At 71.7% G+C, this 54753-nt stretch carries 59 protein-coding genes, 1 tRNA gene and 1 pseudogene (1 of these 61 only partly in view); 30 read left to right on the top strand and 31 right to left on the bottom strand.

What is annotated here, in order from left to right:
• Both AB0M54_RS03225 and AB0M54_RS03220 read left to right on the top strand, forming a co-directional pair.
• Positions 1–364 carry the final stretch of a trypsin-like peptidase domain-containing protein gene (locus AB0M54_RS03225; RefSeq protein ID WP_364468839.1) on the top strand. It extends 887 nt beyond the left edge of the window, so only the last 364 of its 1251 coding nucleotides appear in the window; its start codon lies off the left edge, out of view; the stop codon is at positions 362–364.
• 56 nt (positions 365–420) lie between these two features.
• Positions 421–816, top strand: a complete 396-nt coding sequence (locus AB0M54_RS03220) for a preprotein translocase subunit TatB (RefSeq protein WP_364313736.1) — start codon at positions 421–423, stop codon at positions 814–816.
• On the opposite strand, the gene AB0M54_RS03215 is transcribed toward AB0M54_RS03220, so the two are convergent.
• Genes AB0M54_RS03215 through AB0M54_RS03205 form a run of 3 tightly spaced genes read right to left on the bottom strand, consistent with a single transcriptional unit; the run spans position 809 to position 3792 of the window.
• A complete protein-coding gene (locus tag AB0M54_RS03215) occupies positions 809–1951 on the bottom strand; it encodes an Mrp/NBP35 family ATP-binding protein (RefSeq protein ID WP_364313739.1) in 1143 nt (380 codons plus the stop codon). The two genes, AB0M54_RS03220 and AB0M54_RS03215, sit on opposite strands and share 8 nt — an antisense overlap.
• Positions 1952–1972: 21 nt before the next feature.
• Complete coding sequence (locus AB0M54_RS03210) at positions 1973–2518, bottom strand: DUF1003 domain-containing protein (protein WP_364468837.1); 546 nt, start codon at positions 2516–2518, stop codon at positions 1973–1975.
• A complete protein-coding gene (locus AB0M54_RS03205; protein ID WP_364313744.1) occupies positions 2515–3792 on the bottom strand; it encodes a CBS domain-containing protein in 1278 nt (425 codons plus the stop codon). The genes AB0M54_RS03210 and AB0M54_RS03205 overlap by 4 nt, the downstream gene beginning before the upstream one ends.
• 36 nt (positions 3793–3828) lie before the next feature.
• On the opposite strand from AB0M54_RS03205, the gene AB0M54_RS03200 reads away from it, so the two are divergent.
• Positions 3829–4683 (top strand): PhzF family phenazine biosynthesis protein, encoded by an 855-nt coding sequence (locus tag AB0M54_RS03200; RefSeq protein WP_364468835.1) that lies wholly within the window; start codon positions 3829–3831, stop codon positions 4681–4683.
• A gap of 154 nt (positions 4684–4837) precedes the next feature.
• Here AB0M54_RS03200 and AB0M54_RS03195 read toward each other — a convergent pair whose 3' ends face one another.
• Together AB0M54_RS03195 and AB0M54_RS03190 are read right to left on the bottom strand one after the other, a co-directional pair.
• Positions 4838–5332 (bottom strand): hypothetical protein, encoded by a 495-nt coding sequence (locus tag AB0M54_RS03195; protein WP_364468833.1) that lies wholly within the window; start codon positions 5330–5332, stop codon positions 4838–4840.
• Between the two features lie 65 nt (positions 5333–5397).
• Positions 5398–6096, bottom strand: coding sequence for an HAD family hydrolase (locus AB0M54_RS03190; protein WP_364468831.1), 699 nt, complete (start codon positions 6094–6096; stop codon positions 5398–5400).
• Positions 6097–6220: 124 nt separating this feature from the next.
• On the opposite strand from AB0M54_RS03190, the gene AB0M54_RS03185 reads away from it, so the two are divergent.
• Positions 6221–7165 carry a DMT family transporter gene (locus AB0M54_RS03185; protein WP_364313754.1) on the top strand — a complete coding sequence of 315 codons (945 nt, stop codon included), beginning with the start codon at positions 6221–6223 and terminating at the stop codon, positions 7163–7165.
• Positions 7166–7285: 120 nt separating this feature from the next.
• On the opposite strand, the gene AB0M54_RS03180 is transcribed toward AB0M54_RS03185, so the two are convergent.
• Entirely contained in the window at positions 7286–7894 is a 609-nt protein-coding gene (locus tag AB0M54_RS03180; protein WP_364313756.1) for a DUF4190 domain-containing protein, read from the bottom strand.
• A 142-nt stretch (positions 7895–8036) separates the two neighbouring features.
• Between AB0M54_RS03180 and AB0M54_RS03175 the strand changes: the two genes are divergently transcribed.
• Positions 8037–8960: an SDR family NAD(P)-dependent oxidoreductase gene (locus AB0M54_RS03175; RefSeq protein WP_364313758.1), complete on the top strand. Its 924-nt coding sequence runs from the start codon at positions 8037–8039 to the stop codon at positions 8958–8960.
• Positions 8961–9128: 168 nt separating this feature from the next.
• Here the strand turns inward: AB0M54_RS03175 and AB0M54_RS03170 are convergent, their stop codons facing one another.
• From AB0M54_RS03170 to trxA, 4 genes are all read right to left on the bottom strand, one after another.
• Entirely contained in the window at positions 9129–9590 is a 462-nt protein-coding gene (locus tag AB0M54_RS03170; RefSeq protein ID WP_364313761.1) for a DUF4190 domain-containing protein, read from the bottom strand.
• 99 nt (positions 9591–9689) lie between these two features.
• On the bottom strand, positions 9690–10097 hold the full coding sequence (locus AB0M54_RS03165) for a CoA-binding protein (RefSeq protein WP_364313764.1): 408 nt from the start codon (positions 10095–10097) through the stop codon (positions 9690–9692).
• Between the two features lie 53 nt (positions 10098–10150).
• Positions 10151–12064, bottom strand: a complete 1914-nt coding sequence (locus AB0M54_RS03160; protein ID WP_364468829.1) for an intein-containing Rv2578c family radical SAM protein — start codon at positions 12062–12064, stop codon at positions 10151–10153.
• Positions 12065–12183: 119 nt separating this feature from the next.
• Positions 12184–12546 (bottom strand): thioredoxin, encoded by a 363-nt coding sequence (trxA, locus tag AB0M54_RS03155; protein ID WP_364313768.1) that lies wholly within the window; start codon positions 12544–12546, stop codon positions 12184–12186.
• A gap of 413 nt (positions 12547–12959) precedes the next feature.
• On the opposite strand from trxA, the gene AB0M54_RS03150 reads away from it, so the two are divergent.
• The 4 genes from AB0M54_RS03150 to AB0M54_RS03135 all read left to right on the top strand — a co-directional run bounded on the left by AB0M54_RS03150 (position 12960) and on the right by AB0M54_RS03135 (position 15495).
• Complete coding sequence (locus AB0M54_RS03150) at positions 12960–13610, top strand: RNA methyltransferase (RefSeq protein ID WP_364313771.1); 651 nt, start codon at positions 12960–12962, stop codon at positions 13608–13610.
• 70 nt (positions 13611–13680) lie between these two features.
• Positions 13681–14352: a DUF6758 family protein gene (locus tag AB0M54_RS03145; protein ID WP_364313774.1), complete on the top strand. Its 672-nt coding sequence runs from the start codon at positions 13681–13683 to the stop codon at positions 14350–14352.
• 117 nt (positions 14353–14469) lie between these two features.
• A complete protein-coding gene (locus AB0M54_RS03140) occupies positions 14470–14628 on the top strand; it encodes a hypothetical protein (protein ID WP_189078560.1) in 159 nt (52 codons plus the stop codon).
• A 9-nt stretch (positions 14629–14637) separates the two neighbouring features.
• On the top strand, positions 14638–15495 hold the full coding sequence (locus tag AB0M54_RS03135; protein WP_364313776.1) for a PH domain-containing protein: 858 nt from the start codon (positions 14638–14640) through the stop codon (positions 15493–15495).
• A gap of 76 nt (positions 15496–15571) precedes the next feature.
• Here AB0M54_RS03135 and AB0M54_RS03130 read toward each other — a convergent pair whose 3' ends face one another.
• From AB0M54_RS03130 to AB0M54_RS03120, 3 genes are read right to left on the bottom strand one after another with little or no spacing between them, the layout of a single operon-like run.
• Complete coding sequence (locus AB0M54_RS03130) at positions 15572–16627, bottom strand: helix-turn-helix transcriptional regulator (RefSeq protein ID WP_364313778.1); 1056 nt, start codon at positions 16625–16627, stop codon at positions 15572–15574.
• 7 nt (positions 16628–16634) lie between these two features.
• Entirely contained in the window at positions 16635–16943 is a 309-nt protein-coding gene (locus AB0M54_RS03125) for a hypothetical protein (protein WP_364313781.1), read from the bottom strand.
• Complete coding sequence (locus tag AB0M54_RS03120) at positions 16943–17176, bottom strand: helix-turn-helix transcriptional regulator (protein ID WP_364313783.1); 234 nt, start codon at positions 17174–17176, stop codon at positions 16943–16945. The genes AB0M54_RS03125 and AB0M54_RS03120 overlap by 1 nt, the downstream gene beginning before the upstream one ends.
• A 244-nt stretch (positions 17177–17420) precedes the next feature.
• On the opposite strand from AB0M54_RS03120, the gene AB0M54_RS03115 reads away from it, so the two are divergent.
• The 3 genes from AB0M54_RS03115 (at position 17421) to AB0M54_RS03105 (ending at position 19782) form a co-directional block, all read left to right on the top strand.
• Positions 17421–18275, top strand: a complete 855-nt coding sequence (locus AB0M54_RS03115; protein ID WP_364313786.1) for a PHP domain-containing protein — start codon at positions 17421–17423, stop codon at positions 18273–18275.
• A gap of 4 nt (positions 18276–18279) precedes the next feature.
• Positions 18280–18897: a MarC family protein gene (locus AB0M54_RS03110; protein ID WP_364313789.1), complete on the top strand. Its 618-nt coding sequence runs from the start codon at positions 18280–18282 to the stop codon at positions 18895–18897.
• Between the two features lie 69 nt (positions 18898–18966).
• Positions 18967–19782, top strand: coding sequence for a PD-(D/E)XK nuclease family protein (locus AB0M54_RS03105; RefSeq protein ID WP_364317031.1), 816 nt, complete (start codon positions 18967–18969; stop codon positions 19780–19782).
• A 7-nt stretch (positions 19783–19789) separates the two neighbouring features.
• Here the strand turns inward: AB0M54_RS03105 and AB0M54_RS03100 are convergent, their stop codons facing one another.
• Genes AB0M54_RS03100 through AB0M54_RS03090 form a run of 3 tightly spaced genes read right to left on the bottom strand, consistent with a single transcriptional unit; the run spans position 19790 to position 21132 of the window.
• Positions 19790–20353: a dienelactone hydrolase family protein gene (locus AB0M54_RS03100; RefSeq protein WP_364313792.1), complete on the bottom strand. Its 564-nt coding sequence runs from the start codon at positions 20351–20353 to the stop codon at positions 19790–19792.
• 30 nt (positions 20354–20383) lie between these two features.
• Positions 20384–20689 carry a GNAT family N-acetyltransferase gene (locus AB0M54_RS03095; protein ID WP_364313794.1) on the bottom strand — a complete coding sequence of 102 codons (306 nt, stop codon included), beginning with the start codon at positions 20687–20689 and terminating at the stop codon, positions 20384–20386.
• Complete coding sequence (locus AB0M54_RS03090; RefSeq protein ID WP_364468827.1) at positions 20680–21132, bottom strand: HD domain-containing protein; 453 nt, start codon at positions 21130–21132, stop codon at positions 20680–20682. The genes AB0M54_RS03095 and AB0M54_RS03090 overlap by 10 nt, the downstream gene beginning before the upstream one ends.
• A 589-nt stretch (positions 21133–21721) precedes the next feature.
• On the opposite strand from AB0M54_RS03090, the gene AB0M54_RS03085 reads away from it, so the two are divergent.
• From AB0M54_RS03085 to AB0M54_RS03075, 3 genes and pseudogenes are all read left to right on the top strand, one after another.
• The gene (locus AB0M54_RS03085) at positions 21722–22435 is read left to right on the top strand and encodes a GAF and ANTAR domain-containing protein (RefSeq protein WP_364313799.1); all 714 of its coding nucleotides are present in this window, start codon (positions 21722–21724) and stop codon (positions 22433–22435) included.
• Positions 22436–22604: 169 nt separating this feature from the next.
• Complete coding sequence (locus AB0M54_RS03080) at positions 22605–23438, top strand: PP2C family protein-serine/threonine phosphatase (protein ID WP_364313801.1); 834 nt, start codon at positions 22605–22607, stop codon at positions 23436–23438.
• A 4-nt stretch (positions 23439–23442) separates the two neighbouring features.
• A pseudogene (locus AB0M54_RS03075) lies at positions 23443–23790 on the top strand (site-specific integrase); the annotation flags it as partial.
• 148 nt (positions 23791–23938) lie between these two features.
• On the opposite strand, the gene AB0M54_RS03070 reads toward AB0M54_RS03075, so the two are convergent.
• From AB0M54_RS03070 to AB0M54_RS03045, 6 genes are all read right to left on the bottom strand, one after another.
• Positions 23939–24012: transfer RNA gene (locus AB0M54_RS03070), tRNA-Ala, on the bottom strand.
• Between the two features lie 107 nt (positions 24013–24119).
• Entirely contained in the window at positions 24120–24842 is a 723-nt protein-coding gene (locus AB0M54_RS03065; RefSeq protein ID WP_364313802.1) for a hypothetical protein, read from the bottom strand.
• A 102-nt stretch (positions 24843–24944) separates the two neighbouring features.
• A complete protein-coding gene (locus AB0M54_RS03060; RefSeq protein ID WP_364468825.1) occupies positions 24945–25583 on the bottom strand; it encodes a GNAT family protein in 639 nt (212 codons plus the stop codon).
• Positions 25584–26894, bottom strand: coding sequence for a gephyrin-like molybdotransferase Glp (glp, locus tag AB0M54_RS03055; RefSeq protein WP_364468824.1), 1311 nt, complete (start codon positions 26892–26894; stop codon positions 25584–25586).
• Positions 26891–27814 (bottom strand): UTP--glucose-1-phosphate uridylyltransferase, encoded by a 924-nt coding sequence (locus tag AB0M54_RS03050; RefSeq protein ID WP_364313807.1) that lies wholly within the window; start codon positions 27812–27814, stop codon positions 26891–26893. The genes glp and AB0M54_RS03050 overlap by 4 nt, the downstream gene beginning before the upstream one ends.
• A gap of 51 nt (positions 27815–27865) precedes the next feature.
• Complete coding sequence (locus tag AB0M54_RS03045; protein ID WP_364468822.1) at positions 27866–29860, bottom strand: diguanylate cyclase; 1995 nt, start codon at positions 29858–29860, stop codon at positions 27866–27868.
• 94 nt (positions 29861–29954) lie between these two features.
• On the opposite strand from AB0M54_RS03045, the gene AB0M54_RS03040 reads away from it, so the two are divergent.
• Entirely contained in the window at positions 29955–30560 is a 606-nt protein-coding gene (locus tag AB0M54_RS03040; protein ID WP_364313811.1) for a 5-formyltetrahydrofolate cyclo-ligase, read from the top strand.
• A gap of 65 nt (positions 30561–30625) precedes the next feature.
• Positions 30626–30976 (top strand): FmdB family zinc ribbon protein, encoded by a 351-nt coding sequence (locus tag AB0M54_RS03035; RefSeq protein ID WP_364468820.1) that lies wholly within the window; start codon positions 30626–30628, stop codon positions 30974–30976.
• Here the strand turns inward: AB0M54_RS03035 and AB0M54_RS03030 are convergent.
• The gene (locus AB0M54_RS03030; protein ID WP_364313816.1) at positions 30973–31152 is read right to left on the bottom strand and encodes a hypothetical protein; all 180 of its coding nucleotides are present in this window, start codon (positions 31150–31152) and stop codon (positions 30973–30975) included. The two genes, AB0M54_RS03035 and AB0M54_RS03030, sit on opposite strands and share 4 nt — an antisense overlap.
• Before the next feature lie 64 nt (positions 31153–31216).
• Here AB0M54_RS03030 and AB0M54_RS03025 point away from each other — a divergent pair, with 64 nt between their 5' ends.
• Positions 31217–31534: a translation initiation factor 2 gene (locus tag AB0M54_RS03025; protein WP_364313819.1), complete on the top strand. Its 318-nt coding sequence runs from the start codon at positions 31217–31219 to the stop codon at positions 31532–31534.
• A gap of 58 nt (positions 31535–31592) precedes the next feature.
• Here the strand turns inward: AB0M54_RS03025 and AB0M54_RS03020 are convergent, their stop codons facing one another.
• Entirely contained in the window at positions 31593–32066 is a 474-nt protein-coding gene (locus AB0M54_RS03020; RefSeq protein ID WP_364313821.1) for a DUF2231 domain-containing protein, read from the bottom strand.
• Between the two features lie 181 nt (positions 32067–32247).
• Here AB0M54_RS03020 and AB0M54_RS03015 point away from each other — a divergent pair, with 181 nt between their 5' ends.
• Both AB0M54_RS03015 and AB0M54_RS03010 read left to right on the top strand, forming a co-directional pair.
• Entirely contained in the window at positions 32248–32673 is a 426-nt protein-coding gene (locus AB0M54_RS03015) for a Fur family transcriptional regulator (RefSeq protein ID WP_364313823.1), read from the top strand.
• 30 nt (positions 32674–32703) lie between these two features.
• Entirely contained in the window at positions 32704–33558 is an 855-nt protein-coding gene (locus AB0M54_RS03010) for an oxygenase MpaB family protein (RefSeq protein WP_364313824.1), read from the top strand.
• On the opposite strand, the gene AB0M54_RS03005 is transcribed toward AB0M54_RS03010, so the two are convergent.
• Positions 33466–34695, bottom strand: a complete 1230-nt coding sequence (locus tag AB0M54_RS03005; protein WP_364313826.1) for an MFS transporter — start codon at positions 34693–34695, stop codon at positions 33466–33468. The genes AB0M54_RS03010 and AB0M54_RS03005 overlap by 93 nt on opposite strands.
• Before the next feature lie 75 nt (positions 34696–34770).
• Here AB0M54_RS03005 and AB0M54_RS03000 point away from each other — a divergent pair, with 75 nt between their 5' ends.
• Positions 34771–35343 (top strand): CGNR zinc finger domain-containing protein, encoded by a 573-nt coding sequence (locus AB0M54_RS03000; protein ID WP_364468818.1) that lies wholly within the window; start codon positions 34771–34773, stop codon positions 35341–35343.
• On the opposite strand, the gene metG is transcribed toward AB0M54_RS03000, so the two are convergent.
• Entirely contained in the window at positions 35335–37140 is a 1806-nt protein-coding gene (gene metG / locus AB0M54_RS02995; protein WP_364313831.1) for a methionine--tRNA ligase, read from the bottom strand. The genes AB0M54_RS03000 and metG overlap by 9 nt on opposite strands.
• Before the next feature lie 119 nt (positions 37141–37259).
• Between metG and AB0M54_RS02990 the strand changes: the two genes are divergently transcribed.
• The gene (locus AB0M54_RS02990; protein ID WP_364313834.1) at positions 37260–38585 is read left to right on the top strand and encodes a hypothetical protein; all 1326 of its coding nucleotides are present in this window, start codon (positions 37260–37262) and stop codon (positions 38583–38585) included.
• Positions 38586–38607: 22 nt separating this feature from the next.
• On the opposite strand, the gene rsmI is transcribed toward AB0M54_RS02990, so the two are convergent.
• The gene (rsmI, locus tag AB0M54_RS02985) at positions 38608–39453 is read right to left on the bottom strand and encodes a 16S rRNA (cytidine(1402)-2'-O)-methyltransferase (protein WP_364317034.1); all 846 of its coding nucleotides are present in this window, start codon (positions 39451–39453) and stop codon (positions 38608–38610) included.
• A 137-nt stretch (positions 39454–39590) separates the two neighbouring features.
• Between rsmI and AB0M54_RS02980 the strand changes: the two genes are divergently transcribed.
• From AB0M54_RS02980 to AB0M54_RS02970, 3 genes are all read left to right on the top strand, one after another.
• Positions 39591–41111: a phospholipid carrier-dependent glycosyltransferase gene (locus AB0M54_RS02980; RefSeq protein ID WP_364469180.1), complete on the top strand. Its 1521-nt coding sequence runs from the start codon at positions 39591–39593 to the stop codon at positions 41109–41111.
• Positions 41112–41606: 495 nt separating this feature from the next.
• Positions 41607–42497, top strand: coding sequence for a hypothetical protein (locus AB0M54_RS02975; protein WP_364468816.1), 891 nt, complete (start codon positions 41607–41609; stop codon positions 42495–42497).
• Entirely contained in the window at positions 42494–44866 is a 2373-nt protein-coding gene (locus AB0M54_RS02970; RefSeq protein ID WP_364468814.1) for a bifunctional polysaccharide deacetylase/glycosyltransferase family 2 protein, read from the top strand. The genes AB0M54_RS02975 and AB0M54_RS02970 overlap by 4 nt, the downstream gene beginning before the upstream one ends.
• A gap of 55 nt (positions 44867–44921) precedes the next feature.
• On the opposite strand, the gene AB0M54_RS02965 is transcribed toward AB0M54_RS02970, so the two are convergent.
• Positions 44922–46157: a GAF domain-containing sensor histidine kinase gene (locus tag AB0M54_RS02965; protein ID WP_364468812.1), complete on the bottom strand. Its 1236-nt coding sequence runs from the start codon at positions 46155–46157 to the stop codon at positions 44922–44924.
• Positions 46158–46214: 57 nt separating this feature from the next.
• Positions 46215–47279: a hypothetical protein gene (locus AB0M54_RS02960; protein ID WP_364468810.1), complete on the bottom strand. Its 1065-nt coding sequence runs from the start codon at positions 47277–47279 to the stop codon at positions 46215–46217.
• A gap of 109 nt (positions 47280–47388) precedes the next feature.
• Here AB0M54_RS02960 and AB0M54_RS02955 point away from each other — a divergent pair, with 109 nt between their 5' ends.
• On the top strand, positions 47389–48249 hold the full coding sequence (locus tag AB0M54_RS02955; protein WP_364468808.1) for a TatD family hydrolase: 861 nt from the start codon (positions 47389–47391) through the stop codon (positions 48247–48249).
• Between the two features lie 19 nt (positions 48250–48268).
• Here AB0M54_RS02955 and AB0M54_RS02950 read toward each other — a convergent pair whose 3' ends face one another.
• Positions 48269–48874 (bottom strand): TetR/AcrR family transcriptional regulator, encoded by a 606-nt coding sequence (locus AB0M54_RS02950; protein ID WP_364313849.1) that lies wholly within the window; start codon positions 48872–48874, stop codon positions 48269–48271.
• A 74-nt stretch (positions 48875–48948) separates the two neighbouring features.
• On the opposite strand from AB0M54_RS02950, the gene AB0M54_RS02945 reads away from it, so the two are divergent.
• Complete coding sequence (locus AB0M54_RS02945) at positions 48949–50538, top strand: FAD-dependent oxidoreductase (RefSeq protein WP_364468806.1); 1590 nt, start codon at positions 48949–48951, stop codon at positions 50536–50538.
• 10 nt (positions 50539–50548) lie between these two features.
• On the opposite strand, the gene AB0M54_RS02940 is transcribed toward AB0M54_RS02945, so the two are convergent.
• Positions 50549–50968 carry a hypothetical protein gene (locus tag AB0M54_RS02940; protein WP_364313855.1) on the bottom strand — a complete coding sequence of 140 codons (420 nt, stop codon included), beginning with the start codon at positions 50966–50968 and terminating at the stop codon, positions 50549–50551.
• Positions 50969–51007: 39 nt separating this feature from the next.
• Here AB0M54_RS02940 and rsmA point away from each other — a divergent pair, with 39 nt between their 5' ends.
• Genes rsmA through AB0M54_RS02925 form a run of 3 tightly spaced genes read left to right on the top strand, consistent with a single transcriptional unit; the run spans position 51008 to position 54706 of the window.
• On the top strand, positions 51008–51919 hold the full coding sequence (rsmA, locus tag AB0M54_RS02935) for a 16S rRNA (adenine(1518)-N(6)/adenine(1519)-N(6))-dimethyltransferase RsmA (protein ID WP_364468804.1): 912 nt from the start codon (positions 51008–51010) through the stop codon (positions 51917–51919).
• Positions 51920–51959: 40 nt separating this feature from the next.
• Positions 51960–52901, top strand: a complete 942-nt coding sequence (locus tag AB0M54_RS02930) for a 4-(cytidine 5'-diphospho)-2-C-methyl-D-erythritol kinase (RefSeq protein ID WP_364468802.1) — start codon at positions 51960–51962, stop codon at positions 52899–52901.
• A gap of 8 nt (positions 52902–52909) precedes the next feature.
• The gene (locus AB0M54_RS02925) at positions 52910–54706 is read left to right on the top strand and encodes an ABC-F family ATP-binding cassette domain-containing protein (protein ID WP_364313864.1); all 1797 of its coding nucleotides are present in this window, start codon (positions 52910–52912) and stop codon (positions 54704–54706) included.
• The last annotated feature ends 47 nt before the right edge of the window (positions 54707–54753 follow it).

Below are 54753 nucleotides of genomic sequence, written 5' to 3'. Positions count from 1 at the left end.
CATCGGTCTCGCCTTCGCCATCCCGATCAACCAGGCCCGCCGGGTCGCCGAAGACATCATCGACACCGGCAAGGCCCGGCGTACGGTGATCGGCGCCGAGGTCAACACCGGCAACGCGAGCGGCACCGGCTCCGGCGGCGTGGGCGCCCGGCTGCGCACGGTGAACGCGGCCGGTCCCGCGGCGGCCGCCGGCCTCAAGGCGGGCGACGTGGTCACCAAGCTCGACGGGCACGTGCTGGAAGACGGCACCGACCTGATCGCCCTGGTCCGCAAGTACGCGCCGGGCGCCACGGTCGCGGTGGAGTTCCGCCGCGGCGGCAAGGCCGAAACGGCTTCGGTGACGTTGGCCGCAGACGCGAAATAGCCGACGCACAGCTTTCGTGGTTAGGCTGGCGCGCGGGATCGTTCTGGGGAGGCCCGGTGTTCGAGAACCTGAACTGGTGGGAGATCGGCGCGCTGCTGATGCTGGCGTTGCTGATCTTCGGGGAACGGCTGCCCAAGGTGCTGGGTGACGGCCTGAAGATGCTGCGCGGCCTGCGGGCGATGGCTCAGAACGCGACCAGTGACCTGAGCCGCGAGCTGGGCACCGACATCCAGCTGCAAGACCTGCACCCGAAGGCGTTCATCCGCAAGCACCTGCTCAGCGAGGAAGACGAGCAGAACCTGCGTAAGCCGCTGCAGGGCCTCTTCGAAGACGTGAAGTCGGATCTCAACGACGTGAAGAACGCGGCCGACATCAACAAGGCGCCCGCCACCCCCGCGCCGGCAGCTCCCAAGCCGCCGGCGCGCCGTTCCTTCGACGTCGACGCTACCTAGTCGTCACGCTCAGGCCGAGCGGCTTGCCGACCAGCGACTCGCGCCGCAGGGCGAGCTTGTCGGCCACCGCGTCCAGGGCCTGAGCCGCGGGCGAGTCCGGCGCCTCCAGCACGATCGGCCGGCCGGCGTCGCCCGCCTCCCGCACCCGGGTGTCCAGCGGCACCTGGCCCAGCAACGGCACCGAGGCGCCGACCGTCCGGGTCAGCGAGTCGGCCACGGTCTGGCCACCGCCCGCGCCGAAGACCTCCATCCGCGAGCCGTCCGGCAGCTCGAGCCACGACATGTTCTCGACCACGCCGACCAGGCGCTGGTGGGTCTGCATGGCGATCGCCCCGGCCCGCTCGGCCACCTCGGCCGCGGCCGTCTGTGGGGTGGTCACCACCAGGATCTCGGCGTTGGGCAGCAGCTGGGCCAGCGAGATCGCTACATCGCCGGTGCCCGGCGGCAGGTCGAGCAGCAGGACGTCGAGGTCGCCCCAGTAGACGTCGGCCAGGAACTGCTGGAGCGCGCGGTGCAGCATCGGCCCGCGCCACACCACGGCGGCGTTGCCCGCGGTGAACATGCCGATCGAGATCACCTTCACGCCGTGCGACTGCGGCGGCATGATCATGTCTTCCACCCGGGTCGGCCGGCCCTCCACGCCGAGCATCCGCGGCACCGAGTGGCCGTAGATGTCCGCGTCGACCACGCCCACCGACAGGCCCCGTTTGGCCAGGGCGGCGGCCAGGTTGACGGTGACGCTCGACTTGCCGACGCCGCCCTTGCCGCTGGCCACCGCGTACACCCTGGTCCGGGAACCGGGCTGGGCGAACGGGATGACCGGTTCGGCGGCGCCGCCACCGCGCAGCTGCTGCTGCAGCGACTTGCGCTGTTCCTCGCTCATCACGCCGAAGTCGATGCTGACGGTGGTGATCCCGGGGATCGTGGTGAGCGCGGCGGTGATGTCGTTGGTCAGCTTGTCCCGCAGCGGGCAGCCGGCCACGGTGAGCAGCAGCTCGACCTTGACCAGCGCGTCCGCGACGGTGAATCCCTTGACCATGCCGAGCTCGGTGATCGGCCGGCGGATCTCGGGATCGTCGACGGTGGCCAGGGCGGCCTGGATCGCTTCCTCGACGGTGGGGGCGGGTGCAGACATGGTTTTGAGCTTACGTCGGCGTCAGGTGTGGTCGGCGTCCCACTCCTTGCGGTCCTCGTCCCACTCCTTCCGGTCCAGCTTCGACCGCCGCATCGCCGCCTCGTCCAGTTCGTCGGCCAGCCGGGCCAGCTCCGACCGCAGGAAGTCGCGGGTCGCCACCTCGCCCAGCGCGATTCGCAGCGAGGCGATCTCACGGGCCAGGTATTCGGTGTCGGCCTTCTGCTGCGCGGCCCGGCGCCGATCCTCCTCCATGCCCAGCCGGTCCCGGTCGGTCTGCCGGTTCTGCGCGAGCAGGATCAGCGGCGCCGCGTAGGAGGCCTGCAAGGACAGGACCAGGGTCAGGAACGTGAAGGTGTACGGGTCGAAGCGCAGGCCCGCCGGGGCCAGTGTGTTCCAGAGGAACCAGGCGGCGATGACCAGCGTCATGATCACGATGAAGTTGGCTGTGCCCATGTACCGGGCGATGCTCTCCGACCAGCGGCCGAACGCCTCCGCGTCGAACCGGGGCAGGTGGACCCGGCCCGGCTCGACCGGCTGGTCCAGCCGGTCCTTGCGCGGTTCGGTCATGCCTCAGCTCCCGGGAGGATTCCCTGCCCGGCCTCTTCCGCGTCACGGTCGCGCCAGTCGCGCGGCAGCGAGTGGTCGAGAACGTCGTCGACGGTCACGGCGCCGACCAGCCGGTTGGTGTTGTCCACCACCGGCATCGCCACCATGTCGTAGGTCGCCATCCGCCGGGTGATGTCCTTCAGGTCGTGGTCCGGGTGCAGCGGGTCGATGTCGTTGATCACCAGGCCGCCGAGCAGCGAGGCCGGCGGCTCCCGGAGCAGACGCTGGAAGTGGACCATGCCCAGATACTTCCCGCTCGGCGTCGCGCTCGGCGCCCGCGCCACGAACACCTGCGCGGCAACCACCGGCGGCAGCTCGGGCTCGCGGATCCGGGCCAGCGCCTCGGCCACCGTCGCGTCCGGCGTCATGATCACCGGCTCGGAGGTCATCACCGAGCCCGCCGTGCCCGGCGAGTAGTTCATCAGCTGCCGGACCGGGGCCGCCTCGTCCGGCTCCATCAGGTCGAGCAGCAACGTCTGCTCGGCCTGCGGCAGTTCGGCCAGCAGGTCGGCGGCGTCGTCCGGCTCCATCCGTTCCAGCACGTCCGCGGCCCGTTCGCGATCCAGCTTGATCAGGATCTCGACCTGGTCGTGCTCGGGCAGCTCCTCGAGCACGTCGGCGAGCGTACGGTCGCTCAGCGCCGCCGCCACCTCGTCCCGCCGCGCGTCCGGCAGCTCCTGCAAGGCGTTCGCCATGTCGGCCGGGCGCATCTGCTCGAGCAGCGCCACCAGGTTGGCCGACCCCTGGGTGTCGGTCGGGCCGACCAGCCCGCGCACCCGGTCGTACTCGGCCTGGAACACGTGCCCGCGCCGGGTCAGCCGCCCGGTGTGCTCGCGCACCGCCACCCGGGTGATCAGGTACTCGTTGTTGCGGTTCAGCTCCATGCCCAGGTCGACCACGCTGCCCGCGGTCTTCTCGGGCTCGACCGTGACCCGCCGGTCGAGCAGGTCCTCGATGACGAGCAGCTCGTTCGGCCGCTTCTCGAACCGGCGCAGGTTGAGCATGCCGGTGGAGAGCACGACCGCCTCGGCGTCCATGCTCGTGACCCGCCCGATCGGCAGGAAGATCCGCCGGCGCAGCGCCATCTCGGCCACCAGCCCCACCACCTGCGGCGGCCGGTTCGTGGTCCGCAGCCGCACCACGGCATCGCGCACCCGGCCGACCCGGTCGCCGTTGGGATCGAAGACGGGAAGCGCCGCCAGCCGCGCCAGATAAACCCTCGTCCCCAGTGTCACGGGCTCCAGCCTAGGCGCTGGGTTAGGGTCCCGGGCATGTCCACCGTGGCGTACGAGATCGTCGACGTCTTCACCGACCGCCCCTTCGCCGGCAACCCGCTCGCCGTCGTCTTCGGCGCCGCGTCGCTCGCCGGCGATCAGATGCAGGCCCTGGCCAGGGAGTTCAACCTCTCCGAGACGGTGTTCCTGCTGCCCGCGACGACGCCCGGGGCCACCTACCGGGCGCGCATCTTCACGCCCGAGTCGGAACTCCCGTTCGCCGGCCACCCCAGCGTCGGCGCGGCGGTCACCGGCGTGCGCCGCGGCCTGTTCCCCGAGGGGCAGGTGGTGCAGGAGTGCGGCGCCGGCCTGCTGCCGATCACCGTGGCCGCGGCCGGCGAGGCGACCCTGACCGGCGGGCCGGCCACGCTGGGCGATCCGCTCGACGCCGCGCCGCTGCTGGCCCTGGTCGGCCTGTCGGCCGACGATCACGCGGGCCCGGCCCCACGTCGCGCCGGGTGCGGGCTCGAGTTCACCTACCTTCCGGTACGCCGGGAAGCCCTGTCCCGGGCCATGGTGCCGCTGAACCCCGACGTCCCGATGCTGAGCGTCTTCGCGTGGTCGTCCCCGACGGCGTACGCGCGGGTCTTCTGCCCCGGCGTGTCGGTCCCCGAAGACCCGGCGACCGGTTCGGCGGCCCTCGGACTCGGCGTCTACCTGACCGCGTCGGGCTGGCTGCCGGCCACCGGGAGCAGCGCCTACACGGTCCACCAGGGTGTGGAGATGGGCCGCCCGTCCCTGCTGCGCTGCACGGTGACGGCCGACGCCGGGGCCGTGACGACCGCGACGGTCCGCGGCCACGTGGTCCCGATCGCCAAGGGTGAGATCGCCGTCCCGCCCTTCATCGGCTGACCTCACCGTCGCCGCGCTTACCTTCTTCTGGTCGGGCCGCCTGCCTTGCTCGGCTCAGCCCGCCCCGCCCTGTCGGGCCCGCCTGTCTGCCTACCGGGCCTGGCCTGCCGGTTCTGGCCTGCCTGCCCGACCGGGCCGCGCGTGTTTTCGCTGGTCAGCGGCGGCGGACGCGGTGCAGGCGGAACGGGCGTTTGGTCTCGACCCGGGCCGGCGTCTCGCGCACGACGGCGGCGCCGGAGGTGTCGGGCAGGTCGGGCGAGGTCGTGGGCGCCTCCTCGGCCGGGGTGAGCCGCACCACGGCGCAGCCCTCCTCGGCCCAGCGGGCGATCTGCGCGTCGGCCGTTCCCGAGGCGTTCAGGCGCTTGGCGGCCAGCTGCGGGGTGACGGCGTCCCACTTCTCGGTGCCGGGCTGGAGCCGCTCGACGACGGCCTCCCACAGCACGATCAGCCCGCCGGTGTCCCCGCGCAGCCGCACGCTGACCCGCGACGCCTCGCCGAGCCCCGGCGCCGCCTGCTCGCCGGGCCCACTGACCATGATCAGCGACCCGTCCAGCGGCACGCACCACAGCCCACGCGCCGCCCCGCCATCCACCGAGACCCAGGCGATGGCGGCCTTCTTCAGCGCCTCGTCAAGCACAGCCGAACCCACGCCGCCATCCTCCCACGCCGCGCCACCTCTCCCGTCCCTGCTCCGTGCACTCCCGCGCCCCTCGCTCAGACCAGGACCGGCCGGCGGTCGATCAGGGTGAGCAACTCGGTCAGCGAGTCGACCGCCGCCCCGCGGAACCTGGTGTCCCGCCCGAAGACCAGGTGATCGGCCAAGTCGGGCGCGGCCAGCCGGACCGCGGTCATGCCGACCGCCTCGGCGCCGGTCAGCTCGTGGCTGCCGCCGTCGCCGACGTACACGCATTCTTCCGGGCGTACCCCCAGCCTCTCGCACGCCGTCAGATAGATCCGGGGGTCGGGTTTGCAGAAGCCGACCTCGACCGAGAAGACGCTGGCGTCGAGCAGCCCGGCCACCGGCAGGCTGGGCAGGAAGGCCGGCAGCTCGTGGGTGCAGTCGCTGATCAACGCGGTGGCCAGGCCGCGCCCCCGGATCTCGGTGAGAGCGCTCACCGCGTCGAGCCGCAGCTGCGTATCGGCCTTGAGCGCGTCGACCCGGGCCGGCACCGCGGCACGGAGCTGGGCGGGCCGCGGGCGGCCGCCGGCCTGCTCGGACACCCATCGTAGGGTGGCCTCGGCGGACCCGAACGCGCCCTTCGCGCGGGAGTGGAACGTGCGATCCAGGACGCCGCGGACGACTTCCGGATCGCAGCCGAGAGCCCGGGCGATCTCGGCGTGCTGAGGCCCGCGCCTGACGCTGCGGGTCAGCGTGCCGAAGAAGTCGAAGATGACCGCACGTAATGCGGACACAGAGCACCAGCCTCCAAGGCATCGATGTATATGAGCGGAGGGGAGCGTAACCAGGCCTTCACTTTCCGCTCAACTGAGGTCAACAAACTGTGACGTGCAGCTATGCAAGAAGCGACGCCGAGGGATGAATATGCGTTCAAACCGCGCTTTGCTCACCGGAGCGGCGCTGGCGATCGCGGTTCTCGCCGTCTCTTCGTCGGCGCCGCTGATCGCGTTCGCGGCCGCGCCGGCCCTGGCCATCGCCTTCTGGCGCAACGCGCTCTCCGCCGCCGCGCTCACGCCGATCACGCTGGGTCCGCGCCGCGCCGAGTTCCGTGGCCTGCTCCGCGGCGGCCGGCGGGACGGCCTGTTGTGCGTGCTGGCCGGGGTCGCCCTGGCCGTGCATTTCGCGACGTGGATGCCGAGCGTGCAGCTGGGCTCGGTGGCGACGGCGACCGCCCTGGTGGCGACCCAGCCGGTGTGGCAGGGCCTGATCGCCGCCGCGCAGGGCCGTCGCCCGTCCGCCGCCGCGTGGGTCGGCATCGGCCTGGCCGTCGCGGGCGCCGCCTGGGCCACCGGCGCCGACCTCACGGTCTCCACCCAGGCCGTCCTGGCCGACATCCTCGCGCTGATCGGCGGCATGGCGGCCGCCGTCTACACCGCGCTGGGCGAGCGCGTCCGGGCCCGCACCAGCACCACCACCTACACCTGGGCCTGCTACGGCACCTGCGCGGTGGTCCTGCTGATCGTCTGCCTCACCCTCAGAGCCCCACTGCACGGGTACGCCGTGAGCACCTGGCTAGCCATCCTGGCCATCGTGGCCGGCGCCCAGCTCCTGGGCCATTCCATGTTCAACTACGCCTTGCAGCACATCTCCGCCACCACGGTGAGCGTCCTGATCCTCCTGGAAACCCCCGGCGCGGCCTTGCTGGCCTGGTCGTGGCTGGGCCAGCACCCAAGACCGGCCGCCCTCCCGGGCCTGGCCCTGATCCTCTCCGGCGTAGCCGTGGTCATCCTCGGCTCCCGCCGCCCCACCCAACCCCGCCCGGCCAAAGCCTCGCTAACCGAAACCGCCGACCCAATCCTTTGACCCGCGACAATCCGGGCCTCCCACCGCGCTCGGCGTCCTTGGCGAGACACCGATCGACCCCGGCATGCTGAGCCGCCGGCGCCGTTGTCAGCGTGGGCCGGCCCTGCGCCGAAGGGCGGGTCAGAAGTCGTCGTAGGGGGAGGTGCTGCCCGTGTCGCTGACGATCGCGAAGATGATGAGGGCCACCGTCGCGAGGGCCAGCGCGGTGGCCACCCAGCCGATGATCACGCCGGCCAGGGCCATGCCGTTGCCGCTCAGGCCGTTGGTGCGGATCCTGCGCTGGGCGACGTGGCCCATGATCGCGCCGACGACGCCGAGGAAGCCGCCCACGCCCGAGGCGCAGACCGCGGCCACGGCGATGCACGAGATGACCAGCGAGGCGATCGCCAGCCCCTCGGCCGGCGGCTTCAACGCCGGACCGTAGCCCTGGCTGTACGGACTGCCGTACCCATAGTCGTAGGGCTGCGGCGAGGCATAGGGCGTGTACGGCGGAGGCTGATAGGCCGCCCCGTAGGGCGACTGCTGTTCCGGCGTGGCGTAGGGCAACTGCGGGTAGGCCGCCTGGTTCGGCGTCCCGTAGGGCGACTGCTGTTCCGGCGTCGCATACGGCAACTGCGGGTAGGCCGCCGGCGTTTCCGGCGAGTACGGCTGCGGCGGCTGGTAGGGCTGGACCGGGTCGGGCGGCGGGTACTGCCCGTCCGAGCTGGGCGGCGGTGGGGGGTAGGTCATCGCGTTCTCCGTCCGGCCGCGCTGGTTGTCCGCAAGGATAGACAGGGCTGTCATCAGCGGTGGCCCCGTTTCGCGCGATCGGACGACACGGCACGCGGACCCCATGTTTGCCCCGACCGGGCCGACCGGGCAGGATCGCCGCATGGTCGACGACGCCCGTTCGCGCGGTGGCAGCCCGCCGAGGCGCGACACCACGCGCCCCGCGGCCGGTCGTCGGCCACGCACCACCTACGCGAGCAGCACCGATTTGCCGGAGGCCGAGATGGCTGTGGACGTGCCTGACAACGACACGGAGGAAGCGCCGGTCACCTTGCGCCTGGACGGCAAGGTCGCGCTGGTCACCGGCGCCGGCAGCCCGGACGGCATCGGGTACGCCACCGCGCGCCGCCTCCGCGACCTGGGCGCCCGGGTGGCGATCGTGTCGACCACCCGGCGCATCCACGAGCGCGCCTCCGAGCTGGGCGTCACCGGTTTCGTCGCCGATCTGACCGACGATTCCGAGGTCGGCGCGCTGGCCGACGCGGTCGCCGACTCGCTGGGCGACGTCGAGGTGCTGGTGAACAACGCCGGCCTGGCCAGCCGGGCCAGCCCCGAGGTGCTGCGGCCGGTGGCGCAGCTCACCTACGACGAGTGGCGTTCCGAGATCGACCGCAACCTGAGCACCGCGTTCCTGGTCAGCCGCGCCTTCGTGGGCGGCATGGCCGAGCAGGGCTGGGGCCGCATCGTCAATCTGGCCGCCACCGCCGGCGCGGTGAACGCGCTGCCGACCGAGGCCGCCTACGCCGCCGCGAAGGCCGGTGTGGTGGGCCTGACCCGGGCGCTGGCGATGGAGCTGGTCGCCGACGGCGTGAACGTCAACTGCGTCGCGCCGGGCACGATCTACACCGCCGCGTCCACGGTCACCGAGATCAAACAGGGCTTGGGCACACCGATCGGCCGCCCGGGCACCCCGGACGAGGTCGCCGCGGCGATCGCCTTCCTCTGCTCACCCGCCGCCTCCTACATCACCGGCCAGATGCTGGTGGTCGACGGCGGCAACAGCGTCCGCGAGGCCGAGTTCCGCTGAGAGCGGGGCCCGATGCTGGTGGTCGACGGCGTCCGCGAGGCCGGGTTCCGCTGAGAGCGGGGCCCGATGCTGGAGGCGGACGGCGGCAACGGCGTCCGCGAGGCGGAGTTCCCGCTGAGAGCGGGCGCCGCGCCGGCCGGGTGAGCCCCGGACCGGCGCGGTGACCGATCAGAAGCTGCCGGAGCTGCTGCTGGCCAGCCCGACGATCGCGATGACGTAGATGCCACACCCGATCACCGAGAGCCCGGTGAAGATGTAGCCGAGCCAGAGGCCGGCGGTGGCCAGGCCATCGCCCTGCTCGCCGGTCTCCCGGATCTGCTTCTTCGCGAGGTGGCCCAGGACGATCGCGGCCGGCGCGAAGACGAACGCGAACACGAGGGCCAGGATCGCCAGCGTGTTCGTGGTCGCCACCTGCGGGCCGCCATACGGCGGCGGGTAACCCGGCTGCCCGTACCCCTGCTGTTGCTGCCCGTACGCCGGCGGCGGGTAGGGCTGGCCGCTGGACGGCGCACCGCTCGAAGGCGGCGACGAATACGGGTCTTGTTGCGAGTACGACGGCTGCTCGTACTGCCCGTAAGGCTGCTGCGGCTGATAAGGGTCGGGCGAGCCGCCTGGCGGCGGATAAGTCATGTCGGTCCTCCTCGTTCACCGGGCACCGTACTGGTCCGGGGTGGTGGCGGGACACCCCGTTCGAGGTGTGTTCCGCAGCTGTGACGCTCTTGGGACAGATCAGTGCAGCCGGCTGAGACCGGCGACGGCCCTTTCGACGGCCACGCAACGGTCCTCGACGTAGTCCAGACCGGCCTCGGTGGCGATCTTCCGCGCCTCGGCCGACACGATCCCGGATTGCAGCCAGACCGCCGGCGCCTTTATCGCAACGGCCTGACGCACGATCTCGACGGCATCGGCCGCCGGCCGGAAGATGTCGACCAGATCGACCGGTTCCCCGATGTCGGCCAGCGTGGGCACGGTCGGCACCCCGAAGACCTCGTCGGCGAACGGGTTGACCGGGATGATCCGCCACCCGTGCCGCATCATCTGCAACGGCACCGAATGGGACGGCTTCCACGACTCGCGCGAGGCCCCGACCACCGCGATGACCTCGGCGTCCCGCAGGATCTGCTCGGCAGTACGCATGCCTCGACTCTAGCGACGCCGCGCATCCCCCCGGTGAGCGGAACGTCACAACGTCACAGGAGCGTGAGCTGGGTGGGCTCGTCGGCCTCGGCCGGCTCGATCGGCAGCGACCGTGCCTCGCTCGGCCCGGACCGGTGCAACCCGTGTCGCCGCGCCGCCATCCGCACCCGTGCCGTGATCTCGTCCTGGAACGGCTGGGGCAGGTAGGACCCGCGACCGTAGAGCCGGCGGTAGTGCGGGGCCAGCTCAGGATGGTTGCTCCGCAGCCAGGCGGCATACCACTCCTTGGCGCCGGGCCGCAGATGGAGCGGCAGGGGCGTCACGCTGCTCGCCCCGGCCGCGGCGATCGCCGCCACCGTCGCCTCGATCGACTCGTCGGTGTCGGTGAGCCCGGGCAAGATCGGCGCCATCAGCACGCCGACCGCGAACCCCGCGTCGGTCAGCGTGCGAACGGCGTCGAGCCGGCGGCGCGGGCTGGGGGTGCCGGCCTCGACCGACCGCCAGACCTCTTCGTCGAGGAACCCGATCGAGAACGAGATACCGACCCGGGTCACCTCGGCCGCCTGCTTGAGCAGCTCGAGGTCGCGCAGGATCAGCGTGCCCTTGGTCAGGATGGAGAACGGGTTGGCGAAGTCGCGCAGCGCCTCGAGGATCGGCGGCATCAACCGGTAGCGGCCCTCGGCCCGCTGATAGACGTCGACGTTGGTGCCCATCGCGATGTGGGCCCCGGACCAGCGCGGCGCGCCCAGCTCGCGGCGCACCACCTCGCCCGCGTTGACCTTGACCACGATCTGGGTGTCGAAGTCATGGCCGGCGTCGAGGTCGAGGTAGCGGTGGGTGTTGCGGGCGAAGCAGTTGTGACTCACCGTCCCGTCGGCCACGAAGTCGCCTGTGCCGGTGGTGATGTCGAACAGCGGCAGGGTCAGCCCGAGCGGCTCGATGTCGACCACGGTCAGCTGGGTGTCGCTGCGCACGCCCACCCCGGAGGCGTCGAGCCGCGCGCCGGTCACCCCGGTCATGTGGCGGAACCGCAGCGCCGCCCACAGGTCGCGGGGCGTCTCGACGGTCGCGGCGCCAGGCGGGCGGGCGGCCGGTCGGCGGCTGGCCAGCCCGAGATGGGTCAGCGCGTCGGTCACGTGGCGCAGGAACATGGCGTCGTGGCTGGTGAAGACCACGGCCAGGCGGTCGGTGCGGCCGGTCGAGCCGTAGGCGCCGGCCAGGAAGCCCCGGTGCCAGTCGTCGCCCGGCGCCTCGGGCCAGCGCAGCGCGTCATGCAGCGGCATCTCGTCGAGGTAGCCGTCGGCCCGGACCCAGGCGTCACCCTCGCGCGCCCGGCCGCCGTCGCCCCGGATCAGCCCGCACAGGAAGCCGGCCTGGTAGTCGGGGGTCTCCTTGGGTGGGTCGGCGAACCGGCCGACGCCGGGCAGCCGGTCGCCCACCGCCAGCGCCGGGCACTCGGCCCGGACCGGCGAGACGTGTCGCCAGCCGCGGTCGGTGAGGAACCGGTGTTCGCCGCCGGAGACGATGCGGGTGCCGTCGGCCAGCGTCACGCGCCAGGCCGGCTTGCTGGTGCTCCAGTGGTCGAGCACGGTGGTCGGCACGTAACGCCGGTGTGGGCCGGCGCCCATGGTGCCGAGCACGGCGTCACCGGGGCGCAGGTCGGCGATCGGGCGCGTGCTGCCGTCGGCCATCAGCACCGGGGTGTCGCCGGCCAGGCAGTACGAGCACGCATGCGAGCAACCGCGATAGGGGTTGATCGTCCACTCGAACGGCACCCGGGAGGCGCCGGGCACCCGGTTGATCACCGATTTCGCCCGCACCTCGTAGAACGTCATGCCCCGGAACGCGGGCGTGTCGAACGTGCGCACGGTGGCGCCGGGCAGCGCCAGCGGCAGGGGTGGTGCCGCCGGCGCCGCCCTGTCGAGGAGCGAGGAGTCGGCTTCGGCCGACAGGTGGGACCATCGCATGCCGAAGATTCGAACACATGTTCGATCACCTGTCCACCCGCTTCACCCGGGTGTGGACAAGGAGAAGCGCCGCGGTCCCGGAGGGGCCGCGGCGCCTGTGGTGAAGCCGTGCGAGGTGCTCAGCCGGCCTGCGAGGCCAGCTGCTTCTTCACGTCCTCCATGTCGAGCTTCTCAACCTGCTCGATCAGCGACTCGAGGGCCGATTCCGGCAGCGCGCCCGGCTGTGAGAAGACGAGCACGCCGTCGCGGATGGCCATGATGGTCGGGATCGAGCGGATGTCGAACTTGGCCGCCAGCAGCTGCTCGGCCTCGGTGTCGACCTTGCCGAAGGTGATCTCGGTGTGCTTCTCCGAGGACCGCTCGTAGGTGGGGGCGAAGCGCACACACGGCCCGCACCAGCTGGCCCAGAAGTCGACCAGGACGATCCCGTCCTTCTTGGTGACCTCGTCGAAGTTCTCTGCGGTCAACGCAACGGTGGCCATGATCTCTCCGTCCACGGGAAATGGCTTACCTGACGTGAAACCCCTCGTCACCGTAGACAATTCCCGGACACCGAGTGGCCGACACGTGTGCTACGGCACCTTTCGAGTTACCGCGCTCACCAGGGCATTATGACGGAAAGTGATGGAACCGCTTCCGGCAAATCGACCTGCTAGCTGGCAGTTTGCGACCGGGCAAGATATCTGGCAGATACACGCTGTCGCAGATCGCAGCCGGTGCCGTGAATGCCGTATTCAACTGAAAACAAAGTTTAATGTGACCTGGGTCACTTTATAAAACTCTTCACATCGATACGCAGGGTGAGGCACACTGTAAATCCAACAGAGCGTGGGCGGCGGGTGCCGGGGAGGGCCCCGCCGCTCATTGCGTCCGCAGGTTGTTTAGCGTGAGCCCGGTGACTGAGCCCCCGGCTGTTGAACCCGACGAGGTCGAGATCGGTGTCGGCCCGTGGCCCGGCGAGTGGCCCACCGGCAAACAATACGACCCCGAGCTTCTCGCGCACGGCGATCGCCGCAACGTCGTGGATCGCTATCGGTACTGGACCCGCGAGGCCGTGGTCGCCGATCTCGACACCCGCCGGCACGATTTCCACGTCGCGATCGAGAATTGGCAGCACGATTTCAACATCGGCACGGTCGTCCGCAACGCCAACGCGTTCCTCGCCCGTGAGGTGCACATCGTCGGCCTCCGCCGGTGGAACCGCCGCGGCGCCATGGTCACCGATCGCTATCAGCACGTCCGGCACCATCCGGCCATCGACGACTTCGTGGCCTGGGCCGAGGGCGAGCGGCTGCCGGTGGTCGGGATCGACAACCTGCCCGGGTCGCGGCCGCTCGAGACGGTCACCCTGCCGCGCCGCTGCGTACTCCTCTTCGGCCAGGAGGGTCCCGGCCTCTCCGAGCCGGCGCGGGCGGCGTGCGCCCAGCTCTTCTCGATCGCCCAGTACGGCTCGACGCGCTCGATCAACGCAGGCGTGGCCAGCGGCATCGCCATGCACGCCTGGATCACCGCACACGCCGGACCGCTGCCCGCGGGAAATGAGTGAACAGCCATGAGGGCAGGTGGGAATGCCCGATCCGCTTGACGGGGGAGCGGCCGGGATCCACGGTTAGGGGGTGGGTGTCACGGTCAGTTGCCCCCGATGTGCAGCACAGGTCCGGCCGCCGGACCTGATGCACAGCGAGTGGCGCTGTGACGGCTGCGGGGAGGTTCCTCCGTTCCGGGTCGCCAAGCACATCGGCCCGGAGATCGTGGAGAGCGTTCTGCGGCAGCCTCGGCCCACCGTCGACCACATGCCACTCTGGTGCCCCTGGCCGCTTCCCCCGGGCTGGATGGTCACCGGTGTCGGCTGGGCCGGCGACGACCGGCTGGGCGTACGAGCGACGGCGCTCGCGTGCAGCGGACCCGACCCGCTCGGCGGCGGACCCGCCGACGTGGTGCTCATCGCCGAGCAACCCGGTGTCGGTCTGGGCAACCGCTTCGGCGGTATCCCGGGCATCGACCCGGGTTACCTGATCACCGAATGCCTCAGTGACATGAGTGGACATGGCGGTCCACACGCGAAGATCAAGGCCGGCGGTCACCGCATCCCGCTGTGGTCGGTGAAAAGTCCGGAAGATCGATCGGCGTACGTGTCGGAGGCGAAGGGGATCTGGCTCTATGCGGTAGCGTGGCCCGCGAGCGCGGGCTACTTCCTGGCCGAGCATGTCGTCCTGCACGACTTGAACGACGGGATTCCGCCCGAACTCGTGTATGGAGCGCCGTCCCCGTACCTGATCGGTTCCTAGTAGACCATTAGGGTCGAGTGGATCTTTCTGGGACAACGTTCACACACAGCAGCGTTGCTGATACCGTCAGTACACCGCGGGATGAGCCGTCACCCGCCACGGAGGAGAAGGCCCGCCATGATCAAGAAGGTTCTCACCTGGCTTGGCATCGCTTTCCTGATCTTCTTCATCGCGTTCAACCCGAACTCCGCCGCTCAGGTGTTCTCATCCCTGGGTAGCACGATCGGGGACATCGCGCAGGGTTTTGGAACGTTCTTCACGAACCTCGTCGCATAACATCGCCCTATGGGTCCTGGTGAGCCGCGCGAACCACGTGATGAGGGCGCGCGCCGCCCTCAGGAGGACGACGCGACGTTCGGATACAACGATCCGGCGTTCGACGACCCCGACTACCCCCGCCGTTCCGGCCGGGGGGACGGTCCCGGCTTCAACCCCGACGCGGGCTTCAACCCCGACGCCGGCTATGCCATGGACGACGACACCGCGGAATACGAGTACCAGCGGCCGGTCATCACCGAGGAAGAGCTCGAGGGCCTCGGCGGCGGTGGTGGCGGAGGCGGCGGTGGTGGTGGCGGCGGTTCCCGGCGGGTGCTCCCGCTCGAGGACGAACCGACCACTCTGGTCAGCCGATACCTGTTCCCGACCGAGCGTTACCGCGGCGAGTGGAAGCGGCACTGGATCCACCTCTCCGGACCGCTCGGCATCGGCGCCGGCGCCACCCTCCTGCTCGGATACCTGGCCGGCTTCCTGACCAAACAGAACATCGACGGGCTGGTGACCGCGGCCGTGCTGATCTGGCTCGCGGTGATCGGCTGGGTGGCCTGGAAGGTCTTCGACTGGTATTTCGACCGCTTCATCCTGACCAACAAGCGGGTCATGGTGGTCAACGGGATCATCACCCGGAAGGTCGCCATGATGCCGCTGCTGCGGGTCACCGACATGAAGTACGAGCAGAGCGCGCTCGGCCGGATGCTCAACTACGGCACGTTCGTGCTCGAGTCGGCGGGCCAGGACCAGGCGCTCCGCGAGGTCAAGCACCTGCCCAACCCCAACGAGCTCTACCTGCGCGTGGTCGAGGAGATGTACGAGCCGCAGGCGGTCGAGGCGCGCCTCGGAAAGGACAGCGAGGGCGACGACGCCTGACCCGGCTCAGCGCAGGGAAGGCGGGCAGCGACGCCCAAGGCTCAGCGCAGAGACGGCGGGCAGCAACGCCCAAGGCTCAGCGCAGAGACGGCGGGGCGGCGACGTCCATCGCGCCCAGCGCCAGCCCGAGCTGGAAGCGGTTGTCCACACCCAGCCGGTCCATCAGCGCGCGCAGCGCGTTGGTCACCGAGCGGGCGCTGATCCGCAGCTCCTCGGCCGCGGTCACGTCGGTGTGCCCGGCCGCCAGCAGGTCGACCAGGGCGCGCTCCCGGGTGGACAGCAGGATCATCGGCACCCCGTACGCGTCGGGGTCGACCGCGGCCGTCCACCGTGCCTCGAAGAGCTCCACGAGCAGGCCGATCACCCCGCGGTGGGTGATCTCGAGGTAGCCACGCTCCAGGTTGGCCGGGTCGGCGGGCAGGAACGCGGTCTGCCGGTCGCAGATGAACAGCTTCAGCGGTGTGTCCGGCGTCTCGCGGAACGCGTACCCGGGAAGCTTCTGTTCTCGCTCGACCGACACGGTGTCGCCGTCGCTGGGCGGCTGGCCGAGGATGCGGTAGGAGATCGTGCCGTTGAACAGCTCCTCGGTGATCGGCTGCACCCGGCTGACGTCGGCCGTCTCCACCTCCTCGTTGTTGATCACGAGGTGTTCGTGGCGCTCGCGGTTCCAGGCCTGGGCGATCCGCTGCCGGGCGAGGGCCCGGGTGGGCAGGTAACGCACCTGGTCACCGACCGGACCGGCGATCGCGGGATCGAGCGGGAGGCCGACGCCGGCCAGCCGCTCGTTGATCATGTTGACGACCGCCTGGTGGCGGCGGGCGGCGCGACGCGGGTCGGCCGGGTTCAGCAGCCGCCGCCGCAGCCGGTTCACCACCTCGTCGGGCGGCCGGTTGACCCAGGTCACCTGCCGCCCGGAGCCCGCCTCGATCACCACCGCGCCGCACTCGTGCAGCTCGGCGAGCGCGCTCTCGACCCGATGCCGGGTCAGGCCGAGATCGGTGGCCAGCGTGCGGGCGTCGTGCCGGCCGAACGTGGCGAGCGTGCGGAACACCAGGTCGGCGTCGCTGCTCAGCCCCCACCGGGCCAGCGACGGGATGAGGGCGCCGACCGGGACGGTCGTGGTGAGCGTCATGGCCGGGTCAGTCCTGGGACGGGCCCTGGCTCGGCTGGGCGCAGCCCGCGCAGTCCTTCGGACCCGGCGAGGGACCGTCCTTCGGCCCCGGCGGCGTCGGCGCGGTCGGTGGGGTGGTCGGAGCCGGGGCCGGCGGGGTGGTCGCGGCCGGAGTCGTCGGGGCGGGCGCCGGAGCGGGCGCGGTGGTCGCGCTGCCGTCCTGGCCCGGCGTGATGATCGGACCCGCGGAACTGGGCAGGGCGGCCGCCGTGGCGAACCCGATCGCCGAGACGACGACCAGGAGCGGAACAAGGGGCTTGGGTACGCGGCGGGCCATCAGACGTCCTTCTCCAGGGTCGGGGGTGGAACCTGTGCCTTGCGCAGGAACCCCAGCGCCAGACCGAGCTGGAACCGGTTCTCCACGCCGAGGCGGTCCATCAGGTTACGAAGGATATTCGTAACCGACCGGGGGCTGATTCTCAGCTGCTCCGCCGCGCTCACATCGGTGTGGCCCTCGGCGAGCAGCGCGATCAACTCGCGCTCGCGTCCGGTCAGGGTGATCTTCGGCACGGTGAAGCTCCAACAGTGAACAGGTGGCGGTGGCGCGAATGCAACCACAAACCGGTTTGCTCGTCGATGGATGCGGCCGGCGACTGCGGTATCCCGCACCCGCGCGTTTCCGTATCCCGCAACTTTGCCGGGCCGGAGCCGGTGGACGTTGACCGGTCGCGGCGCGGTCAGCAAGGTGGGTGCCGCGGCCGGTTCCGACATTCAAACGGGGGATGTCGGACCCGGCCGGTTGTAACGTCTTCGGGTGACCAGAATCGACCTGCATTGCCACTCGACCGCCAGCGACGGCACGCTCACGCCGGCCGAGCTGGTGCGGGCCGGCGCCGCGGCGGGTCTGGACGTGATGGCGATCACCGATCACGACACCACCGGTGGCTGGGCCGAGGCGGCCGAGGCGCGGCCCGAGGGTCTGACCCTGGTACGCGGGGCCGAGCTGTCCTGCCGTTGGCGTGGTGGCCCACGCTGGCCGATCGCGCTGCACCTGCTCGCCTACCTCTTCGACCCGGCCGAGCCGCGGTTCGCCGCCGACCTGGCCCGGCTGCGCGACGACCGGGAACAACGCGCCGAGCAGATCGTCGACCTGCTCCGGGCGGACGGCGTGCCGATCTCCTGGGCCGAGGTGCACGACTATGCCGCGGGCGGGTCGGTGGGCCGCCCGCACATCGCTCAGGCCCTGATCAGGGCCGGTCTGGTGGCCACCACGACGGAGGCCTTCCAGTCCGGGTGGCTGGGCGGTCGTTACTTCGTACCCAAATCGGATCTTGATGTTTTCGAGGGTGTGCGGGCGGTGCGGGCGGCCGGTGGGGTGCCGGTGTTCGCGCATCCGCGGGCGACCAGGCGGGGTCCGGTGGTGCCGGACAGCCTGGTCGAGGAACTGGCCGAGGCCGGATTGTTCGGGGTGGAGGCCGACCACGAGGACCACTCGCCGGCCGAACGGGCCGAGATGCGAGCGCTGGCCGATCGGCTCGGGCTGGTGGTGACCGGTTCGTCAGACTTCCACGGCACGCACAAGACCGTTCAGCTGGGTGCGTTCCAGACCTCCCCGGAGGCGTACGAGAAGATCATGTCCGCCGCGACCGGCGTTCCCGTCCTGGAGTGAGCGCGTGAATCTGAAACTTCTGGGTGAGGTGTTCGTCACCCTGCTCGTGATCGTCGACCCGCCGGGCATGGTGCCGGTCTTCCTCGCCCTCACCGGCGCGCTGCCGGTCAAGCAGCGGATCAAGGCCGGCACCCAGGCGGTGCTGCTGGCGCTCGGCGTGATCGTGATCTTCGCGGTGGCCGGGCAGACGCTGCTCGACTACCTGCACGTCCAGCTGCCGGCCCTGCAGGGCGCGGGTGGCCTGCTGCTCGTGCTGGTCGCGTTGCAGCTGCTCACCGGCAAGACCGACGAGCCCGACGACCAGGTCGGCACGTCCAACGTGGCCCTGGTCCCGCTGGGCACGCCGCTGCTGGCCGGGCCCGGCGCGATCGTCGCCACGATGCTGTTCGTCCGCCGGGCCGAGGGCACCGGCGACTACCTGGTGATCGCCCTCGGGATCGTCCTGGTCATGTTCCTGGTCTGGCTGGTGCTGCGCTTCTCCGGCCTGATCGTGCGGCTGCTGCGGCCGGGCGGCATCGAGGTGCTCACCCGCATCGCCGGCCTGCTGCTGGCGGCGATCGCGGTGCAGCTGATCGCCGACGCCGTCGCGGCCTTCGTCCGGCTCTACACCTCCGGTGGATGAGAACCTGTCGTACCCGGCTGGCAGGATTGGGTCGTGCCCGTCGTTTCAGAGCAGCTTGGTTTCGCCGGCATGCCCGAGCGTCTCTTCGTCTGCACGCCCAGCAAGCTGGGGGCTTTCGAAGACTGCCCCCGGCGCTACCGCTATTCCTATGTCGACCGGCCGGCCCCGATCAAGGGCCCGCCGTGGGCACACAACTCGCTCGGCGCGAGCGTGCACACGGCGTTGAAGAACTGGTACGCGCTGTCCGTCGACCGGCGCGAGGCGGGTGCGTTGCCCGCTCTTCTCAAGGCCACCTGGGTACGCGAGGGTTACCGCGACGTCGACCAGGAGCGGGCGGTCTACCGCCGTGCGCTGGGGTGGCTGGAGGCGTACACCTCGGGTCTCGATCCTGACGACGAACCGCTGGGCGTCGAGCGCGTGGTGGCCACCAAGACCGCCGTGATCGCCTTCAACGGCCGGGCCGACCGCATCGACTCCCGCCGCGGCGCCGACGGGCCCGAGGCGGTGATCGTCGACTACAAGACCGGCCGCCAGGGCATGGACGCCGACGACGCCCGCGGCTCGCGAGCCCTGGCCCTCTACGCGTACGCCGCCGAGCGCATGTTCCGCCGCCCGTGCCGCCGCGTCGAGCTCCACCACCTGCCGACCGGCTCGGTGGCCGCCCACGACCACACCACCGAGTCCCTGGCCCGCCACATGTCCCGCGCCGAGGACACCGCCCGTGACATCCTCGCCGCCGAGAAGGCCGTGGCCGCCGGCGCCGACCCCGACGAAGAGTTCCCGGTCCGGCCGGGTTCGCTGTGCTCGTGGTGCGACTTCCGCCGCTCCTGCCCGGCCGGCATGAACGCCCCCGAGAAGCAGCCCTGGACGGCCGTCGAGGCGTGACGCCGGGTCAGGCGAGGAAGGCGAGCACCCGCTCCGTGACGAGCGCCGCGGCCGCCGGGTCGTAGGACGGCAGGGAGCGGTCGGTGAAGAGGTGGCGGTTGCCGGGGTAGACGAACAGCTCACCGTGGTCGGCCTGCTCGACCAGGGCGCGCGCCGCGTCGATGTCGCCCTCCTCGGCGAAGAAGGGGTCGGCGTCCATGCCATGGACCTGCACGGGCACGCCGGCCGGCCAGGCCTCGCCGAACTCGGTCGGCGGGATGCACGCCTCGAGCAGGACGGCGCCGCGGGCGCCGGGACGGGTCTGCGCCAGCCGCTGGGCCGCCGGGACACCGAGCGAGATGCCGATGTAGACCAGCGCCTCGGGCAGGGATTCGGCCGCGGCCGCCCCGCGCTCGATGAAGGCGTCCATGCCGACCTGCTGGGCGTACGCGACGCCCTCGTCCAGGGTCGCGAAGACCTTGCCGTCGTAGAGGTCGGGCGTGTGCACGGTGTGCCCGGCCTGGCGCAACCCGTCGGCGAAGGCGCGGACGCCGTCGGTCAGGCCTTGGGCGTGGTGAAACAGAAGGATCATCCGGGCAGCCTAGAGGGCGTACCGGACGATCTACTTCCGGATCTTCTTGGTGGATCGGGCCACGATTTTCTCGAACTCCCGGTGCGAGTCGAGCCACGCGGTCACCGCCGGGCTCATCGGCACGACCGTCCGCTCCTTGTCGCGCGCGTCTTCCATGGCCGCCCGGAGCAGGGCGTCCTCGACCTCACGGCCGTCCGGCCGGTCGCCGACGTCGGTATGCGTGAGGACGATGATCGGGCCGGTCACCTGGTAGGTCAGCACACCGGCGACCGCACCGCCGGCCTCCCGGGCTTCGAACCGCTCGCGCTCGGGCACGTCGACAACCGTCAGATCCACCCGGACATGAAACCACGAGTCCCTGGACCAAGACGGGCGTCACCGTTCGCGCCACGCCAGGGGAGACAAGGCCTCTGCGGCTTCGGCGATTCGGCGGCTGGTCTCGGTTCGGAGGTCCTTCCGTGCCGAGTCGGAAGTCGTTCGGTCTGGTCTGCGGTGATCTGGCGCGGATCCGGCTTGTTCAGGTACGCGGTGGCGGTGTGTGGCAGGTCGCCGGTGCGGGCTTCCTGGGTGTCGTGCCACAGGGCAAGGAACGCTGCCCGGGCTGGGTCGGCCCCCTCCTCAGCCGCGATCAGGGCGGCAAGCTGGGCGGTGCGCATGGTGTGTTCGGCGACTGACTCCGGGTCTCGAACTCCGGCATGCCACCAGCCGGTGCGGCGGACGCGCTTCAACAGACCGAGTTCGTATCCGAAGGCGGCGATTGCCTCGGCGTCTTCTGGCACCTGAAGTCCTTCCTACCGGTCGGCGATGCGTACGACGTACTGAAGACCGGCGAGCTGGGTGCGCTCGGTTCGGCTCAGGTCGGCTGTGGAGGCGAGCGTATCGAGCACCTCACCCGGGGCAGGCCCGCAAGGAACCGCAACCTGGCCAGCGTCGCGCGTGCCGGGCTGACGGCGGTCCGGGTGGCCGGTCTGACCGTTCGACGTTGTCTGCGTCAGCGTTGGCGGCGATACCTCAGCGGCGCGCTACGCCAGCAAGGCTGCAGACCCTGCGCCGCCCCTCTATCGGGTTGGAGCATCGCTCCATCTTGGATGACCGCGACCGGCAGGTTGCACACGGCGAACTCGCCCAGTTCGAGGGGTACTGCCCAGCGGATCGCCACGGGAACGACCTGTTGACCGTGCCCGAGGGACGCTCCGAGGTACGCTCGTGTCCTGGGATCGACATCCTTACAATGTTGGTCGAACCAGCGCCAACTGACGGCGCGGTCCAGGGCCTTGCCCCATGGCAACGAGTGTCCTACAGCGGATCCGCGCACGCCCGCGCCCATCAGGGGTGCGGTGATGTGCCCATCGCAAGGGACACACCCTCATGGCGCATGCCCAGGACATGGAACCCGCGGACGCCTTCGCGCTGCTCGGCCGGATCAAACTCAGCGAAACGGACCTCGACGGCGTCTTCGCGAAGATCGCCGACCTCGCCAAACGCACCATCCCCGGCGCCAGCGAGGTGTCCGTCACCCTGGTCGAGAACCAGGATGCACACACTCCCGCCCTCACCGGTGAGCTCGCCCTGGCCCTCGACGAGGCACAGTACAAACTCGGCCACGGCCCCTGCCTCGACGCAGCAGTCTCCACCAGTACCCAGCACATCGCCGACATGATCACCGAGCGCCGCTGGCCGGATTGGACCGTCCGGGCGCACGAAGCAGGAGCTTGCAGCTCCGTGTCGATCGGGTTGCCCGTGCAGGAGGCAGTCACCGGGGCACTCAACATCTACGCCACCAAGCCTGACGCCTTCGACGAGGACGCCCTCGCTGTCGCGCAGACGTTCGCGAGCTATGCCGCGGTGGCCATGGCCAACGCCTACCTCTACAACGCCCAGACGACCCTAGCCCAGCATATGGAGATCGCGATGCGCAGCCGCGCAGTGATTGAGCAGGCCAAGGGCATCATCATGGGCGGCCGGCGGTGCAGCGCCGACGAGGCCTTCACCATTCTGACCAAGCTGTCGCAGGACACCAACCGCAAACTCCGCGACGTCGCCGGCGCCCTGGTGGAGCGCGCTACCACTCCGAAGCCCTGAGCCCAGACAATTCCGAACCGCCGACAGCTTGGCGGAGAGCCGGATCGGACTCGCGGTCACAGGCTTACCGAGGGTGCCCGGCCAACGATGTACCCGGGTCCTCGAACGCGCCGTGGCCCGCACCAGTTGACGCGTGATTTTGACCCATGCGGCAGGAGCCGACCTAGTCATGACCATCCCATCCGCCGAGCACCTGTGGCTTGCCGCGTTCACCGATCTGCTGGACCGCTCGCACTTGTTCCAGGCCGACGGCCTGGCCCCGGCGGTCACCGCTGTGCTGAGACCGCTGGGCCTTCACGCCGCGATCTACCTCGTCGACGACGAGCAGCGGGCGTTACGACCCGTCCTGACCGACGGCCGGCCGGCAGCCGAGCCGATCGACCTGGAAGGTTCCCTTCCCGGACGGGTGTTCACCCTGGTGCTGAGCATGCCCACCGCCCAGAGCAGCGGGTGGTGGATACCGATTGTCAACGGCACCGACCGCCTCGGCGTCATCGAGTTCACTGTCACCGGCGGCATCGCCGAGGACAATGACCTCGTCCGGCAGCGGTGCGAGACGATGGCCGGGCTGATCGGGCACCTGGTCACGGTGACCGCCCCGAAGGGCGACTTCTTGTTCCAGGTCCGCCGGGCACGGCACCCCGCCCCGCTGCTATTACGCGCTGGAAGAGTCGTGCGGGAGCTGCCCGGCGGCAGGCGGATGCCGCTCGGCCTCGACCACGCCTCCGTCCAGATCGGCGAGGAGACCATGGAACCCGGCGACCGGCTGTTGCTTTACACCGACGGCGTCACCGAAGCCCGCGACGCCAGCGGCGAACAGTTCGGCGTCCACCGGCTGATCGACCAGGCCGAACGCGACGCCGCCGCCGGGCTGCCCGCCCCGGAAACCTTGCGCCGGCTCGCGCACGCCGTCGCCGGCCACCACGACGGCCCCGCCGCTGACGACGCCACTTTGCTGCTCGCCGAATGGTCCCCGACCTCCGTCGGACGCCTGCTGCCCTGACACCGGACGCCTCGACAAGTTCCTGCACGAGGTGGCGAAGGACCGCCCGGCAGCGGCCAAGAACGCGAAGGTTGCCCTCGGGCTGATATTCGCCTTGGCGGTGCGCCGTGGCGCGCTGGGACGAACCCTGTTCGTGAGACCGGTCGCCTTCGCAAGCCCCGCCGAACCGTGTGCCCGCTCGAAGCCGAACACCTCGAAGGTGTCCGTTCGGCGATCCGCCAGTGGCAGCAGCCCACTCCTGGCAAGCCGGGACCTCGGCAAACCGGCGACTTTGGCCGACGTCGTCGACCTCATGCTCGCCACCGGCGTCCGCATCGGCGAGGTCTTGGTCGTGTGGTGGGCGGACGTCGATCGTCGAACGCCTGACACCCCGCAGCGCGGACAGGACCACCCCCGCCGAACGTGGTCGCCGCAGACATTTGTGTGTGGGTGATTCAAAATCGCATAGACAAACTTTAAGGCCCTGACCGGCGTTCTCGCTGGTCAGAGCCTTAAATGCGTGGAGCTGAGGGGATTTGAACCCCTGACCCCCTCGATGCGAACGAGGTGCGCTACCAGTCTGCGCCACAGCCCCATGGCCCCGAAGAGCCGCAGCAAGGCTAACAGGTCGCCCGGTTCCGCCGCGAACCGGATACCCCCGACGGCGGGTCACGCGGGCGGGGCCGCGGAGAAAGACGCGGGTCACGCCGAGAAGGAGCGGCCGCCGGCCTCGTAGGGGCGGCCGCGGAGGCCGCGCGCCGGTCGGTAGGACACCGAGCCGCCGCTGGCCACCGCGGGCAGGTCGGAGGTGCCGTCGAGGCCCATGGCCGTACGCCGGACGGCCTCTTTCTGGGCCGCCAGCCGGCGTTGCGCCTCGCGCCGGGCCGCCGCCCGCCGGGCCTGTTCGCGACGCACTTCGGCCTGCCGGGCGGCCAGCCACGCCGCCTCGCGGGCCTCGATGCGGCGGCGCCGGCGGTCGGCCAGGGCCCGGTTGCGCAGGTGCACCAGGTACCAGCCGAGCAGGGAGCCGGTCACCGCGCAGCCGATCCAGAAGCCGGGGCCGACGGCCAGCACGCCGACCAGTTCGATCACGTTGAGCAGGAGCAGCGCGGCGAAGACCCGGCGGCGGCGGACCACCGCGGGGGTGTGCCGGCGCGGCAGGACGACCCGGGCGGGGCGCCGGGTGACCAGTTTCAGCGGGCGGGTCGGGGTCGCCGGGACGGTGGCCTTGACCTGGCGGGGGAGGGCGACCGGACGGCGTCCGGGCACGGTGCGGCGCCGGCGGTCACGGGAGAGCACCCGTGCCGTCGACAGCGCCCGCTCCGCGGCGAGGCGCTCGGTGGCGTCGTACCGGCGCACGAGTGCCGGTGCGAGTGCGAGCAGCCCGGCCGCGGCGAGGACAGCGAGGAGCACCGAGGTGGGCACCTCACGCCTCCCGTCAACCTCGTGAAATCTCAATCATTTCGAGATTAAGGCCGGGACCTGCGGAAATAACGACGCCGCGCCGGGCGCGTCACAGTGAGTTGATCATTTTGTCGTGGTACGGAGGCGGCGCCAGCGGGCCAGGAGGCCGCCCTCGCCGGCGACTTCTTCGCTCGTCATCGCGTACCCGAGGTGGTCTCGCCATTGCCCGTCGATGTGCATGTAGCGCGGGTGGTAGGCCTCTTCCCGGAAGCCGAGTTTCTCGACCACGCGGCGGCTGGGCATGTTCTCGGGGCGGATGTTGACCTCGATGCGGTGCAGCCCGCCGACGTTGAACGCGTGGTCGACGGCCAGGGCCAGCGCGGTCGGGATGACGCCGTGCCCGGCCACCCGGGAGTCGACCCAGTAGCCGGCGTAGGCCGAACTGAACGCCCGCCGCACGATGTTGCCGAGGTTGAGGTGGCCGACCAGGCGGTCGCCGTCGTCGTCGCGGTACCAGACGGCGAACGGCATGCTCTCGCCCCGCCGGGCGGCCCGTCGCATGTCGCGGTAGACGTAGAGGTAGGCGCGCGGGGAGTTCATCTCGACCCACGGCCCGGGTGGCGACGACTCCCAGGGGGCCAGCCATTTCTGGTTGGCGATGCGCACTTCTGACCACGCGCGGGCGTCCCCGCGCCGGTACGGGCGCAGCGTCACCGCCCCGTCCGCCAGGACGGCCGGCCAGCCGGGCGCGGACCCCAGCATCTATCGCCTCCGGTCGAGCAACAACACATCGACGGTCGACCCGGCCGCGGCCGAGGTGACCCGCTCACCGAGGACCAGCAGACCGTTGGCTTCGGCAAGGCCGGACAGAGTGTACGGCCCTCCGGAGAGAGGTTGCACCGTATGGCCGCCGCCGCGCCGTTCCGCGACGTGGGCCGGCCGGAACTCGCGCAGCCCGCCGGGCGACGACACGGTCTCCAGCAGATGGGCCTTCACGCTGGGGCGGAACACCGGCTCGGCCCCGGCCAGAAGCTGGATGACCGGGCGGGCGAGCACCTCGAAGCCGATCAGCGCGGCGCCGGGCTCGCCGGGCAGGCAGACCACCGGCACCTCTTCGCCGCCGACCGTGCCGAAGCCGAGCGCGGTGCCGGGGCAGAGCGCGACGTTGGTGAACTCGACGACGCCCCGCCCGTTGTCGCGCCGGGACAGCACCCGGCGGAGCATGTCGCCGGGCCCGGTGCCGGTGCCGCCGGTGGTGATGATCAGGTCGGCGCGCAGCGTCTGGTCTTCCAGCAGGCCGCGCAGGCCCTCGGGGTCGTCGTCGCAGATGCCGATCCGGTACGCCAGCGCGCCGGCCTCGACGGCGGCCGCGGTCAGCGCATGGGAGTTGGCGTCGACCACCTGGCCGGGCTGGCTGGGCCGGCCCACGTCGACCAACTCGTCCCCGGTCGCCACCACGACGACCCGCGGGCTGGGCCGGACCACCACGTGGCCGATGCCGGCGGCGGCGAACACGGCGACCATGGCCGGCGTGACGTAGGCCCCGTCGGCGGCGAGCGCCTGCCCGACCTGGATCTCGTCGCCGGCCCGCCGGACGCCGGAGCCGCGCTTGGGCGCGTGCAGGATCTCCACCGCGGCCATGCCCTGGTCGGTCCAGTGCACCGGCACCACGACGTCGGCGCCGATCGGCAGGGGCGAGCCCGCCGCCACCGAGAAGCAGGTGCCGGGCGTCAGGCGTACCGGTCGCCAGCTCGCCGCGCCGAGGTCGCCGACCACATTGAGCCGCACCGGGCGTGGACCGCCCTCGAGCCGGCCGAAGGACGGGTGCGACCCGATGCGGCCGGCGGCCGCGAGGTCTTCCCAGCGCGCCGCGTACCCGTCGATGGCCGCCTGGTCGAAGGCCGGGAACGGGTGCGGGGCGAGCACGGCGCCGGAGAGGACGTTGCCGTGCGCCTGGGTGAGGTCGAGGTCGAGCGGGGGCAGCGCACGGAGCCTGCGCAGCGCGCTGCCCAGGTATTCCGCGAGAGGCATCAGCTCGTTGGCGGCCGCCTCGGCATCGGCCGTCGCGGTCATCCCTTGCCGCTCCCCACGAACTCGCCCAGCCAGCGGCGGAACTCCTCGCCGAGGTCGGGGCGCTTGACCGCGAGCTGGACGACGGCCTGGAGGTAGCCGAGCGGCATGCCGGTGTCGTACCGGTGACCGCGGTAGATGACGCCGTGCACCGGGGTGCCCGCCGCGAGCAGCGTGGCCATCGCGTCGGTGAGCTGGATCTCGCCGCCGCTGCCGGGCTTGGTGTCGTCGATGACGTCGAAGATCGTCGGGGGCAGCACGTAGCGGCCGAGCACGGCCAGGTTGCTGGGCGCCTCGGCCGGTGAGGGCTTCTCCACCAGGCCGGTCACCTTGACCACGTCAGCTCCTCCGCCGAGTTCGGCCGCGGCGGGCTCGACCGAGGCGATGCCGTAGCGGGAGGTCTCCGACGGGTCGACCTCGATGAACGCGAGCACGATGCCGCCGGTGCGGGCCTGCAGGTCGAGCATGCCGGGGAGCAGCGGCTCGTCCACGTCGCAGAACTCGTCGCCGAGCAGTACGGCGAACGGCTGGTCGCCCACGTGTGAGGCGGCGGTGCCGATGGCGTGGCCGAGGCCGAGCGGCTCGCCCTGGCGGCAGGTGTAGATGTCGGCGATCTCGCTGGTGCGGCGGACCTCGGCGAGGCGCTCCAGGTCGCCCTTCTCCTCGAGCCGGGCCTCGACGTCGGGGCGGCGGTCGAAGTGGTCGACCATCGACGTCTTGCCCCGGCCGGTGACGAGCAGCACGTCGGTGATGCCGGCCGCGGCCGCCTCCTCGACGATGTACTGCAGGACCGGTCGGTCCACCACCGGCAGCAGTTCCTTGGGCACGGCCTTGGTGGCCGGCAGGAACCGGGTGGCGAGCCCGGCGGCGGGAATCACGGCCTTGACCGCCCGGCGGTTCGCGTCGGGGGCTGATGTCGTCATCAGAGAGGTCACCGCACCTTCGTTCGGATCGTGCCCGGACATGCCGCGAGACTATCGGCCGCGAGCTTGACGCGGAGGCTGCGGCCCGCCGGGAGAGGCGTCGGCTTGCCCGAAGTGCCCATCCTGTACCCGGCCGGAAACCACCTCGGCCAAGCGATACGTGTCACGTCCGGCGTGCTTTGCGGCGTAGAGCGCGTCATCCGCCGCTTCCAGCACCTGCTTGGCGTCGGCGCCGTGTTCGGGATAGACGGCGATGCCGATGGACACGCTGATCGGGATGCGGTCGACGGCTCGGCCGGTGGCGGCGTCGACCCTTCTCGCGTCGATCGGTATGGGTATATCCCGGATCGCCGCCCCCAAACGCTCGGCGACGATGATCCCGCCGTACGCGTCGGTCTCCGGCAGAAGCACGACGAATTCCTCGCCGCCCTGCCGGAACGCGGCATCCACCTCGCGCAGCCCGATCCGCAGCCGGCGGGCGAACTCGCCGAGCACCGCGTCGCCGGCCGCGTGGCCGTATGTGTCGTTCACCTCCTTGAAGTGATCGAGGTCGAGCACGAGCACGGTGAGCATCCGCCCGAACCGGTTCGCCCGCTCCACCTCGCGTCGCAGCGAGTCCCGCAGGCACCGGTAGTTCCACAGTCCGGTGAGCGGGTCGGTGAGCGAGAGCCGCTGCGCCTCCTCGTGCATCCGCACGTTGTGCACGGCCACCCCGGCCTGCCCGGCGAAGGTGCCCAGGGTGGCCAGGTCGTTGTCGTCGAACTCGTCCGAGCCGAGCCGGTCGTAGAGGGCCAGGACTCCGAGCGGGGTGGGCGTCAGGTCCGATTCGTCGGGGTCGGGCGGCGGGCAGATCGGAACCGCGACATAGGTACGGCAGGCCGGCTCGTCCAGCGCCTCGCCGCCCAGCCCGCAGACGCCGCGCCGGGGCTTCCCGGTGGCCGCGACCGCGCCCAGCACACCCCGCCCGACCGGCACCCGCAGCCCGGCCAGCTCGGTCTCGGGGACCGCCCAGCGGCCGCTCAGCCCGATGGTGCAGCGGGCCACCAGCCGGCCGTCCTTGGGGTCGATGAGCAGCACCACGCCGCCCCGGGCGCCGGTCGCGGAGAGGGCGGTCCGCAGGATCACCTGGAGTATCCGGTGCAGGTCGTGGGTGCTGGAGAGGGTGTCGCCGAGGATCGCCAGATGGCCGCGGAGCTGGTCCCGGCTCGCGGTCAGGGCCTGCACGTACGCCTGGAGCTCGCGGGTCATCCGGTTGAACGCGCCGGCCAGCCGGCCGAGCTCGTCGTCCCGGGTCAGCGGCACCCGGGTGTCCAGCTCGCCGCCGGCTACCCGGTCGGCGGCCCGGGCCAGCTCGGCCAGTGGGCGGGTGGTCGAGCGGGCCAGCCAGCGGGCCACCAGCACGGCGCCGGCCGCGACCGCGAGCACGCCCATGGTCATCAGCGCGTACAGGCCGCGCGGGTCGTCCTCGGGAACGCTGACGGCCAGCGGCAGCGGCTGTCCGGGGCCGACGGCCACGCGGCGGACCGTGCCGGTCGGGCTCGCGCCGGGACCCCGCGCCTGGGTGCCCCGCACGGTGGCCGCGCCGGCGCCGTCGTGGGCCCGCAGCAGCACGTCGGCGCCGCTGGAGGCGGCCAGCCGGTCCACGAAGCCGGCGTCCAGGCGCTGGGCGGCGACGACCTGGGTGCCGTCCTCGGCGGTGCTGGCGGCGGAGATCGCGTCCACGCCCCCGGCCGGTCGGGCGCAGTCCCGCCAGCGCGGGTCCGTCCGGTCGGTGATCTCGCTGGCCAGACCCCGTTTGACGAGCTGGCGGGCGGCAGCGGCGCGGTCGCCGGCGGACAGCACGGCCACGGCGTCGGCGGTGGCCTGGAGCTGCCGGCAGACGGCGCCGATCGCGGTGCGTACGGTGGTCGCGGCGTGATCGAGCCGCTCCTCGGCGCGGTCGGCGTTGACGGTGGTCACGGCGACGCCGACGAAGAACGATCCGAGCAGCACCGGGCCGAGCACCACGGCCAGGAAGGCGCTGGTCAGCCGGCCACGTAGCGTCACGCGTCCTCCATCGGGCAGGCCCGGTCGTGATGGGCGTTGTGGGGCGATGCTGACATGGTGTGCACCGTTTGTCGGTTTTGGAAAGGGGTGTTGCATGTCCGATTTCGCCCGTGACGCGGAACGATTGAAAGCCGCGAAGGTTGCGCTGCGCAATCGATTGCTTACTGCGCGCCAATCATTGTCCGAGGCGGTTCGCCGGTCGGCCGACGCGTCGGTCCAGGCTTCGACCATCACATGGGTACGGGCACAGCAACCGACTGTCTGTGCGGCGTACGCGCCGGTCGGCGGCGAGCCGGGCGGCCGCGACCTGCCCGATCGGCTCGCCGAGGTGTGCACGGTGCTGCTGCCGGTGCTGCTGCCGGACGGCGACCTGGACTGGGCCGAGTACGACGGCGCGGCCCGGCGTACCCCTCGGGGCCTGCTCGAACCCGGCGGACCGCGGCTCGGCCCCGAGGCGATCGCCCGGGTCCCGGTGATCGTGGTGCCGGCGCTGGCGGTGTCCCGGGACGGCGTCCGGATGGGCCGGGGCGGCGGCTCCTACGACCGGGCGCTGAGCCGCGCCCGGCCGGCCCGGACGGTCGCGCTGCTGCACGACGGCGAGCTGCTCGACTCGGTGCCGGCCGAGCCGCACGACCAGCGGGTGGGCGCCGTCATCACACCGTCGGGAGGCCTTATCGAGTCGTCCGGCTGGACGAAATAAACTCCGGTGACGCAGCATTGGCACTCACGGAACACGAGTGCCAGCCCGATCTCTCCGGAGGACCAGTGCCGACCTATCAGTACGCCTGCACCGAGTGCGGTGAGCACCTCGAGATGGTGCAGTCGTTCTCCGACGAACCGCTGACCGTGTGTCCGGCCTGCCAGGGCCGGCTGCGCAAGGTGTTCAACTCGGTGGGCGTCGTCTTCAAGGGCTCCGGGTTCTACCGGAACGACTCCCGCAAGGCCCCGACCACGGCCGAGTCGCCGTCCGAGTCCAAGTCGTCCGAGTCGAAGTCGTCCGAGTCGAAGTCGGCGGACACCAAGTCGTCGGATTCCGGCAGCACCACCAAGACGGACAGCAAGCCCGCGGCCACGTCGTCGACCTCATCGAGTTCATCGAGCTCCTCGACGAGCTAGCCCCAGTGCGGCGGGCGGTCCTCGAGGAGGCGGTCGTCGTTCGTCCGGTCGGTCTCGCCCCAGCCGCGCTCGGTGTCGTCGCGGGTCTGTTCCGGGAGCAACGGCGCTTCTTCCGCCTCGAAGTCGACGATGCGCTCGCCGTCCGCATCACGCTCGGGCTGATCCAGGATGTCCACGGCATTCAGGGTAAGGCCGCGTCGGCTCCGTCGTCGTCCCCCGCCCGCTGTACCGTCGGTGAACGTGAGCACCCCCACCGGTGGCGATGACGAATACTGGCGTCGGCCGGACGCGGCCTACGATGCGGCCCGTCCCGCCGAGCCCGGAACGCCTGCTGAGCCGCCGTACGCCGGACCGCCGCGCACCGAGGCGCCCAACCCGTTGTGGCGGCCGCCGACCGTGGCCCACCCGCCGCCGCCACGCGAGATGCCCGCTCAGGACATCGACGCGCTGGACGACGCGGAGGGGTCGGCGCGCACGGTGACGTACGGCGTGGGCCTGGTGGCCGGCGCGATCGTGCTGATCCTGATGTGCCTGCTCTGCGGCCGGCTGGTTTTCTGACCACGCTTTCCACGCGAAACGGCCCCGACCTTCCCGGTCGGGGCCGTTGCTCAACGACTCAGTACTGGCCCCACACCGCGGTGGCGCCCGAGTCGCCGGTGCGGAAGCAGTAGTAACCGGACACCGCGGCGAGCGCGACCATCACCACGGTCAGGCCGATGTTGGCCGCCGCGGGCAGCGCCGCCGACCGGCGCAGGGTGACCGCGAGCATGACCAGCGTGATGACGCCCAGGGCCAGCGAGGACCAGAAGGTCAGCGTGCCGAAGCCCTGGTGGTCGGCGATGATCTCGGCGCCGCGGCCCTTGAGCCCCTGGTCGAGCAGCCGCTGGCGCAGCTCGTTGCCGGACAGCATGGCCACCAGGGCGGAGATCGGGGCGACGATGGCGAGCAGGCCGACGGCCCAGCCGATGCGCGGGCGGAGCCGGGCGAACAGGGCGTACACGATCGCGCCGAGCGCCAGCAGGGGTACGAAGATGACCACGGCGTGGATCACCAGCGCGTGCACGGGCAGGCCATTTATCTGATCGAACACGGACGCCTCCTCGATTCGGGCGGGGCTGACAGCCTCGGTACAGCGACAGTCACGGACACCCCGCGCTCGCGAGTACCTCTGACCGGACGATTCGGTTCACCGATTAAGTCAAAACTTCAAGGATCTTGGCATACCGTACGTCAGGTTGAGGGTGGGGGGCGGCGCGTGCTGTCATGGTGTGATGTCGACCGGTGCCGAAATGTTGCGCGCTAGCGGCCTGCGCGTCACCCGCCAGCGCCTGGCTGTTCTCGAGGTGCTGACCCGGGGCGGACACCTCGAGGTCGACGAGATCACCCGGCACGTCCGGGCCCGGCTCGACTCGGTCTCGACCCAGGCGGTGTACGACGTGCTCGGCGCGCTGTCCCGGGCCGGGCTGGCCCGCCGCATCGAGCCGGCCGGCAGCCCCGCGCTCTACGAGGCCCGGGTCGGCGACAACCACCACCACATCGTCTGCCGCGGCTGTGGCGCGATCGAGGACGTCGACTGCGCGGTCGGCGAGAAGCCCTGCCTGGCGCCGTCCTCGCCGCACGGGTTCGCGGTCGACGAGGCCGAGGTGACGTTCTGGGGGCTCTGCCCGTCGTGCCAGGCCCTGACGCGAGAATCCTGAACGAGTTCAACTTGTGGCACGCTGGATGGCGTGGACCCTGACTTCGGCCTCTTCGGCCCGCACTCGGTGACGTGGAAGGTGCACAGCGAGCCGATCGTCACGCTGGGCGGCCTGCGCAGCCTCTACCTCCAGGCGTTGCATCCGCGCGCGGTCGCCGGGGTGGCGCAGAACTCGTCGTACAAGAGCGACCCCTGGGGCCGGTTCAACCGCACCTCCGAGTACGTCGGCACGGTGCTCTACGGCACCACGGCCGAGGTCACCCTCGCGTCCAGCCGGTTGCGCCGCCTCCATTCGAGGATGACGGCGACCGACCCGCGAACCGGCGAGACCTTCCGCATCGACGAGCCCGACCTGCTCCGCTGGGTGCACGTGACCGAGGTCGAGTCCTTCGTGACCACCGCCCGCCGGGCCGGCCTGCAACTCACCGACGGCGAGGTCGACGAGTACTACACCGAGCAGCGCCGGGCGGCCGAACTGGTCGGCCTCGACCCGTCGTCCGTACCCGGCACCGCGGCCGAGGTCGACGCCTACTACGAGGCGATGCGGCCGGAGCTGGGCCTGACCAAGGATGGCGTGGAGACGGCCGCCTTCCTGACCGTGCCGCCCATCCCGTCCGGCTGGGGCGGCCGGGCCTTCCGCCTGGCGCTCACCCTGGGCCCGGCGCGCTGGGGCTACCTGGGCGTCGCCTCGACCGCGGTCGCCCTGCTGCCGCCCTGGGCCCGCAAGATCTACGGCGGGCTGGGCTGGCCCACCACCGACGTCACGGCCAGCCTCTCGGCCCGCGCCATGCGCCTACTGCTGCAGGGCGCCCTGGCCGCGATGCCGTCCGAGTACCGCGTCCCGCCGATGCGCCGAGCCGCCCTGGAACGCGCCGGCCTCGCCTGACCGCTCGCCCCGCCGGCGCGGCTCGGCCAGGGCGCTGATCACCGCCGCCACCGAGATCAGGGCCGCGATCAGGGCCGAGTCGCGAAGCCCGGGGCCGTCCAGCAGGCCGCTGCCGATCAGAGCGCCCGCGGTGATGCCCACGTTGAAGGCGGTGGACGAGCCGGCCGAGGCGAGATCGGTGTCGCCCGGCGCCAGGTCGAGGACGCGGGCGGAGAGGACGACGGTCAGGCCGGACAGGACCAGGCCGGTCGCCGCGGTGGCGATCACGGTGGCCGCCGGGTTCCCGCTCCACACGTACTGCGCGGCCAGGGCCACCGCCTGGAGGCCGATCAGGCCGGTCATGGCCGGCCAGGCGTACCGGCTGATCAGAAAACCCACGGCGATCGCGCCGAGCAGGCCGGCCAGCCCGCGGAGCAGCAGGACCGGGCCGACCGCCGAACCGGGGAGGCCGGTCACGTCGGTGAGGAACGGCGTGATGCAGGTGAACGCGGTGAACGCGGCGGTCACCGTCACCGTGGTGGTGACGATCAGGCTGAAATACCGTCGGGCGTCCGGGTTCCGCCCTCGGCCGGCGTCACCGCCGGGCGGTTGCTCCGGCATCAGTGCCAGGATCACGGCGGAGGCGGCGACGGCGAGCACGGCGAGGACGAGGAACGGCGCCCGCCAGTCCAGCCGCTGGCCCAGCCATGTGCCGCCCGGCACGCCGAGCAGGGGCGCCGCCGAGGTGCCGGCGACCAGGACGGCGATGGCACGGGCTCGCACGGCCGGCGGGAACAGCGCGGCCGCCGCCGGGGTGACCACGGCCCAGAACACGGCCTGGCTGAGCGCCGTCACGATGCGGCCGGCGACCAGGACCGGATAGGTCGGGGCGAGCGCCGACAGCGTCATGGCCGCGGCGGAGATCAGCAGCAACGTGCTCAGCAGCCGCCGCCGCGGCCAGCGGTGCGTGAGCCGGGTCAGCGGAATGGTCGAGACGACCACGATCAGCCCGTACACGGTCACGAGCAGGCCGATTCTCGAGGCCGGGGTGCCGAGCTCGCCGGCGATCTGGGGCAGCAACCCGATCGGCAGGGTCTCGGTGGTGACGAACAGGAAGGTCGACGCGGTCAACGCCGCGACGATGGTCCAGGCACGCATGCTTCCCCCATAACCATGTTTTGGTGGTAGCGACTTGAAGGCACGCTACCATCAAAACCCCGCTATGGTGGAGACATGGATCTGCGCATCGTCGGCGGGCACCCGGCGCTCGACCTCGCCAACACGGTCGCGCCCCGGCAGACCGGCGACGATCAGATCGAGTTCCTGTCCGACCCGGCCGCCCTGCTCGCGTGGGCGCCGAGGATCGGCATCGTGACCGGCGCCGACATCGAGCGCGTCGAGCGGTCCTGGTCGCCGGAGGCCGCCCTGGCCGACGTGCTCGAGTTGCGGTCCCTGGTCGACCTGACCCTGGCCGGACAGGATCTCGACCGGCTGAGCCGCCGATGGGCCGCGGCGATGGACCGGTCGGCGCTGGCGCCCACCTCGCCCGTCTCGCTGCTGGTCGGCACCGACCCGGCGTGGATGATCGGCGACCGCCTGGCCGACGCGCTGGTCGACCTGCTGCGCACCGCCGACCTGAGCCGGCTGCGCGCCTGCCCGCCGGACGAGGGCGGCTGCGGTTTCCTCTTCCTCGACCGCAGCCGCAACCTGACCCGCCGGTGGTGCTCCATGGACGACTGCGGCGCCCAGGCCAAGTCCCGCCGCCTCACCGAACGGCGGCGGGTCCGAGGCGGGCGGTCAGGCTGAGTCGCCGCTGAGGCGGGCCAGTTCCTCGTCGATGACCGCGATGTCGAGCTTCTTGAAGACCGGCTTCGGGGCCTGCAGCGCGGTGCCGGCCGGCAGCGGCACCGACTCCCAGCGGGCGCCCACGGTGTAGTCGCCGGTCAGGATCGGGTACGACGGGCCGCCGTCCAGGTCGTCGACCTCGACGATGGCCGGCATCGGCTGGTGGACGCCGGTGTTGCCGAGCAGCTCGTGAACCTTCTGGGCGGAGTGCGGCAGGAACGGGCTGAGCAGCGTGTTCGCGTCGCTGACGACCTGGAGGGCGACGTGCAGGATGGTGCCCATCCGGTCTTTCGACGACGGGTCCTTGAGCTTCCACGGCGCCTGGTCGGACAGGTACTTGTTGGCCTCGGCGACCACGCGCATGGCCTCGCCGATGGCCGCCTTCTGGCGGTGCTTGCCGATCAGGTCGCCGACCCCGGCGAAACCGGCCCGGGACACCTCGAGCAGGCGGAGGTCGTCGGCGGTGGGATCGAGCAGCGGGGGGATCTGGCCGAAGTTCTTCGCGGCCATCGAGATCGAGCGGTTGACCAGGTTGCCCCAGCCGGCGACCAGCTCGTCGTTGTTGCGGCGGACGAACTCGGCCCAGGTGAAGTCGGTGTCGTTGGCCTCGGGGCCGGCCGCGGCGATGAAGTAGCGCAGGGCGTCGGCGTCGTACCGGGACAGGAAGTCGCGTACATAGATGACCACGCGGCGGGACGAGGAGAACTTCTTGCCCTCCATGGTCAGGTATTCCGAGCTGACCACCTCGGTGGGCAGGTTGAGCCGGCCCAGCCGGCCGGGCTCGCCGCCCTTGTCGCCCTCGCCGGAGTAGCCGAGCAGGATGGCCGGCCAGATCACCGAGTGGAAGACGATGTTGTCCTTGCCCATGAAGTAGTAGGCCAGCGCGTCCTTGCCCTCGCTGTCGGCCGACCACCACTTGCGCCACGCCTCGGGATCGCCGGTGCGGCGGGCCCACTCGACCGACGCCGACAGGTAGCCGATGACCGCGTCGAACCACACGTAGATGCGCTTGTCGTTGCGGTCGCTCCAGCCGTCGAGCGGGATCGGCACGCCCCACTCGAGGTCGCGGGTGATCGCCCGGGGCTGGAGGTCGTCGAGCAGGTTGCGGCTGAACTTCAGGACGTTGGGCCGCCAGTTCTCCCGCTGGTCGAGCCACGCGCCGATGGCCTGGGCGAAGGCCGGCAGGTCGAGGAAGAAGTGTTCGGTCTCGACGAACTCGGGCGTCTCGCCGTTGATCTTGGAGCGCGGGTTGATCAGCTGCTCGGGGTCGAGCTGGTTGCCGCAGTTGTCGCACTGGTCGCCGCGGGCGCTGTCGTAGCCGCAGATCGGGCAGGTGCCCTCGATGTACCGGTCGGGCAGGGTGCGGCCGGTCGACGGGGACTTCGCGCCGAGCGTGGTCTTGCGGACGATGTAGTTGTTGGCCAGCAGGCCGGTGAACAGCTCCTGGGTGACCGCGTAATGGTTGCGCGTGGTGGTGCGCGTGAAGAGGTCGTACGACAGCCCCAGCCCGTGCAGGTCTTCCACGATCACCCGGTTGTAGCGGTCGGCCAGCTCGCGGGGCGTCACCCCGTCGGCGTCGGCCTGCACCTGGATCGGGGTGCCGTGCTCGTCGGTGCCGGAGACCATGAGCACGTCGTGGCCGGCCATCCGCATGTACCGGCTGAACACGTCGGAGGGCACTCCGAAGCCGGAGACATGACCGATGTGGCGCGGGCCGTTGGCGTAGGGCCAGGCGACCGCGGCGAGAACGTGACTCATGGTTCCCCAGCGTAGTGACACCTGAGGTACGCCTGCGAGCGCCATGGTGCCGTACCGAAAAAGGTAGACACGCCCCTTATATGGGTGATCGTCGGGAAGATGTGCAGTCTACTGAGGCGGTGACCGGAGACGCGCCGCAGCCAGGGGAAACGCCGCGGACCGAGAGCGAGACGTGGTCTTTTCCCGACCCCAACACGGCATGGTGGCGGGTCGAGGAGGAACGCGACCGCGCGGAGGCGCTCGCCGAGGCGGCCGCCGCCCGGCCCCGGCATCCACGACGCCGTCCGGTGTCGAGCGCCCCGGCCAACGCCCTGCCCGCCGCCTATGGCGGCACCGAGCCCGCCTTCGCCCCGGAGGCCCTGGACGCCCACGCGGCCGGCGCCCACGACCTGGCCGGCGCGCTCGAGCCCGCCCCGCCGGTCGAAGCGGAGCGGACCACGGCGCTGGTCGAGGCCGGGCCGGCCACGCCCGCCGCGCTGGTCGAGGCCGAGCAGGAGGAGCGGATCGAGCTGGTCGAGGCCATCGCGGCCGCGCAGGCCGTCGAGGACGCGACCCCGGAGCCCGAGCCGGTCGAGCGCGACCACCACCGCCGGCCCAAGGACCGTTACAACCCGCCGGACAAGACCGATGAGGGGTACGCCGTGAGCAGCGCCGACGAGGCCCAGGCCGAAGCACCCGCCACCCCGGACCCCGAACCCGAGGTGATGGTCCTGCCCGAGCCCAAGGACCGGGTGCCGGTCCTGCCCGGGCAGGGGGTCTCCCGGCTCGGCCAGGTGGCCGACGAGGCGAAGCGGGAGCGGCTGGAGAACCACCCGTTCTGGCTGAGCGAGGAGGAGCGGGCGGCCGCCGGCAACGCCTGGCCGTCGCCGGAGACGCGGCAGCGGCTGGCCGCCTCGCCCGGCCCGGCCGACGAACGACGGGGTCTGCCGCCGGCCCGTAAGCCGCGGTCACCGCGTGGCCCGGTGGCCGGACTGCTCGGTCTGGTGCTGCTCGCGCTGGTGGCGGCGTTCTTCTCGTGGGTCAGCGCGGAACCGTTCTGGTTGGCCGTGGGCCACGGTGACCAGGGCGTCGCGACCGTCTCGCGGTGCACCGGCAGCGGCGTCACGCAGCGCTGTCAGGGCTCGTTCGCGGCGGCCGACGGCGGCTTCCCGGTCGAGCGGGTCACGCTGCTCGGGGTGGACGCGAACTCACGCGACACCGGGGCGATCACGCCGGCCCGGATGGTCAGCCCGGAGAGCCGGCAGGCGTACGTGGGCGGGCCCGGTCTGATGTTGCACCTGCGCTGGACGCTGGGGTTCGTGCTGGTGCTCCTGTGCGGCTACGGCATCGCGGGGATGACCGGGGCGCGGCGGCTGGAGACCGCCCGCAGCCGGCGCGGCGCGGTGCTGATCAGCCTGGCCGGACCGGTCCTGCTGCTGCTCGGCTTCCTCGCCGCCGCCTACTGAACCCGCCCTGGGCTACCACTGGCTATTGGTCCTGGTGGACGAGCGCGTAGACCTCGCGGCGGCGGAGCCCGAACTCGGTGGCGACCGCGGTGATCGCGTCCCGCCGCGAGTCGCCGGCCGCCTCGCGCGACGCCACCGCGGCCCGGAGGTCCTCGTCCGGCGGGCGCTCGGCCGCGACCACCGGGGCGCCGCCCAGCACCAGCGTGATCTCCCCGCGTGGGGGCGTGGCGGCGGCCCAATCGCTGAGCTCGGTCAGCGTCCCGCGGCGGATCTCCTCGTACGTCTTGGTCAGCTCGCGGCAGACCGCCGCGGGCCGCTCCCCGCCGAACGTGGCGACCAGGTCGGCCAGCGCGTCGCCGATCCGGTGCGGCGCCTCGAAGAGGACCAGCGTGCGCGGCTCGGCGGCCAGCTCACGCAGCCGGGAGCGGCGGCCCGAGCCGGAGCGGGGCAGGAAGCCCTCGAAGACGAACCGGTCGCTGGGCAGGCCGGACAGCGCCAGCGCGGTGGTCACGGCGCTGGGCCCGGGCGCGGCGGTCACCGGGAAGCCGGCGTCCAGGGCGGCGCGGACCAGCCGGTACCCGGGGTCGGAGACGCTCGGCATGCCGCCGTCGGTCACCACCGCGACGGTCTGTCCGGCGCGAAGGGCCTCGACCAGGTCGGGCGTACGCCGCTCCTCGTTGCCCTCGAAGTAGGACACGATCTTCCCGCCGACCGTCACCCCGAGGTCGCGGGCCAGCCGGGTCAGGCGGCGGGTGTCCTCGGCCGCGACGACGTCCGCGGTCGACAGGATGTCGCGCAGCCGCTGCGACGCGTCGCCGACGTTGCCCAGCGGCGCGCCGAGGAGCACCACCCGTCCGTTGCCCCCGATTGCACCTGGCTCAGTCACGGGAGGAAGTCCATCACACCGCGCCACGAGGGCTGGACGAGCACGGCCATGGCCGCGCGGCCTACCATCGCGGGGTGAGTGTGGCGACCGACATCGCGCCCGTACCCGTCGAGGCCGACATGGCTCCCTTCGGGAAGCGGCGGGTGCCCGACGCCGTGCGCCGCCGGTTGTCGACGCTCGACAACTGGCTCAACCCGTACTCCTGGCTGGTCACCGCCGTGATCGTCGCGATCGCGGCGATCCTCCGGCTGGTCGGCCTCAGCAAGCCCAAGGTCCTGGTCTTCGACGAGGTCTACTACCCGACCGACGCCTGGGACATGTTGCACCACGGCGTGGAGTGGGACGAGAGGACCAACGGCCCGGCCTACGTGGTGCATCCGCCGTTGGGCAAATGGCTGATCGCGCTGGGCGAGATGGCGTTCGGCAACACCCCGGTGGGGTGGCGGGTGCCGACCGCGGTCGCCGGCACGCTGATGGTGCTGATCCTGATCCGGGTGGCGTACCGGATGTTCCGCTCGATCGTGCTGGCCGGCGTGGCCGGCCTGTTGATGACGCTGGACGGCTTCCATCTCGTGCTGTCCCGGACGTCGCTGCTGGACATCTTCCTGGGGCTGTTCATCCTGGCCACCTTCGCGGCGCTGCTGATCGACCGGGACGCCTACCGGCGGCGCTGGCTGCGCGCCCTGGAGAACGGCTTCGACCCGGAGACCTCCCGGCTGCCCCATTTCGTGCCGTGGTGGTTGTTCGTCGGCGGGGTGATGTTCGGGCTGGCCTGTGGCGTGAAGTGGAGCGCGCTGTTCTTCGCGCCGCTGTTCGCGCTGCTGGTGGTGGCCTGGCGGGTCGGGGCGCGGCGCTCGGCCGGGATCCGCCGGCCGATCGCGGTCCGGCTGCTCGGCGACCTCGGCTGGCTGGTGGTCAGCTTCACCCTGACGGTGATCTTCTATCTGGCCACCTGGACCGGCTGGTTCGTCACCAACTCGGGCTACTTCCGGCACTACCGGGAGGCGAACGGGATGAGCGAGCCGCCGATCCTGGGCGCCCTGCTCAACCTGGCCCACTACCACCACCAGGCGTACACGTTCCACAGCGGCCTGACCGACAAGCATCCGTACCAGTCCTGGCCGTGGCAGTGGCTGCTGCTGGGCCGGCCGGTCGCCTTCCACTGGAACGGCACCGGCAGCTGCGGGGCGAGCAGCTGCGCGACCGAGATCCTGCTGCTGGGCACGCCGATCCTGTGGTGGTCGTTCCTGCCCGCGATCGGCGCGCTGATCTGGTTCGGCGTCGCGCGGCGCGACTGGCGGGCCTACGCGATCGGCGCGGGCCTGGCCGGTGGCCTGCTGCCGTGGTTCTACTACGCGGTCGCCGACAGCCGGACGATGTTCGTCTTCTACGTGCTGCCGGCGCTGCCGTTCCTGATCCTGGCGGTGACCTACGCGCTGGGCGCGATCATGACGCCGCCGGGCGGGATCGAGTCGGGGGAGAGACGCTCCGACCGGCAACTGGTCGGGACCGTGATCGTGGGCGCCTTCGTGGCGATCGTGGCGCTCTGTTTCGCCTACTTCTACCCGATCTTCGTGGGCGAGACGATCCCCTATCAGTCCTGGCAGGCCCGCATGTGGCTCGGGTCGCGCTGGATCTAGGTCTGGCTCACGCCGGAGCTCCGGGGACAGAAAAGCGCGCTCCGATCGCCTGCCACGGGGGAAGCGGGCGATAGGAGCGCGCACCACGAAGCTTAGCCATGGGGACCGCTGTCCACAACGGCTGTCCATACTCAATCATCAGGAGATCGGGCAAAATTCGGTCTCGGGCGCACGATCTTCTTGGTCCGCTCGGTCCGTTTGCGACAATCCGGACATACGCCTCTATTGTCATTAATAGCGACGCGGGCAATGGCGAGAATTGTTCGGGAATGGTGTCAGGAAAGCGACACTGAAATTGTTCTTGAATTCGCGTAACCTATTTTGCCCGCGCAATTCGGTGCAGCTCAGCGCGATCTCTCCGAAGGCCGATCAGACGTCCTGCCATCAGGTCAAATGCTGACGGTCACCAATCTGGCTGATTCTCGGCCGGAATTCGCCGTCCCCTGTTGGAGTGACGCCGATCAAGATCTCAAAAGATGTTCCTAAGCTCGCCGGGTGACTTCGCAGGAGCCTGAAACCCCGCATTCCGCCGACTCCGGCATCCCCGACACCGAGGTGCTCGCGGTGCCCTCCGCGGCGCCGGTGTTCGTCGACGAGTCCGGGCGCCGGAGCAAGCTGCTCCGCCGCGTCGCCTACGGCTTCGGAGCGCTGTGCATGCTCTACGGCGGCCTGGTCAGCGTGAGCCTGGCCGGCGGCCCGGTCAGCTCGAGCGCGGTGCTGCCGCTGCCCGAGCTGGGCGGCGACGACTCCGACGACACGATCGCCGGCCCGGCGCCGGCGCCGCCGATGCTCACCCCGCCCCCGGGGTCGCAGCCGCCACGGCTGCTCACCGAGTCGCTGCGCCGGCCGGACGCCCGGTCCATCCGGGACACGCGGCGTGCGGAGGCGCCGCGAGCCACCGCGACCACCCGGGCGACCGCGACGAAGGCGCCGGTCCGGATCACGCCGACGGTCACGAAGACCGCACGCCCGCTGGAGTCCGGGAGCGCCAGCACGACGCCGAAACCCTCCAGGAGCCCGGTCACGCCGGGCCCCACGACCCCGGCCCCGGAAACGACGTCCACGACGCCGCCGGTCCCACCCAACCCGCCGGTACCCGGCGGCACGGGGGGCGGCGCCACGAGCGGCGATTCCGGGGCCGGTACCGGCGGTTCCGGTGGCGGCGGCAGCGTGAACACCCCGCCGCCGGCGCCGCCGAAGCTGCCTCCGGCGCCGCCGAAGCTGCCTCCGGCGCCGCCCAAGCTGCCCCCGGCGCCCACGCCGACGGTGCGCGAGGACCCGGCGCCCGAGCCCACGGCGTCGGGGAGCGAGCCGAGCGGCAAGAGCGAGCCGACCGGACCGGGTGAGCCGGACGAAGAGCTGCCGGCCGCCGAGGAGGACGCGTGACCCGGCGCGGCCGCACCCGGGTCCGGGCCCGGCGGCGGCTGCTGCCCCGCCCCCGCATCCTGCTCGGCACGCTGGTGCTGGTGCTGTTCGTCGCGGTGCTGGTCGTGCAGGCGTACATCAACTCCGAGTTCAAGGCCGACCACGTCGAGACCGAGGTGGGCGACCAGTCCGGTGTCCCGGCCGGGATCAAGGACGGCGGCCCGGTCATCAACACCACCGGCGGCCAGGTCAGCTCCAACCGCCTGCCGCCGAAGACGATCGCGCTGACCTTCGACGACGGCCCCGACCCGACGTGGACGCCGCAGATCCTGAAGGTGCTCGCCGAGAACGACGCGCACGGCACGTTCTTCGTGGTCGGCTCCGAGGTGGTCCGCCATCCGGAGGTCGCCCGGCAGATCGCCGGCGGCGGGCACGAGATGGGGCTGCACACCTTCACCCACCCGAACATGCAGCTGCTCGCGCCGTGGCGGCGCAAGCTCGAGCTGTCACAGACCCAGGTGGCGATCGCCCGGGCCGCCGGGGTGCACACGAACCTGGTGCGGTTCCCGTACTCGTCCAAGCCGCAGGCCATCGACGAGACGAACTGGGCCCTGGTCCAGGACGCCGGTGAGCAGGGCTTCCTGGTCGTGGTCAACGACCTGGACAGCCAGGACTGGCAGCGGCCGGGGGTGCCCCGGATCCTGCTCAACGCCACGCCGAAGGCCGGCGAGTCGGCGGTGCTGCTGTTCCACGACGCCGGTGGCAACCGCCGGCAGACGGTCGAGGCGCTGCGGGCCTTCATCCCGAGGATGAAGGCGCGCGGGTACCGGTTCACCACGGTCACCGAGGGCCTCAACGTCGGCCTCAAGGAGGCCCGCAAGGAGGCCGGGAACACGCCGCCGCCGCTGGCCTACAACCAGCCGGCGCCGGACGCCGACCGCTGGCGGGGCCAGGCGCTGATGTGGACGGTCGGGCTCGCGGACGGTCTGGTGTACGTCATCGCCGGGCTGTTCCTGCTGATCGGGGCGCTGACGATCGGGCGTACCGGCCTGCTCCTGCTGCTGGCCGGCCGGCACGCCCGGCAGCGGCGCCGGCCCGGCTTTCGCTGGGGGGCCGAGGTGACCGAGCCGGTGTCGGTGATCGTGCCCGCCTACAACGAGAAGGAGGGCATCGAGGCCGCGGTCCGGTCCTTGGCCGGCGGCGACTACCCGGAGATCGAGGTGGTGGTCGTCGACGACGGGTCGACCGACGGCACGGCGGCCCTGGTCGAGCGGATGCGGCTGCCGAACGTCCGCGTGGTCCGGGTGCCCAACGGCGGCAAGTCGAACGCGCTGAACACCGGCGTCGCCCTGGCCAAGCACGACCTGATCGTCACCGTGGACGGCGACACCATCTTCGAGCCGGACTCGATCCGGCGGCTGGTGCAGCCGTTCGGCAAGCGGACGGTCGGCGCGGTGGCCGGCAACGTCAAGATCGGCAACCGGCGCAGCCTGGTCGCCCTGTGGCAGCACATCGAGTACGTGATCGGGTTCAACCTCGACCGCCGGCTGTACGAGGTGCTCAACTGCATGCCCACGGTGCCCGGCGCGATCGGCGCCTTCCGCCGGCGGGCCCTCGACGAGGCGGGCGGCTTCAGCGACGAGACGCTGGCCGAGGACACCGACATCACGATGGCGCTGTGCCGGGCCGGGTGGCGGGTGGTCTACGAGGAGCGGGCCCGTGCCTGGACCGAGGCGCCGGCCACCCTGGAGCAGCTCTACCGCCAGCGCTACCGGTGGAGCTACGGGACCATGCAGGCGATGTGGAAGCACCGCGAGGCGCTCACCGAGCGTGGCGCGTCCGGCCGGTTCGGCCGTCGCGGGCTCCCGTTCCTGGCCCTCTTCGGGGTCGCGTTGCCGCTGCTCGCGCCCGTGGTGGACATCATGCTGGTGTACGGGCTGGTGTTCTGGGAGCTGGAGGAGACGGTCGTCGCCTGGTTCGGGATGCTGCTGCTCCAGCTGGTCACGGCGGCGATCGCGTTCCGGCTCGACCGGGAGGCGATGGGTCCGCTCTGGCGGCTTCCGCTGCAGCAGTTCGCGTACCGCCAGCTGATGTATCTGGTCCTGATCCAGTCGGCCACGACGGCGTTGACCGGTGGGCGGCTGGGCTGGCACAAGCTGCGCCGGGCCGGCCTGGTGTCCGGCGGGCCGACGCCCGCCTACGACTCGGCCGTGGCCCCGGAGCTCGACTCCTGGCCGCCGACGCTGCACGAGATCCCGCTCAACCCGCACCCGGCGTCCGGCCGGGCGCCCGCACGGCCCTGGGTGCCTTCGCAGTCCTCGGCCGCCGATGACATGCCGTCCGCCGGCTCGCCCCCGGCTGGCGGCTCGGGCCCGGTGCGCACCGGGTGAGATGGGCCCCGCACCGCCCGAACTGCAGCCGGGCGGTGCGGGGCTTGTCCGCGCCTCAGGCGAGGATGAGCTGGCGGTCGGCCTCGTGGACGGCGAACGGGAACACCACGTGCAGCGAGGTGCCGTCGCCCGGCCGGTCGGAGAGGGCGACCGTGGCGTGGTGGGCGTCCAGGACGCGCTTGGCCACGGCCAGACCGCGGTCCGGTCCGGGCCCATCGGCCGGGTTGGCGATCGTGCCGTAGTAGAGATGCGGGAAGAGGTCGGGTCGCTCGCCGTCGGGCATGTCCATGTCGTCCAGCCGTACGGCCGGCCCGGACTCGATCTCGGTGCCGACCCGCATCCGGCCGCCGCTCGGTGTGTACTTCACCGCCGCGAACAGCAGCTGCATCAGCACCTGTTCCAGCCGCACCGGGTCGGCGACGATCGGCAGCGCCGGACCGCCGGCCTGGTTCAGGATCCAGATCTGCTTGGTCGCGGCGATCGGGCGGACCGCCTCGACCGCGCGCTGGGTGAGGCGGGTGAGGTCGATCTGACGCATGTGCAGGCTTTCGTTGCCCAACCCGGCGTCGGCCAGTCGCAGCAGGTGGTCGAGCAGCTCGCGGAGCCCGCGTACGTGGGCGGAGGCCGCGTGGCCGACCAGATCGGCCATCTCGACGTCGTGGTACCCGGTGTGGCCCAGCCCGTCGAGGTAGGTGTCCATCAGCCGCAGCGACCCCCTGAGCTCACCGCCGACCAGGGCGGTCAACTCGTCCTTGCGGCGTTCCAGCTCCTGAAGCCGGGCCGTGGTGTTGGCCAGCGTCACGGCGTACCGCCGCAGCTCGAGCTGGGCGGTCACCTGCCCGGCCAGCGCCCGCAACGCCTGGAGCTGCTCGACGTCCAGACGGCGCGGCTTCGAGTCGATCACGCACAGCGTGCCCAGCCCGAAGCCGTCCGTGGTGACCAGCGGCGCGCCGGCGTAGAACCGGACACCGCCGGTCTGCCGCACCATCGGGTTGTCCGAGAACCGGGCGTCCTCCTGGGCGTCCGGCACCACCAACAGGTCCTTGCCGAGGATGGCGTGCGAGCAGAAGGACAACTCACGCGACGTCTCGGTGAGGTCGGTGCCGGTCCGGGCCTTGAACCACTGCCGGTCGGTGTCGATCAGAGACACCAGCGACATGGGTACGTCGCAGACATGCGACGCCAGCGCGACGATGTCGTCGAAGTCCTTCTCCGCCTCGGTGTCCAGCACGCCCAGGGCGTAGAGGGCGGCGAGCCGGTCGGTCTCGTTACTGGGGCGCGGAGCTTCCATACTCTAGGGATACCACCGAAAAGTAGCAATCTTCGCCTATTGGGCATTTACCGCAAATTATGCGGGACCGGTCTCCTGGTAGCGGGACGGCTGGGCCGGCAGCTCGTACGGCATGTCCATGATGTGGTGGTCGGACAGCTCGCCGATCGGCGCCCACGCCTCGTAGACACCCCGCTCGTAGCATCGCGCCCCGGTGGTGTGCAGGGTCTCCGGATCGGGCCGGAGCAGCCGCAGCCGGGCCCAGCGCTCGTCACGCTGGAGCACCCAGCACGCCGTGCCGCGCCAGATGGCCTGCTCGGCCCGGCGGCTCAGGGTCTGCACCGGGTATCGGGCGGCGCGGGTCAGCGCGCGGACCCGGAACTCCTCGGGCGGGTCGGCCACCGCCTGGTACTCGTGCTGGTTGATCCGGCCGACCAACTGGGCCGTGGGTGTGTCGGTGCACGGAACGTACTCGCGGTCGGGGGTGACGCCGGGCAGCCCCTCGAGCAGGCGGCGCCACTTCGGGCCGGCCAGCCGGAGCCAGCCGTGCTGTTCCGGCTGGTAGGTGTAGAGCACGACCTCCTCACCGAGGGGCGAGTAGCCGAGCAGCTGGGCGTTCGCCGGGATGGGCAGGTCGGCGAAGTTGGCGGTGATGTATTCCGGGATCAGGTCGTCGGTGCTCGGGGTGAATCCGGTGCCGAGGACCAGGGCGCCGATCCGCTGATGGGCCGGGAGGCCGGCCAGGCCGGGCTGACCCGGGCCGCCGGGGATCTCGTAGTCGATCGGGTCGACCGCGCGCCAGCGCAGCGCGTACGCCACCTCGGTGTCCATCGCGCCGTCGGTGCGCAGCAGCGCCAGCTGCTCGGGCTGCCGCAGGTGCCCGATGTCGCAGGCGCGGTAGCAGAAGCCGTACGGCAGCCAGCCGCCCAGATGACCGGCGACCTGCGCGGCCGAGAGCACCTTCATCATCCGGGTGCCACGCCTGACGGCGGCGGTCTCGCGGATGCGGCGCAGGGTCGGATCGTCCCGATGGGCGGCCGACTGGCTCATCCGTTGCACATCGGCCCAGCCCAGATCGCGGTGGAGCGGCGCCATCAAGGGTGGCTCCAACGGCTCCAGATCGACCTCACGGGTCACGGTCACGTGCGGAAAGTAATCGCGCTGGGTGTATTCAAGGTGAACTATGGGTTACCCCAGCCTGCGTGTATGCAGGATCACTCCCTTGACCGAGCGTGTGGCAGAGTTGACCTCGATGAGTACGCGCGAGGAGCGGGCCGCACGCCGGGCGGGCGAATTCCCGCCGCCGCCGGAACCGCTGGTGGTGCCGGTCTTCGACAGTCACACCCACCTGGACATCACGGTGCAGGAGACCGAGGGGCCGGGGGTCGCCGAGCTGATCGACGCCGCCGCCCGCGCGGGAGTGGACCGACTTGTCCAAGTCGGAGTGGATGTGGCCTCCTCGCGATGGGGCGTCGATCTGGCCGACCGGGACGAGCGGGTCCTGGCCGCGGTCGCCATCCACCCCAACGACGCGCCGCTGCTCGACGACCTCGACGAGGCCCTCCGCGAGATCGAGGCGCTCGCCGCACGGCCGCGGGTCCGGGGCGTCGGCGAGACCGGGCTGGACACTTTCCGTACGGGCGCCGACGGTCGCCCGGCCCAGGAGGCGAGCTTCCGCGCGCACATCGCGATCGCCAAAAGACATCACCGAGCGTTGATCATCCACGACCGCGACGCCCATGCCGACGTGCTCCGGGTGCTCGACGAAGAAGGCGCGCCCGACACCGTCGTGCTGCACTGTTTCTCCGGCGACGAGGCCTTCGCGCGGGAATGTGTGAAGCGGGGCTACTACCTCAGTTTCGCCGGAACGGTAACGTTCGGTAGCGCGGATAACCTTCGCGCGGCCGCCCGGATCACGCCGCCGGAGCAGCTGCTGGTGGAGACCGACGCGCCGTACCTGACCCCGAAGCCGCACCGGGGCCGGCCCAACGCGTCCTTCCTGATCCCGCACACGATGCGCGCGCTGGCCGAAAGCACCGGGCACGACCTGGACGAGTTGTGCGCGGCGGTCTCGGCCAACGGCGAGCGCGTCTTCGGCTCCTGGAAGAACTAGGCCGGGTTTGGGACACGGCCTAGGGCAGGCCGCTTTCCAGCAGGTCGAACGACTCCACCAGGCGCCGGCGGTGGTCGCCGGCGAGGTCGCCGGGGTCGTCGTGGGCGAGCAGGCGCCGGGTCGTCTCGACGGCGACCACCCGGTATGCGGTGACGAGCAGCCCGGCGACCAGGTCGCTGTCGCCGGTGAACCGGGCGTCGTCGCGCAACTCGGCGGCCAGCCGCGCCTCGATCTCGGAGGCGAACCCGCGTAGCCGGGCGATCAGCGCGGGCGACGCCAGCACCGTCCGGACGAACGGCTCGGCCTCGGCGCTCAGGCCGGACAGCGGATGTCTCTGGTCGACCAGGTCGAGAGCCACCGCGCGGAACGCCGCGACGACGCCGACGTCGTCGGCCCTCTCCCGGACCACCCGCCGGACCAGGCCGATGGCGTCGGGCAGGCGGTCGAGCAGCAGGTCTTCCTTGCGCTGGAAGTGGGCGAACACCGTCACCTTGGACACGCCGGCCACCTCGGCGACCTCGGCGATCGTCACGTCTTCGAAGCCGCGCCGCAGGAACAGCTCGGTCGCGACCTCGGAGATGCGGTTCCGGGTCTGCGATCCACCGCGGTCCCCTCGATTCGGCATGTGACTCACCCTACATTGTCCGGGTAAACTTATTGAGTTAGCTTACCCGGTAAAGGTATTGAGAGGAGGCAGCCATGGATGGGGACGTGGACGTGATCGTGGTCGGCGCCGGGCCGACCGGTTTGCTGCTCGCCGGTGAACTGGCCCTCGGCGGGGTTGGCGTGACCGTGCTGGAGCGGCTGGCCGAGCCCGACCAGACGGTCAAGGCCGGTTCGATCAACGTGGCCAGCGCCGAGATCCTCGACCGGCGCGGCCTGCTGCCCGCGGCCGAGCGGGTGCAGCGGCGCCTGCTCGAGGCGACCGGGCGGTTCGCGGCCGGTGGCACCACCCGCACGACGCGGGGGCTGCTGACCGGCATCAACCAGGCCACGCGCCGGTTCCCGGTGCTGGGTCACTTCGCCGGGCTGATGTTCCGGCCCGGCCTGATCGACCAGGACGACCCGGTGCTGGCCGCGCACACCGCGGTGGCCGGCGGCGTGGGCGTTCCCCAGCACGACCTCGAGGTGTTGCTGGCCGGGCACTGCCTCCGGCTCGGCGTCGAGATCCGCCGCGGGGTCGAGGTGCGGGGTGTACGGACGACGGCCGGCGAGGGCGTGATCGTCGAGACCGGCGAAGGTGAGCTGACGGCCGGGTGGGTCGTCGCGGCCGACGGCGGCCGGAGCGTGATCCGCAAGCAGCTCGACATCCCGTTCGACGGCACCGAGCCGCAGATGGTCGGCTACCAGGCCATCGCCGACTTCGACGACGCGAGCGGGCTGGGCCGCGGCTGGACCTGGACCCCGCGGGGCGTCTACGCCCACGGGCCGATCCCCGGGCGGATCCTGGCGGCCCGGTTCGGGCCGCAGCCGGCCGACCGCGACGCCCCGGTGTCCCTCGACGAGCTTCAGGCCGTGGTCCGTGAGGTCACCGGCGTGCCGGTGACGCTGACCGGCCTGCACGGGCGCGCGACCCGGTGGTCCGACAACGCCCGGCTGGCGCGGTCGTACCGGCTCGGCCGGGTGCTGCTGGCCGGCGACGCCGCCCATGTGCACTCGCCGTTCAGCGCCCAGGGCCTGAACCTCGGCTTCGGCGACGCGGTGAACCTGGGCTGGAAGCTGGCCGCCACGATCACCGGCCGGGCGCCGGCCGGGTTGCTCGACACCTACGAGTCCGAGCGGCAGCCGATCGCGGCCTGGGTGCTGAACTGGACCCGGGCCCAGGTTGCCCTGCTCCGGGGCGACGAGCACACCGCTCAGCTGCGCAACGTTCTCGGCGACGAGCTGTACGCCGTGCCGGGGGTGCTGAACCGGATGGTCGCGCTGTCCTCCGGGATCGAGCAGCGCTACGACGTCGCCGAGGACGCCGCCGCCCCGGTCGGCACCCTGGCCGGCGACATCGAGCTCGGCGCCGGCGGCCGCATCGCCGACCACGCCCACGACGGCCGGTTCGTCCTGGTCGACCGCTCACCGGACGGGCGGTTCGGCGGGGCGGTCCGTCACCTGGGCGGGCGGATCACCGCGGTGCTCGACCCCGCCGGCGACGGCCCATCGGTGCTGATGCGGCCGGACGGGGTGATCGTCTGGGCCGGCGATGACGCGGCCCGGCTCGGCGCCGCGGTCGAGCGGTGGGTTCAGTCCTCGACCGAAGCCTTGGTGTTCAGCTCGGGGCCGGGCGTGGCCGGTTGATCGGCTGGGTTCAGTCCTCGACCCAGGCCTTGGCGTTCAGCTCGCGGCCGATCGCCTCCAGGTGAGCGGCGAAGGCGGCCGGCGCGGCGTTGAGCGGTCCGCGCGACACGAAGCGGACCGCCCAGCGCCGGCCGGGGGCCACGTTGTAGATGCGGTGGATCACCCGGGCGCCGCGCGGGTCGGGCTCCACGCTGGTCACTCCCCGGTACCACCACTCGCCCTGCTGGCTGACCGAGCGCGCGGGCCGGTCGACCACCATGGTGATCCGGCTGCCGTCCTTGGTCACGGTGAACTCGTCGCCCTCGGCCGGCTCGGCGTCGCCGGTCGCGGCCAGCGGGGAACGGCCGCCGGGGCGCACGTCGAGCAGCAGGTCGGCGACGGCGTCGGGCGGGGCCTCGACGACGCCGTGCAGGGCCAGCAGCTCACTCATGCGTTCCGTTGTATCAGGGCACCCGTAAGCTCTGCCTCCATGGCTGACGCACTGCTCGGCCCGGCCGAGATCCGGGAACTCGCCGCCCGGCTGGGCGTGGCGCCGACCAAGAAGCTCGGCCAGAACTTCGTGCACGACCCCAACACGGTGCGCCGGATCGTGGCGGCGGCCGGGCTGCGGCCGGACGACGTGGTGATCGAGGTGGGTCCGGGGCTGGGCTCGCTCACGCTGGGCCTGGTCGGCGCGGCGGCGCATGTGCACGCGGTGGAGATCGACCCGGTGCTGGCCGCGGCCCTGCCCGAGACCGTGAGCTCCGAGCGGCTGACCGTGCACCCGCGAGACGCGCTGCGGGTGCGGGCGGCCGAGTTCGACCCGCCGCCCACCATGCTGGTCGCCAACCTGCCCTACAACGTGGCCGTCCCGGTCGTGCTGAGCCTGCTCGCCGAGCTTCCGACGCTGCGCGGGGGGCTGGTGATGGTGCAGAAGGAGGTCGCCGATCGGCTGGTCGCGGGGCCCGGATCGAAGGTGTACGGCGTCCCGTCGGTCAAGCTCGCCTGGTATGCCGAGGCGCGCGCCGCGGGCCGCGTACCCCCGGCGGTCTTCTGGCCCGTGCCCAACGTGGACTCGGGCCTGGTCGCGTTCACCAAGCGCGACTCACCGGCGGCCGAGCCTGGGCGTGACTTACCGGCGGTCGAGCGTAAGAAGGTCTTCGCGGTGGTCGACGCCGCCTTCGCGCAGCGCCGCAAGACCCTCCGCGCGGCCCTGGCCGGATGGGCCGGCAGCCCGGTCCGGGCCGAGGAGGTGCTGGTCAAGGCCGGCATCAACCCACAGGCGAGAGGGGAGTCGCTCTCCGTGGGCGAGTTCACCGCGATCGCGGCCGCCGCGGATTCCGACGGGTACGCGGGTAAGCTCACCGCGTCCGGCGAAGTGCCCGAGGAGGTCGACCAGTGACCCGGTGCCCGAGCGGTGAGCTGCCCGTGAGCAGCGCCGCGTGACGGAGGCCTGGGGTCCGGAGGATGGCGGGCGACGGCCGGGACCGGTCCGGATCCGGGTTCCCGCCAAGATCAACCTGCATCTCGGCGTGGGCCCGCTGCGCCCGGACGGCTTCCATGAGCTGACCACCGTCTATCACGCCGTCGGTCTCTTCGACGAGCTGCGCGCCAGCCACGGCGACACGCTCGCGCTGACCATGGAGGGCGAGGGCCAGGGCGAGCTCGCCCTGGACGAGACCAACCTGGTCATCCGGGCCGCCCGCGCCCTGGCCGCGCATGCCCGCGTGCCCGCGTACGCCCGCCTGCACCTGCGCAAGTCGATCCCGCTGGCCGGTGGCCTGGCCGGCGGCAGCGCGGACGCCGCGGCCACGCTGCTGGCCTGCGACGCGCTGTGGGGGACCGGCCTGTCCCGCGACGAGCTGGCCGAGATCGGCGCCCCGCTGGGGTCCGACATCCCGTTCCTGCTGCACGGCGGCACCGCCCTGGGCACCGGTCGTGGCGAGGTGGTCAGCCCGATCCTGGCCCGGCCGACCTCCTGGCACTGGGTGCTGGCGATCGCCGGGGACGGCCTGAGCACCCCCGAGGTCTACCGCGAACTCGACCGGCTGCGGGCCCGCGGCTCGGCGCCGGCCGCCCTGGACAGCGCGGACGGGCTGATGTCGGCCCTGCGCCAGCGTGACCCGAAGGTGCTGGCCGAGGCGCTGGGCAACGACCTGCAGGCGGCGGCGGTGTCGCTGCGACCCGAGCTGGCCGACGTGCTCAAGGCGGGTTCGGACGCGGGCGCGGTCACCGGTCTGGTCTCCGGTTCGGGGCCGACCGTGGTGTTCCTGGCCACTGATTCGGGTCACGCCGAGCGCCTGGCCACGGCGCTGACCTCGGCCGGGGTGTGCCGCGAGGCCCGCACCGCGCGCGGCCCGATGCCGGGGGCCCGGATAACCTAGAGCCCATCGTGGCCAACATTGTGAATCTGGACCGGGTCGGCAAGGGATATGGCGCCGCCGGTCAACTGCTCACCGACGTCTCCCTGGGGCTCGACGACGACGCCCGGCTGGGCATCGTCGGCCTCAACGGCGCCGGCAAGTCCACCCTCCTGCGCCTGCTCGCCAAGACCGAGGAACCCGACTCCGGCCGGGTCACCCACCGTCGCGACCTCAAGGTCGCCACCCTGCCCCAGAATCTCGACCTGGCGCCGGGGCTGACCGTGCGCGACGTCGTGCTCGGTTCGGCCTGGCTGCCGCAGGGCATGGGCGCCGAGCACGAGTGGGCGGGCGACGCCGGCGTGCGTACGATCCTGGCCGGCCTGGGCATGGGCCACCTCGGTCTCGACTCCCCGGTCGGCACGATGTCCGGGGGCGAGCGGCGCCGGGTGGCGCTGGCCGCGCTGCTGGTGCGCGACGCCGAGCTGCTGATCCTCGACGAGCCGACCAACCACCTGGACGTGTCCGGGGTCGACTGGCTGGCCAAACACCTGCTCACCCGGCGCGGGGCGCTGGTCGTGGTCACCCACGACCGGTGGTTCCTGGACGCGGTGTGCACCGCCACCTGGGAGGTGGCGGACGAGGCCGTGCACACGTACGTCGGCGGTTATGCGGCCTGGACCCTGGCCCGCGCCGAGCGTCAGCGGGTGGCCGCGGTGGTCGAGTCCCGGCGGCAGAACCTGCTGCGCAAGGAGATCGCCTGGCTGCGCCGCGGCCCGCCGGCCCGGACGTCCAAGCCGCAGTTCCGGATCGACGCCGCGAACGCGCTGATCGCCGACGTGCCGCCGGTGCGCGACCAGGTCAGCCTTAAGCGGCTGGCCACCTCGCGGCTCGGCAAGCAGGTCTACGACCTCGAGAAGGTCACGCTCAAGGCCGGGCCCAAGCCCATCCTCGACGACCTGACCTGGCAGGTCGGCCCGGGCGACCGGATCGCGCTGCTCGGCGCGAACGGCGCCGGCAAGACCACGCTGCTGCGCCTGCTGGCCGGGATCACCGAGCCGGACGGCGGGCGGATCGTGCGCGGCTCGACCGTGCGGCCCGCCTTCCTCTCCCAGGAGCTGCGGGAGCTGCCCGGCCACCTGCGGCTGCTGGAGGCGGTGGAAGACGTCGCCCGCCGGGTGCGGCTCGGCGACCGGGAGCTGTCCGCGTCCCAGCTCGCCGAGGTGTTCGGCTTCACCGACAAGCGGCTGTGGACGCCGGTGAGCGACCTGTCCGGCGGCGAGCGGCGCCGGTTGCAGATGTTGCGCCTGCTGGCCGGCGAGCCGAACGTGCTGCTGCTCGACGAGCCCACCAACGACCTCGACACCGACACGCTGGCCTCGCTGGAAGACCTGCTCGACACCTGGCCGGGCACGATGATCGTGGCCAGCCACGACCGCTACCTGGTCGAGCGGGTGACCGACACGGCGTACGGCATCTTCGGCGACGGGCGCCTGGTGCACCTCCCCGGCGGCGTGGACGAGTTCCTGGCCCGGGTGCAGACGCCGGACGGCTCGTTCACGACGATGGCGGAGGGCCGGCCGGCCCCGCCGAGCAGCGGGATGTCGGCCGCCGAGGCGCGCGCGGCCAAGAAAGACCTGGCCCGGCTGGAGCGGCAGCTCGCCAAGCTCGACGAGCGGGTGGCGAAGATCAACGAGGGACTGGCCGAGCACGGGCACGACTACGAGCGGGTCGTCGAGCTGGACACCCAGCTCAAGGCCGTGGAGGCGGAACGCTCGGACACCGAGGAAGCGTGGTTGGAGCTGGCCGAGCGGGTACCCGAGGGATGATCCGGGGGTGCTCCTGCGGCGCCGGATCACGATGAGCGAGAATCGTC

The sequence above is a fragment of the Actinoplanes sp. NPDC051470 genome (assembly GCF_040682035.1).
Classification (GTDB): Bacteria; Actinomycetota; Actinomycetes; order Mycobacteriales; family Micromonosporaceae; genus Actinoplanes.
This window is presented reverse-complemented; position numbering and strand designations above follow the sequence as displayed.

Bases quoted from the DNA above. Each gene is read 5' to 3' on its own strand.
- AB0M54_RS03215 (WP_364313739.1), bottom strand. From the start codon at position 1,951: ATGTCTGCACCCGCCCCCACCGTCGAGGAAGCGATCCAGGCCGCCCTG.
- AB0M54_RS03005 (WP_364313826.1), bottom strand. From the start codon at position 34,695: ATGCGTGCCTGGACCATCGTCGCGGCGTTGACCGCGTCGACCTTCCTG.
- trxA (WP_364313768.1), bottom strand. From the start codon at position 12,546: ATGGCCACCGTTGCGTTGACCGCAGAGAACTTCGACGAGGTCACCAAG.
- glp (WP_364468824.1), bottom strand. From the start codon at position 26,894: ATGACCGCGACGGCCGATGCCGAGGCGGCCGCCAACGAGCTGATGCCT.
- AB0M54_RS03050 (WP_364313807.1), bottom strand. From the start codon at position 27,814: ATGACGACATCAGCCCCCGACGCGAACCGCCGGGCGGTCAAGGCCGTG.
- AB0M54_RS03000 (WP_364468818.1), top strand. From the start codon at position 34,771: ATGGATCTGCGCATCGTCGGCGGGCACCCGGCGCTCGACCTCGCCAAC.
- AB0M54_RS02965 (WP_364468812.1), bottom strand. From the start codon at position 46,157: ATGGAAGCTCCGCGCCCCAGTAACGAGACCGACCGGCTCGCCGCCCTC.
- AB0M54_RS03040 (WP_364313811.1), top strand. From the start codon at position 29,955: ATGTCCGATTTCGCCCGTGACGCGGAACGATTGAAAGCCGCGAAGGTT.
- AB0M54_RS03085 (WP_364313799.1), top strand. From the start codon at position 21,722: ATGGCGCATGCCCAGGACATGGAACCCGCGGACGCCTTCGCGCTGCTC.
- AB0M54_RS03170 (WP_364313761.1), bottom strand. From the start codon at position 9,590: ATGACTTATCCGCCGCCAGGCGGCTCGCCCGACCCTTATCAGCCGCAG.
- AB0M54_RS03015 (WP_364313823.1), top strand. From the start codon at position 32,248: ATGTCGACCGGTGCCGAAATGTTGCGCGCTAGCGGCCTGCGCGTCACC.
- AB0M54_RS03100 (WP_364313792.1), bottom strand. From the start codon at position 20,353: ATGATCCTTCTGTTTCACCACGCCCAAGGCCTGACCGACGGCGTCCGC.
- AB0M54_RS03130 (WP_364313778.1), bottom strand. From the start codon at position 16,627: ATGACGCTCACCACGACCGTCCCGGTCGGCGCCCTCATCCCGTCGCTG.
- AB0M54_RS03160 (WP_364468829.1), bottom strand. From the start codon at position 12,064: ATGCGATGGTCCCACCTGTCGGCCGAAGCCGACTCCTCGCTCCTCGAC.
- metG (WP_364313831.1), bottom strand. From the start codon at position 37,140: ATGAGTCACGTTCTCGCCGCGGTCGCCTGGCCCTACGCCAACGGCCCG.
- AB0M54_RS03105 (WP_364317031.1), top strand. From the start codon at position 18,967: ATGCCCGAGCGTCTCTTCGTCTGCACGCCCAGCAAGCTGGGGGCTTTC.
- AB0M54_RS03125 (WP_364313781.1), bottom strand. From the start codon at position 16,943: ATGGCCCGCCGCGTACCCAAGCCCCTTGTTCCGCTCCTGGTCGTCGTC.
- AB0M54_RS02940 (WP_364313855.1), bottom strand. From the start codon at position 50,968: ATGAGTGAGCTGCTGGCCCTGCACGGCGTCGTCGAGGCCCCGCCCGAC.
- AB0M54_RS02980 (WP_364469180.1), top strand. From the start codon at position 39,591: ATGGCTCCCTTCGGGAAGCGGCGGGTGCCCGACGCCGTGCGCCGCCGG.
- AB0M54_RS03210 (WP_364468837.1), bottom strand. From the start codon at position 2,518: ATGACCGAACCGCGCAAGGACCGGCTGGACCAGCCGGTCGAGCCGGGC.
- AB0M54_RS03165 (WP_364313764.1), bottom strand. From the start codon at position 10,097: ATGCGTACTGCCGAGCAGATCCTGCGGGACGCCGAGGTCATCGCGGTG.
- AB0M54_RS03135 (WP_364313776.1), top strand. From the start codon at position 14,638: ATGGGTCCTGGTGAGCCGCGCGAACCACGTGATGAGGGCGCGCGCCGC.
- AB0M54_RS03080 (WP_364313801.1), top strand. From the start codon at position 22,605: ATGACCATCCCATCCGCCGAGCACCTGTGGCTTGCCGCGTTCACCGAT.
- AB0M54_RS03180 (WP_364313756.1), bottom strand. From the start codon at position 7,894: ATGACCTACCCCCCACCGCCGCCCAGCTCGGACGGGCAGTACCCGCCG.
- AB0M54_RS02945 (WP_364468806.1), top strand. From the start codon at position 48,949: ATGGATGGGGACGTGGACGTGATCGTGGTCGGCGCCGGGCCGACCGGT.
- AB0M54_RS03200 (WP_364468835.1), top strand. From the start codon at position 3,829: ATGTCCACCGTGGCGTACGAGATCGTCGACGTCTTCACCGACCGCCCC.
- AB0M54_RS03175 (WP_364313758.1), top strand. From the start codon at position 8,037: ATGGTCGACGACGCCCGTTCGCGCGGTGGCAGCCCGCCGAGGCGCGAC.
- rsmA (WP_364468804.1), top strand. From the start codon at position 51,008: ATGGCTGACGCACTGCTCGGCCCGGCCGAGATCCGGGAACTCGCCGCC.
- AB0M54_RS03185 (WP_364313754.1), top strand. From the start codon at position 6,221: ATGAATATGCGTTCAAACCGCGCTTTGCTCACCGGAGCGGCGCTGGCG.
- AB0M54_RS03060 (WP_364468825.1), bottom strand. From the start codon at position 25,583: ATGCTGGGGTCCGCGCCCGGCTGGCCGGCCGTCCTGGCGGACGGGGCG.
- AB0M54_RS03140 (WP_189078560.1), top strand. From the start codon at position 14,470: ATGATCAAGAAGGTTCTCACCTGGCTTGGCATCGCTTTCCTGATCTTC.
- AB0M54_RS02955 (WP_364468808.1), top strand. From the start codon at position 47,389: ATGAGTACGCGCGAGGAGCGGGCCGCACGCCGGGCGGGCGAATTCCCG.
- AB0M54_RS02950 (WP_364313849.1), bottom strand. From the start codon at position 48,874: ATGCCGAATCGAGGGGACCGCGGTGGATCGCAGACCCGGAACCGCATC.